Origin of the sequence: Allobosea sp. (assembly GCF_017308075.1) — a bacterium.
GTDB lineage: Bacteria > Pseudomonadota > Alphaproteobacteria > Rhizobiales > Beijerinckiaceae > Allobosea.
In genome coordinates this window covers 1-44,665 of record NZ_JAFKFX010000053.1, presented here as the reverse complement: position 1 = coordinate 44,665, position 44,665 = coordinate 1, and the positions used below count along the sequence as shown (strand labels likewise).

The following is a 44,665-nucleotide window of genomic DNA, read 5'->3' as shown; positions in this document are numbered from 1 at the left end:
GGCGCTCGGCAGCCAATGGCTGGGGATGCTCTCATGACCTGGCAGGGCTTCACCGCCGGCTTCATCGCCGCGCTCGTCATGATGCTGATGGTCCGCGCCGCGCTTTGGGTCGCGACCTCGCGCAAGATCTCCGACGCCATGGAAGCCGAGAACGGCGACTGGCCGCATATGGGCGGGAGGTGAGGCATGGCGCGCCTTGGCACGCAGCAACTGCGCCTGCTTTGCGGTCTAGGTTCGCCGGGCACTGCGCTGGTCGTCCCCGACAGGATATCGAACAGCCTGGTCACGCGCGGGCTCCTCCGCAACACGCACCCTTCCAAGCCCGGCATGCAGCGCATCACGCCTGCAGGGCTGCGACAGCTCGCTGACGATCTCGAGGCCGGGCGGCTCGACCAGTTCACGAAGTTCCCTTTGGAGGAGCGCTGAGCCATGACGCGCGCGCCAGTTCAGCCCGTCTTCGTCGACCGCAAGACAGCCGCCCATCGCGTGGCCCCCGTTGCCGATGGTGTGTTCGTCGTGCGGGATTCCGCCACGGGCGAGTTTCATTATTACTGGCAGGATGAGCGTCCGCACTTCGAGAAGCGGATGCCTCCTGTTCGCCTTCCCGACAACCCGGAGAAGCCTGAGTTCACGAAGGCTCTTGCGCTCGCTCGCAAAGAGGCCGGCTTGCCGGAGTTCCCTGGCCACAAGCCGCGGAACGGGATGGGCTATGTCTATTTCCTTGCTGTCGGCGAGTTCGTGAAGATTGGCTTCTCTCGATCCCCCTCAGAAAGACTTACAAACATCCGCCGCAGCGCCCCCGCCGACCTTGACGCGTACGTCGCCATTCCCGGCCGGCTCGCTTTCGAGAAGAAGCTTCACAAGCACTTCGCCGATGAGCGATCCAACGGTGAATGGTTCCGTCTGTCCGACAGGCTTCGGAGCTCTATGGCGAAAGCTGCTTCCGGCCGGCTGAAGGAAGGGGATTTCTGATGCCGCGCGCGCCCGTCAGCCAAGCATCGATCACGCGCACGGTGAAGGCCGTTGCAGGCGCTGGCGTGCGCGTCGGGCGCGTCGAGATCAAGCCGGACGGCACGATCGTCGTCCACACCATTGACGCCGATTCGCCGCCGGTCATGCTCCCCGTGCAGTCAGGGGAGGCCAACGAATGGGACGAGGTTCTCGAGCCGGAGGGGTCACGGTGACGATCAAGCACGTCCACCGTTTCAAGGACCGCCATGGCAAGGTGCGCCACTATCTCCGCCTGCCCGGTGTGAAAGCCATTGCGCTGCCCGGTCAGCCCGGCGAGCCCGCCTTCATGCGGGCGTACAACCAAGCGCTCGAGCAGTATGCAGCGCCGGCCGCTGACAGCAATTCGAAGGCCGCGCCCGGCTCCATGCGCGACCTGGCGGAGCGCTACTACGCAACCGGCCGCTTCAAGGACAAGAGCGAGCGCACGCGCTACGTCGAGCGACAAATCTTCGACCGGTTCATGGTGAAGCACGGCGACAAGCGGGCGGCCATGGTCGAGACGCGCCACCTGGACGCGATCTTCACGGAGATGGCAGATCGACCCGCTGCGGCGATGGACCTGCGCAAGCGACTGCGAAATCTCTTCAGGCTGGCGATCAAGCTGGGCTGGCGCAAGGACGACCCCATCGCCGCGACCGACACTTTCAAGCTCGGCACCTGGCACACATGGACTGATGACGAGATCGAGAAGTTCGAAGAGCGCTGGCCCATCGGCACGCGCCAGCGTCTCGCCTTCGACCTACTGATCTTTACCGGTCAGCGGTCGGGCGATGTTCGTCAGATACTGTGGACCGACGTTCGGCACGGGAAGGTGAAAGTCATCCAGGGGAAAACGGGCGCCGAGCTCACGATTGCCCAGCATCCCAGCCTGGCGCCTTCGCTTGACGCCTTTCGCAAAGACGTCGGCTGCATCGTGGTGACAGAGTTCGGCAAGCCCTTCAGCGAGCATGGCTTCGGCAACTGGATGGCCGATGCGATCGGGCTGGCGAATCTCCCTGATGCCTGCGTGACGCACGGCCTGCGGAAGGCTGCCGCTCGGCGCCTCGCCGAAGCCGGCTGCACAGCTCACGAAATTCAGGCGATCACCGGCCACACGACCCTGAAAGAGGTCGAACGCTACACCGCGGCCGTCTCACGCGAGCAGCTGGCCACCTCGGCAATCGGCAAGGTCGCGAACGTCGGTGGAACACCCGGCTCGCAAACCAATTTGCAAACCCAGGAGAAACCTCAATGAAATTGGGCGTTTTGGGAAGGAATGGTGCCCAGAGCTGGAATCGAACCAGCGACACTGCGATTTTCAGTCGCATGCTCTACCAACTGAGCTATCTGGGCATCCGGCGAAGCGCGCTGCGCCTCGGTTGGTGCGAGGGGATATAGAGGGACTGGGCCGGGCTGTCCAGCCGGCAAATCGCGACAGTGGAAAAATCCGCCGGAGGCCGGCGAAACGCCAGGCGCCGCCAGCCGCGGCGCGCCTCACTCCTCCGCGTCGCGCGGCCGCGGCTGCTCGGCGAGATCTTCGACCGGCTCGCCGGGAATCACATAGCTGCCCTTCAGCCAGCGGCCGAGATCGATGTCGGCGCAGCGGGCCGAGCAGAACGGCTTGAAGCGCTGCACCGCCGGCTTGCCGCAGATCGGGCAAGGCCGGCCGCCCGGCGAAGCCGGCTTGGAAGGCTCTTCAGGCACCATATTGCAAGGTCACTCCACCATCGACGACCAGTTCGAGCCCGGTGACATAGCGTGCCTCGTCGCTGGCGAGAAAGAGCGCGGCCCAGGCGACGTCCCAACCCTCGCCCATATGGCCCATCGGAACCTGCGAATCACGCTTGGCCCACATCGCCGCGACATCGCCCTTGGCATAGGACTGCGCCAGCCCGGCCGAATGCTCGACCATCGGCGTCTTCATCAGCCCGGGCAGTACTGCGTTCACGCGGATCTTCTCGCGGGCATATTGCGCCGCCGTGGTGCGGGTGAGCTGGTTCATCGCCGCCTTGCTGGCCCCATAGCTGGCATAGGGCACGCCGGTATGGCGGATCGAGGCGATCGAGGAGATGTTGATGATCGAGCCGCCCTGCCCGCTCTCGGCGAACTGGCGCTGCATCACCGGGACGACATGCTTCATCGCCAGGAAGCAGCCGGTCAGGTTGACGTTGAAGACCCGCTCCCAGGTTTCCAGCGGCAGATCGACGACGCCGCCGACCTCGGCGATGCCGACATTGTTGTCGAGCACGTCGATGCGGCCATAAGCCTTGAGCGTCGCCTCGACGAGCGCCGCCAGATCCTCAGGCCGGGTGACGTCGGTGCGGATCGCGAAGGCCTCGCCGCCCTCGCCACGGATGATCTCGGCCGTCTCCTGCGCCGCGTCGAGATTGCGGTCGGCACAGACCACGCGCGCACCCTCGCGGGCGAACACGGTCGCGGTCGCCTTGCCATTGCCCCAGCCGGGGCCGATCGAGCCGGCGCCGGCGACGATCGCGACCTTGCCCTTCAGGCGTTCGCCCATGTCGTTTCCTCCATCATCATTGTTCTGATTCAGGCGGCGTTGAGCCAGCCCAGGCGAATCGGAAAGCCCTCGCCGCCGAGCAGGTTGACCGTCTCATGCAGCGGCAGGCCGACGACGCCGGTATAGGAGCCGACCAGCTTGACCACGAAGGAGCCAGCAATGCCCTGGATCGCATAGGCGCCGGCCTTGCCACGCCATTCGCCCGAGGCGAGGTAGTTCTCCAGATCCTCATTGGAGAGCCGCTTGAAACGCAGCCGCGTCTCGACGATGCGCTCCCGGATCGCGCCCGACGGCGTCACCAGCGCGACACCGGTATAGACCCGGTGCGCCCGGCCGGAGAGCAGCCGCAGGCAGGCCGCGGCCTCGTCGACGACCTCGGCCTTGGGCAGGATGCGACGGCCGACAGCGACGACCGTATCGGCGGCGATCACATAGGCGCCTGCGAGATCGGGGCGGCTCTTCAGCGCGGCATGGCCGGCCTCGGCCTTGGCCCGGGCGAGACGGCGGGCGAGGTCGCGCGGGCGCTCGCCCTTGAGCGGCGATTCGTCGAGATCAGAGGGCAGCAGCGCATCGGGCTTGAGGCCGGCCTGTTCGAGCAGGGCGAGGCGGCGCGGCGAGGCCGAAGCCAGCACCAGCTGCGGCCGCGAACCGGCCGGTTTCGAGGAGGCGAAAAGGTTCAACGCGGTCTAGCTCGCTCCGGATCCGGCCATGCAAGGCCCTCTCGATGGCTTTAGAACAATTTGGCGAAAGGGGGAATGCGACCGCAAGCCGATGCGCTGGGCGCAATACAAGCGCCGGCGTCAAGCAGGTTTCATGCGAGTAACGCATATTTTACGGCCCCCGCCGCATTGCACAACGGATGCGGCACTGCCAAATTCGCCGGCTCGCGGCTCTGGCAGCCGCGCCAGCGCAGGCCCAGCGCTCGGTTCTCGCGGAGATATTCGAACATGGCGACATCGAAGAGGCGCTCGCACGCGGGCCAGGCGGAAACGCAGGCGCAGACGATCGTCTCGAAGATGATCACCATGCAGGCCGATGCAGGGCTGACGATCGCCATGCGACTGCCCATCCTGCTGCAGGGTGCCCTCGGAGACGCCAGGGGCCAGCGCGAGGCCAGCAAGGCCGTGGTCGAGAAGGTCTCGGCCGTGATGGAAAGCAGCTTCGCCATCGGCCATGCTGCGACCCTGTTCTGGCTGAACATGGCAGTGACGCCGCTGACCCCACGCGGGCTCGGCGAAGCCGCGGCCAAGGCGGCGCACAACACGCTCGAGCCGTTCTCGAAGCGCACCAGCGCCAATGCCAGCCGGCTGTCGGGCCGGCGCGGCTGAGGGCGAGCTGAAACTAGCGTTCCGGCGTCTCGGACTGGTCCGCCATCGCAACCGGCATCGCCGCCTCGGCAACCGGCTGCGGATTCGCGGCATGCTCGCGCTCGAGCTTGCGATAGCGCGCGACGCTCACCGGAATCAGGCCGAGATAGGCGACGACGATCAGCGTCAGCATCTCGAAGGGATAGGCGAAGAGCAGGCCGGCGACGACGACCACGGCGACGAAGATCGGCAGAACCTGATCGCGCGGGACGCGGGTGCCGAGCGTCTTGCCGGCATAGCAGGGGATGCGCGAGATCGTCAGGAAGGCGATGAACAGGATGTAGAGGCCGACGAAGGGCGCGCCGTAATCCTGCACCGGCACGCCGATGAAATGCAGATAGAGCGGCAGCATGGCGGTGATCGCGCCGGCCGGAGCCGGCATGCCGACGAAGAAGTTCTTCTGCCATTCCGGACGGTTGGGATCGTCGATCATGACGTTGAAACGCGCGAGCCTGAGCGCCATGGCGCAGGCCAGCGTCAGCACCGCGATCCAGCCGAAGGATTTCAGGTCGTGCAGGACGAAGATCCACAGCACATAGCCGGTGGCGACGCCGAAATTGACGAAATCGGAGAGCGAATCGAGCTCGGCGCCGAAGCGCGAAGTGCCCTTGAGCATGCGCGCCAGCCGTCCGTCGACGCCGTCGAGCGCCGCTGCGATCAGGATGCAGATCGTCGCCGTCTCGAGCTTGCCCTCGACCACCAGCCGCATCGCGGTCAGGCCCAGGCAGAGCGCCAGCAGGGTGATGACGTTCGGCGCCAGGAGCCGGAACGGGATCGGCTTGAAGCGCGCGCGCTTGGTCTCGACGCGCTCGGGTTCGAAAGGGGGGAAGAGATCGCTCATGCCAGCCGGAATACGCGGTTTTCAGGCGGCAGGCTAGGCGGGGTCCACACGCCATGCCCGGCCTGAGCCGAGCATCACCCTGCAAAATTTCCCGGGGCGAGCATCGCGCTCAACCCGGGAAGGACGGCGCGACCTCAGATCGCGCGGAACACGCGATCCGTGTCGTTGCCCGAGAAATCGGCCAGCACGGTCTCGCCGGAGATCATGGTCTGGCCCTCGCTGACCAGCGGGGTGACGCCCTGCGGCAGGTAGACGTCCACGCGCGAGCCGAAGCGGATCAGGCCGAAGCGCTCGCCCGGAGCGAGTTCGTCGCCCTCCTTGACGAAGGGCACGATGCGGCGGGCGACGAGACCGGCGATCTGGACGACGCCGACAATGCCGGCCTTGGTCTGGATAGCCAGCGCATTGCGCTCATTGTCCTCGCTCGCCTTATCGAGTTCGGCATTGAGGAAGAGGCCCGGCGTATAGACCATCTTGGCGATCCGGCCCGCGACCGGGCTGCGGTTCACATGGCAGTCGAAGACGTTCATGAACACCGAGATGCGGGTCATCGGCTCGGCCGGAAGCTCGAGCTCGGGGGGCGGCAGGGCCGTGCCGATCTGGCTGACGCGGCCATCGGCCGGCGAAACCACCAACCCCTCCCGCTGCGGCACGATGCGCACGGGATCGCGGAAGAAATAGCAGATCCACAGGGTGATCAGCGTGCCGAGCCAGCCGAAGGGCGCCCAGAGCTGGCCGAGCACCAGCGTCGCGACGGCGCCGATAGCGATGAAGATATAGCCTTCCTTGTGGATCGGCACGATCAGCTTGCGGACGGAATCGACGAGCGACATGGGTGGCATCCTGTTGGTCTTGCTGGCGCACCGCGCCGTCATGGCCTGTGCCTGCGCCGCCAGATCATGGCCGCTGGGCGAAGGAGGCTGTTTAGGGGCTCGCGAGCCGCGGGGAAAGAGGCATCGCTGACGCGGGCAGGATGGCGCCTCAGCCGACGGCCCTCGCCGCCGCCCTGCCGGCGATTCGCCCCGAGAAGATGCAGCCGCCGAGGAAGGTCCCTTCCAGGGCGCGATAGCCATGCAACCCGCCGCCGCCGAAGCCGGCCGCCTCACCGGCAGCGTAGAGACCGGGCACCGGCGCTCCGTCTCCTCCGAGTACGCGGGAAGACAGATCGGTCATCAATCCACCGAGGGATTTGCGCGTCAGGATGTTGAGCCGGACGGCGACGAGCGGACCGTGGGCGGGGTCGAGGATGCGGTGGGGCTTTGCCGTCCGGATCAGCCGGTCGCCGAGATAAGCGCGCGCGCCGCGCAGCGCCGTGACCTGGAGATCCTTGCCATAGGGGCTGTCGGCATCGCGGTCGCGGGCCTCGATCTGGGCGCGCAGATGGGCTTCGTCGATCAGCCCGGCGCCGCCGAGCGCGTTCATCCGGGCGACAAGGCGGGAGAAATCGGTCTCGACGATGAAGTCCTCACCCCTGTCGAGGAAGGCCTGGACCGGCGACGGCATCCCGGCCCTCGCCCGCTGGATCACCTGACGCCAGCTCCTGCCGGTGAGGTCGGGATTCTGCTCGGAGCCGGAGAGCGCGAATTCCTTGGCGACGATGCTGCGGCTCGCCACGAACCAGGAATGGTCGAAGCCGGTGCGGCCCAGATGCTCGAGCGTGCCTAGCGTGTCGAAGCCGGGAAAGAGCGGCACAGGCAGGCGGTTGCCGCGCGCATCGAACCAGAGCGAGGACGGGCCGGGCAGGATGCGGATCGCATGAGCCGGCCAGATCGGCGCCCAGTTGGCGATGCCTTCGACATAGTGCCACATCCGATCGCCATTGATCAGGCGGCCGCCGGCGCCTTCCGCCACGGCGAGCATGGCGCCGTCGACATGGGCCGGCACGCCCGAGAGCATCCGGGCCGGGGGCTCGCCGAGGCGGGCCGGCCAATTGCGCCGAACGAGCGCATGATTCGCGCCGATGCCGCCGGAGGCGACGATGACCGCCTGGGCCCTGATCGCGAAACTACCCGTCACCGTGCGGGCGCTCGCCTGCCCGCGCTCGACCGCGCTCTCCTCGAGAATCTCGCCCGCGACGCCGTCGACCGCGCCGGCACTGCGCGAGAGACCGGTGACACGATGGCGGAAGCGAAAGTCGACCAGCCCTTTCTTCTGCGCCTCGGCGACGCGGCGCAGGAAGGGTTCGAGGACGCCCGGTCCCGTGCCCCAGGTGACATGGAAGCGCGGCACCGAATTGCCATGGCCGGTCGCGAGATAGCCGCCGCGCTCGGCCCAGCCGACGACCGGGAACCAGCGCATGCCCTGCCGGTGCAGCCAGCTACGCTTCTCGCCGGCGGCAAAATCGAGATAGGCTTCGGCCCAGGCCTTCGGCCAATGGTCCTCCTCGCGGTCGAAGCCGGCCGAGCCGAACCAGTCCTGCCGGGCAAGGTCGAGAGAGTCCCGGATGCGCAGCCGGCGCTGCTCGGGCGAATCGATCAGGAACAGCCCGCCGAAGGACCAGTGCGCCTGGCCGCCGAGCGAGGCCTGCGGTTCCTGCTCGACGATGACGGCCCTGCGGCCGGCATCGGCGAGTTCGGCGGCAGCGACGAGGCCGGCGAGCCCGGCACCGACGATCACGACATCGGCGTCCTCGGCCATTTTTCCCCCCTCGCCCACCCACGGCTTTCGCGCTTGCGCCGAGCTTGCCGAGAATTCTCGATGCCGCAAGGGCTGCAGGCAGCCGGCGGTACGGAGACGAGAAGCATTCCGGCGCTTTGGCCGCGCACGCGCCGGGCCGACTCGGGAGTCGGCAGCTATGGCCGCACCCGGTCAAGCGACCGGGCGCGGCCGGGAAAAATCCGCCACTAATCGATCTTCACGCCGACCTTGGCGACGATGCCCTGCCAGAGTTTGAGATCCTGCTTCAGCAGCGCTGCCAGCTCCTCCGGCGTGCTGGTGGCCGGATTGACGCCCATCGCAGTCAAAGCCGCGCGCTCCTTCGGGGCATGGAGGATATTGGTGATCTCCCGGTGCAGCCGCGCGACGATCTCCGGCGGCGTACCGCGGACGGCGAACAGCCCGACCCAGAGCTCGGAGCCGTAGCCGGGAACCGTTTCGGCGACGGCCGGAATCTCCGGCGCGATGCCCAGGCGCTTCGTCGAGCTGACGCCGAGCGCCGTGAGCTTGCCTCCTTCCAGAAAGGACTGCACCGCCGGCATCGTGGCGAAGCCGAGCTCGATATGTCCCGCCACGAGATCGCTCATCAGCGACGAGACGCCGCGATAGGGCACGTGCACGAACTTCGTTCCGGTCTCGAAGCCGAGCATCTCGACCAGGAGGTGGTTGACGGTGCCGATTCCCGATGAGGCGTACTGGATCTGATTGGGCTTCTCCTTAGCGAGGGCGAGAAGCTCGGGCATCGTTTTCGCCGGAAATTTCGGGTTGGCGACGAGGACATAGGGCGCCGTCGCCAAGAGCGAGACTGGCACGAAATCCGCGACCGGATCGAAGCCCGTGCTCCGGTAGAGCGAGGGATTGATCGTGAGCGGGTTGTTGACGGAGACAAGCAGCGTGTATCCGTCCGGCTCGGCCCGCGCCGTCGATGCCGTGCCGATATTGCCGCCGGCGCCGGCCTTGTTCTCGACGACGAAGCGCTGCCCCATGTTTCGGCTGAGCCGATCGGCGATGAAGCGCGCCACGGCATCGTTCGTTCCGCCGGCAGCCTGGGCCACGACGAGTGTCACCGGGCGGTCCGGATAGTCTTTCGCTGCGGCGGGACCAGGCGCGGCCAGCACGCAGAGGGCCGCTCCCAGCAGGGCGAGCATTTTTCGCATCGATTCCTCCCACGGTTTTCTTGCGAAACCCGTCCCGGGCAAGGTTAGCCCGAACCGGCACGGGTGGTCTTTGCGGCAAGGGTTCACCGTTCGCCGGAAGCGGTGTCCGTCGCTCGTTCATCGATATCTGCGTCGTCGCGGCGCCGCCGCAGCGCTCAGGCCGGGGCGCGCACAGCCGCGTTGACCTGGAGGAGCGCGCTGCGCAGGTGGCCGGTTTCCACACCGACGGCGACCAGCGTCGCGCCCTCGGCCAACCAGCCGCGGGCACCCGCGATCGCCGGCGCAAAGACGGCGGCCGAGAGACCACGCATCCGTGCTTCAGCGATCACCGCACGCATCCGGTCGAGCACGCTCGGATGGTCAATCTGACCGGGGACCCCGAGAGCGTGCGAGAGGTCGACGGGGCCGAGAAAGACACCATCCAATCCCGGCACTGCGATGATCTCGGCGAGATTGGCGAGCCCGGCCTTGCCCTCGATCATCAAGATGATCGCCGCCTCGGCATTGGCGCGGCCGAACCAGTCAGGCGCCCCGCCATAATCGGCGGCCCGCACCCAGGAATTGGCGCCCCGCGTACCGTCCGGGGCGAAGCGGGCGGCCGAAACCGCCATCCGCGCTTCTGCGACCGTCCCGATCTGCGGGACCAAGATGCCGGCCGCACCGGCATCCAGCGCCGCTCCGATCAGCGAGGCCTCGTTCCGCGCAACGCGCACGATCGGATAGATTCCCCTCGCGCGCGCCGCCAGGATCAGCCCGCCCAGTTCGTCGATTCCGTAGGGTCCGTGCTCCATATCGAGGATCACTGCATCGAAACCTGCCAGCGCAATGATCTCGACGGCCTCGACGCTACGCATGATCGAGAAGATGGCGAGCAGCGGCGCCTCGTCTCGCAACCGCTCCCGCAGAGGACGAAGCATGATTTCCTCCCTCGGACGACTGGCCTTGCTCGGGGCTATTCGGCCGCGACCGACGTTTGCGATGCGAGGTTGTCGATGACGCGGCGCGTGACGTCCGAGGTCGTCGCCGAACCGCCAAGATCGCGCGTCAGCCCGCCCGGGCTCGCCATGGCCGCATCGACCGCCCGCTCGATCGCCGCCCCGCCCCTGATCAGACGCGGATCGCCGTGGCGCTCGCCGAGCCAAACCAGCATCGAAGAGGCCGAAAGGATCGTGCCATAGGGATTGGCGATGTTCTGCCCCGCTATGGTCGGAGCCGAGCCGTGAGCGGCCTGGAAAAAGCCGTTATGGTCACCGAGCTCGGAGGATGGCGACATGCCCATGCTGCCGACGGTCACTGCGGCAAGATCCGAAATGATGTCACCGAACATGTTCTCGGTGACGATGACGTCGTAGAATTCCGGCCGCTCGACGAGATGGCAGGTCATCGCGTCGGCATAGGCATAGTCGGTTTCGATATCGGGGTAGTGCTCGGCGACCTCGTTGAAGACCTTTCGGAAGAAGGCATAGCTGCGCAGCACATTCGCCTTGTCGCACAAGGTGACCCGCCGCTTGCCGTCGCCGGGAGCGCCGTTGCGTTTGCGCGCAAGCTCGAATGCGAAGCGGGAAATGCGCTCGATGCCCTTGCGGGTGACGACGAGATTGTCGACCGCGATCTCGTCACGCAGGATCGAGCCGCTGCCGCGGGCCGCATACATGCCCTCGGTGTTCTCTCGCACGATGACGTAGTCGATATCGCCCGGCTTGCGATCACGCAGACGCGAATCCACGCCCGCACGAAGCTTGATAGGCCGGACATTTGCGTAGAGGTCGAGCCTGAACCTGGTTTGCAGACCGAACTCGATGCCCGTCTCCGTGCCGTCGGGATAGGTGACGCCCGGAATGCCGGTAGCGCCGTGCAGGATGGCGTGCGCCTTGCGGCAGCCTTCGAAACTCGCTTCGGGATAGGCGCTGCCTGAGCGGCGGTATTCCTCGGCCCCGGCGACATAGCTCCTGAAGTCGAAGACGCCCGAGAGTCCCGGCGTCGCCTTCACGACACTGAGAGCCGATTGGCAGACCTCCTCGCCGATCCCGTCTCCATCGACCACAGCGATCTCGTAGCGCATCGGATTCGCGTCCCTCTCCGGCGTTTGCAGCAACGACGAAACATCGACGCCGCTGCCGATGCCGGAACCGTAGCGAGGCCATTTATGAATATCAACAAATATATCTGATAATATTCAATCCTGACCTGCTGACAGGACACCGCCCCTCGGCGCCCCGGTTCGGCACAGTCGGATGGACCGGCTTCCGTGATAGACCAGATCAGCGGTGGGATTCGCCGACAGGGCGAGCGGCTGGTACGGAGGACGAGAGGTGGCTCGCGCGTCGGACACGGCTTACGCCGCCATCAAGGATCTGATTCAGCGCGGCGAGATTCCGCCGGGCCAGACGATCGACGAGGCGGCCACGGCCAAGACCCTCGGCATTTCCCGGACCCCCGTGCGCGAGGCGCTGCTGCGCCTGCAGGCCGAGCGCTTCGTCGAGATCGGCAAGGGCAAGGGCATCCGCGTCGCCCCCCTCTCGAGCAGCGACATGCGTGAGATGTATCAGGTCATCTCCGGGCTGGAGGTCGCGGCCGTGGCCCTGCTGACGCGTCGGCGACCGTCTCGCGATGACCTGGCCGAACTGGTCGACGAGACGCGGCGGATGGAGGCGGCGATCGTGGCCGACGACGTCGACGCCTGGGGCGAAGCCGACGAACGATTCCACCGCGCCCTGATGCGGCTTTCGGGAAACCGCAAGCTGTATGAAGTCGGCTGTCAGATGCGCGACTTCGTCCTGCGGGCCCACCGCGTCGCCCTGCGCCTGCAGACACCGGACTACCGCACCGCATCGACGGCCAATCATGCAAAGCTGATCGAGGCCCTTCTCGCCCCCGAGCACGCGTTCGCGACAGACGCCCATTACAATCAGCGGCTTCGCGGCGAGGAGGCTCTCGTCGGCGTCGTCGAGAAGTACCGGATCAACAGCCTCTAGATCGAGCGCCCGGCCGCGAGCGCAGGATTTCAGACCGCGCGGGCCGCCGGCCGGTCATCGCGGAAACGCCTTGCGGCGAGCACGGTCAGCGCAAGGAAGAGCGCCAGTACGATGCCCTGGACGATGGCGAAGGGCGGCTCGGCCTGCGTCGGCGCCATGGCGTTCAACGCCGGCACTTTGAGGAAGAGCTGGGCGATCAGCACGAAGATCAGCAGGTAGAAGGAGAGCATGGCGGAGATGGCGTAGGTCCGCCTCCAGGCGCCTTCCAGGCCGCGGACATAGAGCGCGATGGCGGCGGCTGCGAGCAGCGCCAGCGAAATCGCCCCGACGATGTGCGAGGGCAGGACGCCGCTGAACGGAAACAGGAAGCCGGTGGCGCTGGTCGCGATCGCCATCCACAGGAAGATCCCGTTCCAGGACCGGCTGAGCTGGCCTTTCAGCAATGCCGCCGCCGCCGGAAAGCCGGCGACGATGGCGATCAGGCTGAGCCAGGTGTGGAAGCCGACCAGCGTCGTCGGGTCGAGCGCGAACATTGCAGGCCCCCTCATTACGCAAGGGCAGTTTGCGCCCGCGCCTCGCAGGTGCCAAGCCGCAATTTCGAGCAGCCGGCCGCACGCCGGCAGGCCGTCCCGGCCCGGCCGGGACGGCGCAGGCTTCAGTCCGTCAGGCTGACGCGGACGCTCTCGCCCTCCTCGGCGGTGGCGCGCTGCAGCGTCGCCTTGGCCTCGTCGACCTGACGCTGGCGGTTCCAGAGCGCGGCGTAGACACCATCGGCCGCGAGCAGTTCGCGGTGATGGCCGCGCTCGACGATCTGCCCCTTGTCGAGCACGATGATCTCGTCGGCATTGATCACGGTCGAGAGCCGATGCGCGATCACCAGCGTGGTGCGGCCCTGGCTAACCCGGTCGAGCGCGTCCTGGATCTCCTTCTCGGTGAAGGAATCGAGCGCCGAGGTCGCCTCGTCGAGCACCAGCACCGGCGGTCCCTTCAGGATGGTGCGGGCGATGGCGACGCGCTGCTTCTCGCCGCCGGAGAGCTTGAGGCCGCGCTCGCCGACCGAGGTGGCATAGCCCTCGGGCAGCGTCCTGATGAAGCGGTCGATCTGGGCGAGGCGGGCCGCCTCCTCGATCTCGGCTTGCGTCGCCTCGGGCCGGCCATAACGCAGATTGTACTCGATCGTGTCGTTGAACAGCACGGTGTCCTGCGGGACCATGCCGATCGCCGCCCGCAACGAGACCTGCTGGACGTCGGCAATCGGCTGCCCGTCAATCAGGATGCGGCCTTTCTGCGGCTCGTAGAAGCGGAAGAGCAGCCGCGAGATCGTCGACTTGCCGGCGCCGGACGGGCCGACAATGGCGATGGTGCGGCCGGCCGGGACCGAGAAGGAGACGCCGCGCAGGATCGGCCGCTCCGGCACATAGGCGAAATGCACGTCCTCGAAGGTGACGGTCCCGGCCCGAATGGCGAGCGGCGGCGCACCCGGCTTGTCCTGGATCTCCGGATCGCGACCGATCAAGGCGAACATCTGCCCGATATCGAGCGTCGCCTGCTTGATCTCGCGATAGACCGTGCCCATGAAGTTCAGCGGGATATAGAGCTGGATCAGCATGGCGTTGATCAGCACGAAATCGCCGACCGTGTTGGTCCCGGCCTGGAAGCCGCGCACGCACATCACCATCGAGACGGTCAGGCCCGCCGCGAAGATCGCGGCCTGGCCGAAATTGAGCCAGGCGAGCGAGGTATAGGCCTTGATCGAATTGCGCTCATAGCGCGCCATCGAGACATCGTAGCGCGCCGTCTCGCGCGCCTCGGCGCCGAAATACTTCACCGTCTCGTAGTTGAGCAGCGAGTCGATCGCCTTGGCGTTGGCGTCGGTGTCGGATTCGTTCATCTGGGCGCGGATGGCGATACGCCATTCGGTGGCCTTGATGGTGTAGGCCATGTAGCCGACGACCATGGCGACGAGCACGACGACATAACGCCAGTCGAATAGCCAGAGCAGCACGGCGATGATCAGCGTGACCTCGATGATCACGGGCACGAGCTGGTTGAGGCCGAGGCGCACCATCTCCTCGATGCCATTGCGGCCACGCTCTAGCACGCGGGTGAGCCCGCCGGTCTTGCGCTCGAGATGGAAGCGCAGTGAGAGATGATGGAGATGGCCGAAGGTCTGCAGCGCCAGCGTCCTGACCGCATGCATGAAGACCGGCGCGAAGATCGCATCGCGCAACTGCACGAAGGCCGCCGCACCGACCCTTGCCAGCCCGTAGATCACCGTCAGCGCCAGCGGCGCACCGACCAGCCAGGGCAGCCAGGCTTCGAGCGTCGTCGGCGTCCCCGCGAGCGCGTCCGTCGCCCATTTGAAGGTGAAGGGCACGCCCATCAGCACGAGGCGGCCGACGACCAGCAGCGCGAAGGCGAGAACAACGCGCCGGCGCAGATCGGCCCGATCGGGCGGCCAGAGATAGGGCCAGAGCGCTCCGAAGGTCGCAAGGAAACCGGAGCCCGGCTGGAGTACGGCCGAACGTGCAAAGTTCGCCGGTGGCGGCGCGGCAGGCGGAGACATTGTCATTCTTCCAAATTGAAGCGCCGATATAGGCTAGTTTTCTCGCGATTGCAGGGGCCTGCGGAGCATGGCCGCCGGCCGACAGCGCGCGGCGCTCAGGCCAGCGGCCCGGTATTGGCCCAGACGATGTCGGCCGGGCGGCTCGCATCCTGCACCAGCCGCGCATTCGGCAAGTCGTTCTCTTCCACCCAGGCCCGAGCCGCCTCCGGCGCCCGGCCATGCCCCGCCCAGCGCGCGAGCAGCCTGCGCTCCAGCTCTTCGAGCGGCACTGCGAGGAAGATCGTCAGGTCGAAGAGCAGTGCCAAGCGATTCCAGGGCGCACGGTCCAGCAGAAGGTAATTGCCCTCCACCAGGACGATGCGGGTCCGGGCGGGGACCAGCGCCGCCCCGGCGCGGGCGAGTTCGAGCGCTCGGTCGAAGAGCGGCACCGCGACAGTCGCCTCGCCCGACCGAAGCCGCCGCAGACAAGTTTCGAGCCCCTCATAATCGAAGGTCTCCGGGGCGCCCTTGCGTTGCGCCAATCCGAGTTCGGCGAGGACGGCATTGTCGAAATGGAAGCCGTCCATCGGCACGACGGCCGTCTCCGGCAGCAACTGCGCGAGCCTGCCGGCAATTTCCGACTTGCCGGCAGCGGGCGGGCCGGCCAGCGCAACCAGGATGCGACCGCTCCCCTCCGCCCGTCCGGCGATCAAAGCCGCGATGCGCGCAATCTCACTCATCGCCATGCCATCCCGCTATCCCTCTCACCTCGGCCGCCCCCGGCCACAGGCGATGCCTTGTTCTGGCGCCGATGGGGCCTTGTTCTCGTCGCAAGGGCAATGCCAGATTGCCAGGCCTGCCAAGGCTGAGATCGAGGACGAACGCCCATGAACCTTCGCCATGTCTTGAACCTGCGCCAAATCCTGCCTGTCGCCGGCGTGCTTGCACTTCTGCCCACCCTGCCCGCGCTCGCGCAATCAGCCCGCCCGCCGGCGCAGATCAAGATCACGAACGCCCGCAGCGTTCCGCTCGATTCGCTGGAGATCACGACGACGGGCGAGCAGGCCCGGCTCGTGGCCAAGCTCACCAAGCCGCTCGCGCCCGGCAAGAGCGTCTCGCTGAAGCTCAACAAGCCCTCGGGCTGCAGCTATTACCTGCTCGGCAAGTTCAGCGACGATGTCGAGAGCGACAATGACGGCGTCGATCTCTGCAAAGAAAGATCGCTGCGCCTGACGGATTGACCAGCGGGCCGAGATCATCGCCGACGGCCCGGGCTTGCCGCGGCCGGCTCGCGACGCCTCCCCGAGGCATGCTGCGGTGGCTGCCGGTGCGAGGTTTCGCGAACAGCTTCCCCGGTTGAAGGACGAGAGCGGATCATCTACCCCGGGGCCGGGCGCGGCAGGATGGCCGTCAGGGCGGTTTCCGGGGCCAGCAATACGCGATGACGACAGAGCGTTTCGACACTGTCATCCTGGGCGCAGGTGCGGCCGGCATGATGTGCGCGATCCACGCCGCGGCGCGCGGCGGACGAGTCCTGATCCTCGATCATGCCAAGGCCCCAGGCGAGAAGATCCGCATTTCCGGCGGCGGCCGCTGCAATTTCACCAATATCGGGACGAGCGCGCGGAACTTCCTGTCGGGCAATCCGCATTTCGCAAAATCTGCGCTGAGCCGTTACACGCAGCATGATTTCGTCGGGCTCGTCGAGAAGCACGGCATCGCCTATCACGAGAAGACGCTCGGGCAGCTCTTCTGCGACCATTCCGCCAAGGACATCATCGCGATGCTGACCGGCGAGATGGCGCGCGCCGGCTGCGAACTGCGCCTCGGAACGACGCTGGAAAGCCTGGAGCGCAGCACTGACGGCTTTGCGCTCAGGCTCGGCGGCGATGGCGCCGCGGCGATCCGCTGCCGGCATTTCGTCGTGGCGTCCGGCGGAAAATCCATCCCGAAAATGGGCGCATCCGGTCTCGGCTACCAGATCGCCGGCCAGTTCGGCCTGGCGCTGACGGAGACGCGCCCGGCACTGGTGCCGCTGACCTTCGGCGAAGAGGTTCTCGCCGGCTTCCGCGAGCTTGCCGGCCTCGCCGCCGAGGCGCGGGTCTCCTGCGGCAAGACCGCGTTCAACGAGGCGCTTCTGTTCACCCATCGCGGCCTGTCCGGCCCCGCCATCCTGCAGATCTCCTCCTACTGGCGCGAAAAGCAGCCGATCAGTATCGCCTTCCTGCCGACACAGGACGTCTTCGCCATGCTGCGCGCCTCCAGACAGGAAAACGGCCGCAGGAGCATCGCCAATGCGCTCGGCGAGATCCTGCCGAAGCGCCTCGCCTCCTATCTCGCGGAGAACCATGGCTGGGCCGGGCCGATCGGCGATGCGAGCGACAAGAAGCTCGCGGCGGTCGCCTCGACCATCCAGGGCTGGGAGGTGATGCCGATCGGATCGGAAGGCTACCGGACCGCGGAGGTGACGCTCGGCGGCGTCGACACCGCCGGGCTCAACTCGCGGACGATGGAGGCCAAGGCGGTCGATGGGCTCTACTTCATCGGCGAAGTGGTCGACGTCACCGGCTGGCTCGGCGGCTACAATTTCCAATGGGCCTGGTCGTCCGGCTGGGCGGCCGGGACCGCCATCGCCGAACGCGCCGCCTGAACCGCCGCGCTGCGGCGATCCAGGCAGCGGCGATTTCCTCGCCCGGCATCTGTAGCATCGGACCGAAAGGTGGAATCCACGTTTCGGAGAAATCGGATGCGACAACAATGAAATAGATCACCGTGATCGCGCCCGAACGGACGCACGGCGATCTAGGCCGTCGCGCCCTCGCGCATCAGCTTGTAGACGATCGAGTCGGTCAGCGCCTGGAACGAGGCGTCGATGATGTTGGCGCTGACGCCGACCGTGGTCCAGCGCTCGCCTTTCTCATCCGCCGATTCGATCAGCACGCGCGTCACAGCATCGGTGCCACCCTGGAAGATGCGGACCTTGTAGTCGACGAGGCGCAAGCCCTCGATCAGCGACTGGTAGCGGCCGAGATCCTTCCGCAAGGCGATATCGAGCGCATTGACCGGTCCGGAATCGCCCTCCGCCGCCGAGATCAGCACTTCCTCGCCGACCTTCACCTTGACGATCGCCTCCGAGAAGGTGACGAGCTCGCCAAGCGCGTTGTGCCGGCGCTCGACATTCACGGCGAAGCGCTCGACCCCGAAGAATTCCGGAACCTCGCCGAGGATGCGGCGCACCAGCAGGTAGAATGAGGCATCGGCGCCCTCGAAGGCATAGCCCTGCGCCTCCTTGTCCTTCAGCTCCTCCAGCACCCGCGAAAGACGCGGGTCGTCGCGAGCGATCGTGACGCCGACGCGCTCGAGCTCGGCCAGCAGGTTGGACTTGCCGCCCTGGTTGGAGACCAGCACCTTGCGGCTGTTGCCGACCGCTTCAGGCGCGACATGCTCATAGGTGCGCGGGTCCTTCAGCACGGCCGAGGCATGGATGCCGGCCTTGGTGGCGAAGGCCGAGGAGCCGACGAAGGGGGCGTGGCGGTTCGGGGCGCGGTTCAGCATCTCGTCGAGCGCGCGCGAGACATGGGTGAGCTCGCCGAGCCGGTCGTCGGCGACGCCGATGGAGAAGCGCTCGCGATAGCGGTCCTTGAGCTTCAGCGTGCCGATCAGGGTCACCAGATTGGCATTGCCGCAGCGCTCGCCGAGGCCGTTCAGCGTGCCCTGGACCTGGCGGGCGCCGGCCTCGACGGCCGCGAGCGAGTTGGCGACGGCGCAGCCGCAATCGTCATGCGCGTGGATGCCAAGGTTCTCGCCCGGCACGACCTTCGCCACCGCGGCGACGATGGCGCCGACCTCGTCCGGCAGCGTGCCGCCATTGGTGTCGCAGAGCACGATCCACCGGGCGCCGGCCTCGTAGGCGGTGCGGGCGCAGGCGAGTGCATAGTCCGGATTGGCCTTGTAGCCGTCGAAGAAGTGCTCGCAATCGAGCATCACCTCGCGCCCGGCCGCCTTCGCCGCCGCAACGCTCTCGGCGATGCCCGCGAGGTTCTCTTCCAGCGAGATCTCGAGCGCGACATGGACATGATAGTCCCAGCTCTTGGCGACGAAGACGATGGCGTCGGCCTTCGCCTCCAGCAGCGCGGCGATGCCGGGGTCGTTGGCGGCCGAGCGACCTGCCCGCTTGGTCATGCCGAAGGCGGCGAACTTCGCCTGCCGCGTCGGCTTCTGCTCGAAGAAGGCGGTGTCGAGCGGGTTCGCGCCGGGATAGCCGCCCTCGACATAGTCGATGCCTAGCTTGTCGAGCATCGCCGCGACCGCACGCTTGTCGTCGAGCGAGAAGTCGACGCCCGTGGTCTGCGCGCCGTCGCGCAGCGTCGTATCGAAGAGATGGACGCGGGCGCTCATCGCCGGGCTCTCAGGCGATAGCGCAGCACCTTCGGCATCACCATGGCGAGCATGACGAGCTTCATCGCGATCGAGAGCGAGCCGGCGGGGCGAATACGGGGCGGGTTCATGCGCTTCTTCCTTCTTGGTTTTCGTCGATCCGGGAGGTGCGGTCGCGGTTCACCGCTTCACCTCCCATGTGGTGACGGGTTCGCCGGTCGCCGGGTCCTTGCCGTCCTTGAGCGCGATACTCATGGCGGCAAGCTCGTCGCGGATGCGGTCGGATTCGGCGAAGTTCTTAGCGCGCCGGGCCTCAAGGCGGGCAGCAATCAAGGCCTCAACGTTCGCGCGCAGGGCGGGATCGATCTGCGTCGTCGCAACCTGCGGCAGCGCGATGCCGAGCAGATCGAGGCTCGCCTTCAGCCCGGCGAAGTCACCGGCTTTGCGCAGCGCGTGCAGCTCGGCGAGCACCTGCGAGGTGTTGAGATCGTCCGACAGGGCATCGAGCACGGCAGCCGGGACCTTCCCGGCCGTGCTGTCGCCAGCGGCCGCGGACCAGTCGAGCAGCGTCCTCTCCGCTTCCTCCAGCGCCTTCACCGTCCAGTCGATCGGCTGGCGGTAGTGGGTGCGCAGCATGGCGAGCCTGAGCACTTCGCCCGGCCATGTGCGGCCGCCGAACGTCTCCGTCGCGAGCAGTTCGTTGATCGTGACGAAGTTGCCGAGCGACTTCGACATCTTCTCGCCTTCGACCTGCAGGAAGCCGTTGTGCATCCAGTAGTTCGCCATCAGCGGCGCGCCGCCCTCCCCGCCGAAGGCGCAGCAGGACTGCGCCAGCTCGTTCTCGTGATGCGGGAAGACGAGGTCGATGCCACCGCCATGGATGTCGAAGACGTTCTTCGCGGGATCGTCGCAGGAAAGGCCGCCGCCGAAGGGCTCGAGCAGCGCTTTCATCGACATGGCCGAGCATTCGATGTGCCAGCCGGGACGGCCCGGCGTCGCGATGCCGGCCGGCGACGGCCAGCCGGGATCGATGCCCTCGCGGCTCGGCTTCCAGAGCACGAAGTCCATCGGGTCGCGCTTGTAGGGTGCGACATCGACGCGGGCGCCGGAGATCATCTCGTCGAGCGAGCGGCGGGCGAGCGAGCCATAGCGCGGCGCCTGCTTCATCCCGGCGACCGCCGGGACGTGGAAGAGCACATGCTCCTCGGCGACATAGGCGACGCCGCGGGCGATCAGCCGCTCGATGATCGCCTTCATCTCCTCGATATGGCCGGTGGCGCGCGGCTCGTCGTCGGGCCGCAGATTGCCGAGCGCATCGACATCGGCGTGGAACTGCGCCGTCGTCGTCTCAGTGACCTTGGCGATCGCCTGGTTCAGCGGCAGGTCGGGATAATCGCGCGCGGCGCGCGCATTGATCTTGTCGTCGACGTCGGTGAGGTTGCGGGCATAGCGCACATGGGCTTCGCCATAGAGATGCCGCAGCAGCCGGTAGAGCACGTCGAAGACGATGACCGGCCGGGCATTGCCGATATGGGCGTAGTCATAGACCGTCGGGCCGCAGACATACATGCGGACATTTGCCGGATCGACCGGGGCGAAAGCCTCCTTGGTCCGCGTCAGCGTATTGTAGAGCCTGAGATTGGGCTGCATCGATCCGGTATCCTGACGAAAAGGCGACAAAGAAGGCGTATCCAGGCCGCTGGCCGGGGCGCTGTCTGTCTTTTCGTTGGGACGAGGACGTGAGCAGCCGGCCAGCGAAAGCTAGCGGCAAATAATGCAGATAATGGCGAGGGCTCGCGTCATCATGCTCGTGAATGCCTGCGGCGTGCGCTTACGTCAAGTGGCAGCGCTGCAACGCTCCTGCGCCGAAGTGCCGCTCGCAGCCCCCTGTCCAGCGATTCCGGCTCTGGCTGCCGCAATCCCGCCACAAGCGCCCTCCCCTTGTGCACTGCAACAAAGCTGACCGCACTTCACCGTATTTTAAGCATTCGGAACCAAGCTGTGATGTCGAAGGTTCAGAGCTCGTCGAAGCTCAGGGAAAATATCATGCGCCGCGCAGTGGCTCTGGTCGGTTTGTTCGGCATCATCGGAGCTGGGCTCTCGCTCGCCGTGGTTCCCACCTCCGGCACCGTCGCCGCCCCCAAGCCCGAGCGTACCTATCTGATCCCCGCCAGCGACGGCTATGGCGTCGCCGACTGCATCGCCAGCAAGGCCGAATGCGGCCAGATCGTCGCCAATGCCTGGTGCGAGGCGCAGGGCCACCGTATCGCCAAGGCCTACGGCGTCGCCTCGGCCGAGGATTTCACCGGTGCGGTCAGGGCCTCGACCCAAAGCGAGACCGAGCGGCCGCTCGTCATCACCTGCGGGCACTGACCCCTCCGGGCGAGTTTTCCCCAGAGCGAGGCAAGCGCTAACCTGAGCGGCCGCGGATCGACCCGGCCCGTAGCAGGGAGCGTCGGCCATGCCTCATTCAGCACTGACCCATCCGGGACTCGTCGCCGGTTTCATCCTGGCGAGCCTCCTGCCCGCCCTGGCCTTCGAAGGCCGCTACCGTACGCCGGCCAACAGCATGACGATCCGCTCAACGGGCTCTGGCCTGTTCAAGGTCGATGCCGAGATATCAAGCAGTCGCTGCGTCGGCGTGATCTCCGCACGCGGCCGCCTTCAGGGCGACCGGCTCGTCGCCGAAGCGAAAGAGGATGGCGAGGTCTGCCGGCTGGAGATCCGCCGCAAGGGCCGCGGCATCGAGGTGTCCGAAAGCGGCCAGTGCTCGCTCTTCCACGGCGCCAACTGCAACTATGTCGGCACATACTCGCCGCGCTAAAAGTCGCTCCGCGCCCAAACCAGCCTCAGCGCACCCATTCCGCGCATTTGGCGATCTCGCCATTGCCGCCCCAGGGCATGATCGGCACGCTCGAAGTCGAGTTCTGCGGCGAGCCGTCGATCAGCTTGTCGGTGTAGACCATATAGATCAGCACGTTGCGCTTGACATCGCAGCCGCGCACGATCTGCATCTTCTTCCAGATCAACGAGCGGCGCTCTCGGAAGACGACATCGCCCTGCGAGAATTTTTCCTTGAACTTGATCGGGCCGATCTGACGGCAGGAGAGCGAAACGTCGGAGACCTCCTCGGCGACGCCGAACATGCCGGAGACACCGCCCTTCTCGGGCACGGTGTAGTGGCAGGCGACGCCCTCGACCACGGGATCGTCGACGCCGTAGACGGCCAGCTTGTCGTCCGGGGTCATCATCTTCCAGACCGTCGACTTGCGGAAAATCAGGTCCTCCTGGGCCTGGGCCGGGGCAAGCGCGGCGCCTCCGAGGGCGAACGCGGCCAGCACGGACAGGACATGACGACGAAACCGCATTCACAATTCTCCCGACTCTGCATCGCCCGAAGGCCGACAGGATATGGGATGGCCCGGGGTTTCGCGCCAGTGCAACGTGCCAGGCAGGCTCGCGCAGGCGCGGCTTTCAGACCGCCAGCGGCTTGAAGGCGAGATAGGCGGCGACGATCGCTCCGACCACGCCGAGCGCGAACAGCACGAGCTTGATGCGCGTGAAGCCGCTCGCGAAGGCGACCGTACCCTCCTCGACCCTCGGATAGCGGTCGAGCAGACGGGCGACGGCGAGGTTCTCGGCAATGTCGCAGAGCCCGCCGAAGAGCCAGCCACCACCACAGAGAGCCGCCACCCACCAGGGATAGCCGCGCATCGACAGGCCTGCGATGAGGACGCCTCCGACGATCGCATAGGTCAGGGCGACCGCCGCATCGGCCGGCAGAAGCTTGTAACGATAGGCGGCGCGGAGCCGCTCGCCATAGGCGGCGAAGAGCTTTTCGACATCGTCCTTGCTGAAGCCGTCCCAGTCGCTCTCCAAAGCGCGGGCGACACCGATCCTGCGGGCCCAGAGCCCGACCAGCCAGAACAGCAGCATCACCAGCGCCGGCCCCCAGAAGAAGAAGGCGAGCGGGATCAGCGTCGGGTAGAAAGGCGCGAGATCGTCCATCTGGCGGCCGGCTCCGGAATCCGTGGTCCGCGCCGACGTTATCGTGCTTGCCGTGCCAGCGCCACGGCCTCGCGCAGCAGGGCGAGGTCGCCGAGCTGGTTGGCGAGGATCAGCACCAGCCGCGCATTCAGCGCGGCGCTCTCCCGTTCGTCGAGATCGCGATGCGCCTCGGCCAGCAGGCGATAGGCGGCATCGGGATCGGCGAAGCGGGCTTCGCGCGCAAGAGCGACGGGCTCGGTCATGAAGCGCGACCCTCCAGCCTTTCGATGGCGATGGCGATTTCGGCCGGGCTTGCGGCATGGAACCGGGCCGCAACATGACCGTCCGGCCGCAGAACGACGGCATCGCCGGGTGCGAGCGCATAGCGCCGCCTGAGGATATCGCTCGTATCCGCAGCCGGCTCGACCGCTACCACTCCCGGCGAGGCAAGGCGCGAGGCCCCCTCGCCAATGATCACGGGCCTGCCCGACCGCAGCGCCTCGCTCAGCCAGGCAGCGCCCCCTGCCCAACCGGACAGCGGCGCATCGAGGAACGGGGCTCCCGGCGGCAGGCCTCCCTCCCAATCGGAATCCGGCGTCGAGAGCGGCGAATCCGCATAGGCACTCGGCAAGGAGAGCCGGCCGGAATTGACGAAACGCTGGGCGAAGGAAGCGAGCGGCGCCAGCGACAGGGCGGCAGCGCGCAGCAGACGCTCGCCGGGCGAGCGCGGCGCGATGAAATCGGTCGCGCGCGTCGAGTTCAGGATGTTCTCGTCGGCGGCCGCGCCTCGCTCGCCGTCATAGCTTTCGAGCAGCGAAACCGGGCTCCTGCCCTGCAGGACGAGCGCCAGCTTCCAGCCGAGATTGTCGGCGTCCTGGATGCCGGAATTGGCGCCGCGCGCACCGAAAGGCGAGACCTGATGAGCGGCGTCTCCGGCGAAGATCACGCGCCCGTGCAGGAACTTATCGAGCCTGCGGCACTGGAAGCGATAGACCGAGACCCATTCCAAGGCGAATTCGGCATGGCCGAGCATGCGCTCGATCCGGGGGCGTACGATCTCCGGGCGCTTCTCATGCTCGGGATCGGCATCGGGGCTGAGCTGCAGGTCGATGCGCCAGACATCGTCCGGCTGCTTGTGCAGCAAGGCCGACTGGCCGGAATGGAAAGGCGGATCGAACCAGAACCAGCGCTCGGTCGGGAACGGCGCCTGCATCGTCACATCGGCGATCAGGAAGCGGTCCTCGAAGGCCTCGCCACGAAACTCCAGGCCGAGCATGTCGCGGCTCGGCGAGCGGGCGCCGTCACAGGCGATCAGCCAGTCGGCGTGAAGCGTGTACTCGCCCTCAGGCGTCGCGATGCCGAGCGCGACACCACCCTCGCGGTTGGCGAGCCCGATCAGCCGGTTGCTCCAACGCAGATCGACCAAAGGCTCGGCGAGCACGGCGTCGACCAGCGCCGCTTCAACATGGAACTGCTGGAGGTTGATGAAGGCAGGCTGCTTGTGGCCGCCCTCGGGCAGGAGATCGAACTCGTAGAGCCCGGCCTCGCCACGGAAGACCATGCCCTTCTGCCAGGTGACGCCCTTCTCGACCATCGCCTGCGCGAGGCCGAGCCTGTCGAAGATCTCGAGCGTGCGCTTGGCGAAGCAGATCGCGCGCGAACCCTCGCCGATCCGGTCGGCATCATCGATCAGTACGACCGGCACGGCGCGGCGCGCGAGGTCGAGCGCCAGGGTCAGCCCGACCGGGCCCGCCCCCACCACGACCACCGGGCGCTTCACCGGCATGGCCGCGTCCTGGTCAGGACTGCGGCGATAGGCAAATTGGCGGAAGGGCTGCATCGGCCCCTCGCGCCCTAGCCCCGCAGATCCAGCCACATCTGGCGGTCGCGCTCGTCGGTCCAGATCCGCGGGTGATCGAGGCCGCCGGCCTCGTCATAGGCGCGGGTGACGTTGAAGGGCAGGCAGTGCTCGAAGATCACCCAGTCGCCATAGGCCGGCTTCAAGGCCTCGTGCACGCGTTCGAAGGTCTCGCGCAGCGAGCGGCCGGCCGCGACATGGTCCCTGACCGCCTCGAAGAGATCGGAGAGGAAGGCGCGGGTGCCCTTGATGCCGTCCGCCACCATCGCCCGGTTGGTCAGGGCGGCACCGCGGCCCGGCACCATGGCGGCCGGCGCGAAGCTCGCCAGCGCATCGAGCGTCGCCGGCCAGTCGGTGAAATGCGCATCGCCGCAATAGGGCGTCGCGCCGTATTCGACGAGGTCGCCGGCGAAGATCACATTGGTGTCCGGCATCCAGGCGACGATGTCGCCGGCGGTATGGCCACGCCCGAGCTTCATCAGGCGGACCTCGCGCGAGCCCAGCCAGATCGAGGCGTTGTGCGAGAAGGTCGTGGTCGGCCAGGTCAGGCCAGGGCGGATCGAGTCGGCGCCCTGGAAGAGCCGCGGGAAGCGGCCGATCTCGCTCGCCTTGTCCTCCTCGCCGCGCTCGACGATCATCGCTCGCGCCGCATCCGAGCAGACGATCTCGCGGGCGCCATAAGCCGGCGCGCCGAGCACGCGGACCGCGTGGTAATGCGAGAGCACGACATGGCTGACCGGCTTGTCGGTGACCTCGCGCACTTTCGCGATGACGCGCTCGGCCATGGCCGGCGTCGCCTGCGCGTCGAAGACGAGCACGCTGTCGTCGCCGACGACGATGCCGCTATTGGGGTCGCCCTCGGCTGTATAGGCGTAGACCCCCTTGCCGATCTCGTCGAAGGAGACGGTCTTCTCGCCGAGATCGGCGGTGGAGGCGAAAGCGGGGGAGGACATCGTCAGGACCTTTCAGACTTTTTCTGGTGCGCGTTGCGCTCGTTCGAAATGACCTCGTCATCCCGGACAAGCCGCGAAGCGGCGCTGATCCGGGATCCATCATAAGGCTCCGTCTCCCTCCGATCGGTCCCGGGACAAGCCCGGGATGACAAAGCGGTTCCGGAGCTGGTCGTCATGCGCGCTCTTGAAATGACGGAGCCGCCTCAGCGCACATAGGGCATAATCTCCTGCTCGATGGCGCCGAAGATCGAATGGCCGGAAGCGTTCTTCATCTCGATCCGGACGCTGTCGCCGAAGCGCAGGAAGGGCGTCCTGGCCGCACCCTCGCGGATGGTCTCGACCATGCGCTGCTCGGCGATGCAGGCATAGCCCAGCCCGCCCTCGGCGATTGGCCGGCCCGGCCCGCCATCGGCGTCGCGGTTGGAGACCGTGCCGGAACCGACGACGCTGCCGGCGACCAGCGGGCGGGTCTTGGCGGCATGGGCGATCAGCACGCCGAAATCGAAGGTCATGTCGATACCGGCCTGCGGCTTGCCGAAGGGCTTGCCGTTGATCTGGGCGAGCAATGGCAGATGGAGCTTTCCGTCCTTCCAGGCGGAACCGAGTTCCTCCGGTGTCACCGCGACGGGCGAGCAGGCCGAGGATGGCTTGGACTGCAGGAACCCAAAACCCTTCGCGAGTTCGGCCGGGATCAGGTTGCGCAGGCTGACATCGTTGACGAGCATGACGAGGCGGATCAGTCCACGCGCCTCCTCGGGGCTCACGCCCATCGGCACGTCGCCGGTGATGACCGCGATCTCGGCCTCGAGGTCGATGCCGTAATCCTCGCTGGCGATCCGAATCGGCTGGCGCGGGCCGAGGAACGAATCGGAGCCGCCCTGATACATCAGCGGATCGGTCCAGAAGCTCGCGGGCATCTCGGCCCCCCGCGCCTTCCGGACGAGCTCGACATGGTTCACATAGGCCGAGCCATCGACCCATTGATAGGCGCGCGGCAGCGGCGAGGCGCAATCGTGCTCGTGGAAGCGGAAGGACGGCACCGAGCCATGCTCCAGTCCCTCGGCGAGGTCGGAAAGGCGCGGCGCGCAGCGCGCCCAGTCGTCCAGCGCGCCCTGTAACGTCGCCACCACCGGGAAGGCATCAGTGGCGCGCGTCAGGTCGTTCGAGACGACGACGAGACGGCCGTCGCGGCCATGCGTGAGCGATGCAAGCTTCATCTCTTTTCATTCCTCCCCGGACACGCCATGAAGAGCGCAACGAGCTTTCGGGAGGAGACCATATGGAACGCCGCACGTTTTTGAAAACTGGGGCGCTCGCCGCCGCTGCGACCTCGATCGCGATGCCGGCGATCGCCCAGTCGATGCCCGAAGTGAAATGGCGGCTGACCTCGAGCTTCCCCAAGCAGCTCGACACGATCTTCGGCACCGCCCAGCAGTTCGCCAAGTTCATGTCGGACGCCACCGACGGCCGGTTCCAGGTCCAGACCTTCTCGGCCGGCGAGATCGTCCCCGGCCTGCAGGCACTCGACGCGGTCAGCTCCGGCACGGTCGAATGCGCCCATACCCCGACCTATTTCTACATCGGCAAGGAGCCGGCCTTCGGCCTCGGCACCGGCATTCCCTTCGGCCTGAACGCCCGCCAGCAGCATAGCTGGTGGTATTTCGGCGGCGGCGAGCAGATCATCAACGAGGCCCTGGCCAAGTTCAACGCCTACGCGATCCCCTGCGGCAATTCCGGCTGCCAGATGGGCGGCTTCTTCCGCAAGGAGCTGAAGACGGTCGACGACCTCAAGGGCCTCAAATTCCGCATCGGCGGGATGGGCGGCTCGGTGCTCGCCAAGCTCGGCGTGGTGCCGACCCAGATCGCCCCCGGCGACGTCTATCCGGCGCTGGAGCGCGGCACGATCGATGCCGCCGAATTCGTCGGCCCCTATGACGACGAGAAGCTCGGCTTCGTGAAGGTCGCGCCCTATTACTACTATCCCGGCTGGTGGGAGGGCGGCGCCATGCTGCACCTCGTCATGAACCAGGAGCAGTGGAACAAGCTGCCCAAGCACTACCAGGCCATGGTCTACCATGCCTGCGAGGCGGCCAATAACTGGATGCTGGCGAAATACGACGCCGTGAATCCCGGCGGCCTGCGCCGGCTGGTCGGCCAGGGCGCGCAGCTCCGGGCCTTCCCGCAGCCGATCATGGAAGCCTCGCTCAAGGCGGCCGAAGAGTACTACGCCGAGACCTCGGCCAAGAGCGAGCTGTTCAAGAAGGGCTATGAGTCGATGGTCGCCTTCCGCGGCGAGAACCTGCTCTGGTGGCAGGTCGCGGAGCTCTCCTACGACGCCTTCATGAACCGGCTGAAGTCGCGCTGAGGCGCAACGCTTCTCCAACTCGTCATGCTCGCCCTTGTGGCGAGCATCCACGTCTTGGACACCGCTTTCGGCGAGGGAAAACGTAGATGGTCGGGACAGGCCCGACCATGACGAAAAAAACGCCGCTGAGAATTCCGGGCCCTTCGCTGCGCGAAGGGCCGGAGTGACAGCGGAGCTCACCAGGCCTCGCGCTTGTTCGGATCAAAGCGCTTGTTCAGCCCGCTCCAGCAATCGGCATAGTTCTCCTGCAGCTCCGGCAGGCCGGCGGCATAGCCGGTGACGCGCTGGGCGAAGCGCGTCTCGAACATGAAGGCCATGGTGCCGGTGAGCTTGACCGGCTTGAGCTCGACCGTGCTCGCATGCTCGAAGGCCTGGGTGTCCGGCCCGTGCGGCAGCATCATGTTGTGCAGGCTGAAGCCGCCGGGCGTGAAGCCCTCGGGCTTGGCGTCGTAGACGCCGTAGATCAGCCCCATGAACTCCGACATGATGTTGCGGTGGTACCAGGGCGGCCGGAAGGTGTTTTCCGCCACCATCCAGCGCTCGGGGAAGATCACGAAGTCGATATTGGCGGTGCCGGGCGTCTCCGAGGGCGCGGTCAGCACGGTGAAGATCGACGGGTCGGGATGGTCGAAGGAGATCGCGCCGACCGGCGAATAATGCCGCAGATCGTATTTGTAGGGCGCGTAATTGCCGTGCCAGGCGACGACGTCGAGCGGCGACTGGCCGAGCTCCGTCGAGAAGATCTCGCCGCCCCATTTGGCGTAGAGGGTCGAGGGCTCTTCGATATCCTCATAGGCCGCGACCGGGGTCAGGAAGTCGCGGGGATTGGCGAGGCAGTTGGCGCCGATCGGCCCGCGATCCGGCAGGGTGAAGCCGCCGCCGTAATTCTCGCAGACATAGGCGCGGGCCGGCCCGTCGATCAGCTCGCAGCGGAAGACGACGCCGCGCGGGATGACGCAGATCTCGCCGGGCTCGATCTCGATGATGCCGAACTCGGTGAAGAAGCGCAGGCGGCCCTCCTGTGCGACGACCAGGAGCTCGCCATCGGCGCAGAACAGGTACTCGCGCTCCATCGAGGCGGTGACGAAGACCATGTGCGCGGCCATGCCGGCCTGGGCGTCGCCGTCGCCGGCGGTGGTCAGGGTGCGCAGGCCGGTGAGGAAGGTCAGCTTCTCCTGCGGAAGCGGGATCGGGCTCCAGCGCAACGGGCCCAGAGAAGGCTTGGTCTCGTCGCGGCAGGGCGCGGTGCGGACCAGCCCCTTGTCGACGAGCGTCCAGCGGCCGCCATGCTTGACGCTCGGTCGGATGCGGTAGAGCCAGGAACGCTCATTGGTCGAGCGTGGGGCGGTGAAGGGCGAGCCGGAGAGCTGCTCGGCATAGAGCCCGTAAGCCGCCTTCTGCGGCGAGTTGCGACCGATCGGCAGCGCCCCCGGCAGGCTCTCGGTCTCGAAGGAATTGCCGAAGCCCGACATGTAGCGCAGTCCGTTCTGGACCTGCTGGCCGATCGCCGAGAGCGACGTCGTCTGGACGTTCATGGCTGCTTCCTCCCTGGCCGTCGGCGCCTTTTGCAGCGGCACCGGTCCGACAATGATCGCGCTTCAGGCAGGGGATGTGGAAATGGCGCACGGCTTCTGCGAAAACCGGCTTCCATCCGCTCCATGCCCGCTGCCCGTCCGCTGCTGGTTAGTTGCAAGTGAAACTAATGTCAATGAAACCGACCATGGCAGACGGCGAGCACGCCCTGCATCTCGAGCAGTTCGTACCCTACCGCATCAATGTGGCGGCGGTGTTCGCGAGCCGGGCGCTGGCGCGAATCTATGGCGAGAAATTCGGTATCGGCATCCCGGAATGGCGGGTGATCGCCCAGCTCGGCGAATTCGGGCGGATGACCTCGCGCGACATCGGCGAACTCTCGCAAATGCACAAGACCAAGGTCTCGCGCGCCGTCTCCGGACTCGACCAGCGCGGCCTCGTGGCGCGCAGCGAGAACCGGGCCGACCGGCGCGAATCCTTCGTCTCGCTGACAGCCGCCGGAGCGCGGGTTTACGCCCAGATCGTGCCGCTGGCGCTCGCCTTCGAGCAGCGCTGGACCGAGGGCATCGCCGCCGACGAGCTGCGGACCTTCGAGCGCGTACTTGCGGTGCTGACCGAGCGCGGGCGGCTTCTGGCCGGCACCTATCACGAGGAAGGCGCCTGATCGCCCAAAAAGGCAGAGGCGCATTCCGCAGTACGGGCGGCCGCGAGCCCGCGCCTAAAAATACTTGGCGAGGTTGCGCCTGATCCGCGCCAGCGGCGACTCGTCGGCGGGCGGTGCGACGAAGGCCGTGCCGGTGATCGTCTCGAAGGCCTTCACATAGACCGCGCTGGTCTGCGCGATCAGCTCGTCGGGGATCGGCGGCAAGTCCTCCTTGTAGGGATCGCAGCGCGCCACCACCCAGTTGCGCACGAAATCCTTGTCGAAGCTCTCGGGCTTCTCGCCGGCGGCGAAGCGCGCCGCATAGCTGCCGGCGAACCAGTAACGGCTGGAATCCGGCGTATGGATTTCATCGGCCAGCAGGATGTTGCCGTCCTTGTCGGTGCCGAACTCGTATTTGGTGTCGGCCAGGATCAGGCCGCGCTCGGCGGCCAGCTTCTGCCCGCGGGCGAAAAGCGCCAGCGCATACTCCGATACCGTGTCCCATTGCTTCCTGGTCAGAAGACCGCTGTCGACGATCCCCTGCGCCGAGAGCGGCTCGTCATGGCCGCCATCGAACGCCTTGCTGGTCGGGGTGATGATCGCCTCGGGCAGCTTCTCGTTGTCGCGCATGCCATCGGGGAAACGCATGCCGTAGATCTCGCGCCTGCCCTCCTTGTAGAGCGTCAGCACCGAGGTGCCGGTGGTGCCGGCGAGATAGCCGCGCACGATCACCTCGACCGGAAGGATATCGAGCCGCTTGCCGACCACGACATTGGGATCGGGGTATTCGAGCACGTGGTTGGGGCAGATGTCGGCGGTGTTCTCGAACCAGTAGCGGGCGACCTGCGTCAGCACCTGCCCTTTCAGCGGGATCGCGGCGATGGCGCGGTCGAAAGCGCTGAGCCGGTCGGTCGAGATCAGGATGCGCCGGCCGTCAGGCAGGTCGTAGTTCTCGCGGACCTTGCCGCGATAATAGTTCGGCAGTTCAGGGATGAACGCCTCGTCGAGCGCTTGATGGAGGGGCATGGTTCGCTTCGCCTGATCGAGGAATGCGCGGGACGACGGTCCGCGCTGCCTTCGCTTCTAGTCGTTTGGCAGGCCCCGCACCACCACGCCCTTTGCCTCGCGGATGGGGCCTCGGACTGCCCTCTCCTGAAGGACGAGCGGTGGCACGGGCGATTGTCGACATCCCGTAAATATGCCATCTCGGCCTTCGTCTGGCATGCAGATGCGAATCTGCGTGGCTAAGGCTCCATAGTTCCGTCGCCTTTGTGACATGTGCTCGAACACTGCGCGCCACCAGCGGCGCCCGATGGCCAACAAGGGTTCAGACGCGTCCTCCGATGATCTTCGCTACGCTCCGACGTCTCCTCGCCCCGGCTCTGGCGCTCGCCGCGCTGACCGGTGCGGCCGTCGCGCAATCGCCCGCCTGCAACAACTGGCGTGCCGAACTGGCGAGCCTGCAGGGACAGCGGGGCGGCGATCCCCGCGCCGCACAGGCGGCGCAGCGCGTCGCGTCGCAGATCGCCCGACTCTCCGGGCAATACCGTTCGATGGGGTGTGACCGCGGCGGCTTCCTGTTCTTCGGCGAGCAGACACCGCCGCAATGCGGTGGCATCCGGGCCCAGCTCGGCCAGCTCGAGGCCCAGTACGGCGCCTTGCAGCGGCAGGCGCAGAACGGTGGCATCGAGCAGCGCCGCGCCCAGCTCGCCGCCCTCATCGACAATAACTGCCGCGAGCAGCGCCGCGGCTTCTTCGAGACGATCTTCGGCATCGAGCCGCGCCGCGGCGAGATCGACTCCACCATGCCCGAGCTCGATCCCGATCCGCTGGACCCCGGCGAAAGCCAGCCGCGCCAGGGTGGCCCCTACAGCGTCTGCGTCCGCACCTGCGACGGCTATTTCTTTCCCCTCGCCAACAGCCCCGGCGGCCGCGAAGGCCAGGACGAGATGTGCCAGGCGCTCTGCCCCGGCACCGAGACGCTCGCCTTCGGCATGAGCAATGGCGGCGACATCCAGAACGCGGTCTCGCGCAGCACCGGCACGCCCTATGCCTCGCTGCCGAACGCCCTGAAATATACCCGCAGCTTCGACGCGACCTGCACCTGCCGGGCCCCCGGCCAGAGCTGGGCCCAGGCCCTGCAGGACGCCGAGAGCCTGATCGAGCAGCGCAAGGGCGACATCATCGTCACCGAGCAGCGCTCGCTGGAGATGTCGCGACCGAAGCCGGAGGCACCGGCGCGCGGCAAGAAGGGCGCCGCCAATGCGCCGGAGGCCAAGCCGGCGCCCGCGGCGCCTGCCCCGACCGTGCTCCAGGCCGCCCCCGGCGACGAACCCACGGCGGACGCCAATGTGCCGACGGCGAGCACCGAATCCGCCGGCGTCGGCCCGCAAAGGATCGATAGCGAGAAGACGGTGCAGCAGGGCGACGGGCTGAAGCGCGAGAGCAAGAGCGTTACCGGCGAGCGCCGCACGGTGCGGATCGTCGCGCCGAACCTCGCGCCCAATCTCGGCGTCGGCGCGACCGCCCGGCCCTGATCAGGCCGTAAGCTTCGCTGTCAGCTCTTCATAGCTGTCGAAGATCAGATCAGGCCCCCGCGCCCGCAGCGACGCTGCCGTGTTGTAGCCGAAGGTCACCGCGCCAGCCGCAATGCCGGCCCGCCGCGCCGCATCGATGTCGCGGATCTCGTCGCCGATCGAGATCGTGCGCTGGCTGAGAGCCCCGGCCTTCGCGATGACCGCCTTGAACTTGGCGCTCTTGCCCCAGAGCGACGCACCACAGTCGAAATGGCTCACATGGCTCGCCGCCGGGCCGAGCGTGCCGCGAATAGCTTCCTCGCCGTTGGAGCTCACGATCGCGATCGTCACGCCGCTGGCCGCCAGGCTCGCGAGCATCGGTTCGACGCCCGGAAAGAGCGGCACCGCATCCCCCGCCTCGGCGCTCAGCCGGCGCATATGCACCGCGATAACCGGCAGCTTCCACAAGGGCACGCCGAGGCGAGCCATGATCTCGCGTGATTCGAGTGCGCGAAGCGCGTCGGCCTCGCCCGCGGCGACCTCCCGGAAGCCGAACTGGCGCGCCGTCTGGTTGAGCACCGAGCAGAACCACGGAAAGCTGTCGGCCAACGTCCCGTCATAATCGAAGATCGCAAGGGAAAAGGCGGGCATCGCGGCGACCGGTCTGGGGCTGGCTGATCGGGACGGATCATTGGGGCCGGGTGCTTTGCCGCAAGGTGATGCAGGCGTCAACGCGGGCGGGCCGCTATCATCCGCAACATGCTGCGTGGGCAGAGCAGTCCTGCACGATCCTCATCGCGCAGGCGGAACGTCTGGCGAGCTTGCGCGTTTATGACCCGCGCCTGAGCGATCCGCTCGCTCGGACCGGACTGAGCGCGGAGCAAGGCTATGTCGGAACCGGCAATCACCGCTGATGGCGGCATGGATCTCGCGGACACCGGCAGGCGCCTCAAGGCGATCTTCATCGGCTCTGTCGGAAATCTCGTCGAATGGTACGATTTCTACGCCTACACCGCCTTCGCGCTGTACTTCGCGCCACATTTCTTCCCGTCCAGCGATCCCGTGGTGCAGCAGCTCAACGCCGCCACGCTCTTCGCCGCCGGCTTCATCGTGCGCCCGCTCGGTGGCTGGCTCTTCGGGCATCTCGCCGACCGCTATGGCCGCCGGCTCTCGCTGACGCTCTCGGTGGTGATGATGTGCTTCGGCTCGCTGATCATCGCGGTGACGCCGACCTATGCGAGCATCGGCTTTGCCGCACCGGTGATGCTGGCGCTGGCCCGGGTGATCGAGGGCCTCAGCCTCGGCGGCGAATACGGCGCCAGCGCCACCTATCTCACGGAGATCGCCCATCCCGAGCATCGCGGCTTTTATTCGAGTTTCCAGTACGTCACACTGATCGGCGGCCAGCTGACCGCCATCCTGGTGTTGCTGCTCCTGCAGAACGTCTTCCTGACGCATGAACAACTGGTGGCATGGGGCTGGCGCATCCCCTTCGTGATCGGCGCCCTGCTCGCGATCACCGCGATGTTCATGCGCCGGCACATGCACGAGACCGAAGCCTTCGTCGCGGCCAAGAAGGCCGGGCCGAACAAGGAGAGCTCGCTGCGCGGCCTCACGCGCTATCCCCGCGAGGTCGCGATCGTGGTCGGGCTCACCGCCGGCGGCACCGCCGCCTTCTACACCTTCACCACCTATATGCAGACCTTCGTGAAGCAGACGGTCGGCCTCTCCGATATCACCACCACCTATGTCATCGCGGGATCGCTGATCTTCGCGCTGATCCTGCAGCCGCTCTATGGCTGGATCTCCGACCGGATCGGCCGCAAGCCGCTGCTGGTGTTCTTCGGCCTCGCCGGTGCCCTTTTGACCGTGCCGATCCTGACGACCCTCTCGCACACCAAGTCGCCCTTCGTCGCCTTCCTGCTGATCGCCGGCGCCTGGGTCTTCGTCGCCGGCTATACCTCGATCAACGCGGTGGTGAAGGCCGAATTGTTCCCGACCTCGATCCGGGCGACCGGCGTCGCCCTGCCCTATGCGGTGACGGTCTCGATCTTCGGCGGCACGGCGCCCGCCATCGCCCTGTTCTTCAAGCAGCAGGGCCATGAGCAATGGTTCTACTACTATCTCGCCGGCATGATCTTCATCTCGCTCCTGGTCTATTCGACCATGCGCGACACCAAGCATGAATCGGCGATGCACCGGCATGATTGAGAGAGGGCACGTATTGTCCCGCACATGTATGGCTGGACCGCCGCGACGTGGCAGCGCTTATCGCCGATGTGGACATTAGATCGCCGCACGTCCGTTCGGACGCGGCCACGTGATCTATCTCAGTATTATAGCATCGGACCGAACGACCGGCGAAGACCGGAGCAGCCTCAACTCGGGTCGATAGCGGTCGTTATCGGTCGCTTGAAAGTCCGCTTACCGTCTCAAATCATGCCGGGCTGTTCGGTGATGCTTGCCCGATGCCTCCAACCTGAGAAAAGCCCGCCGCTGGTTGGCGGCGGGCCTCTACGGTGATGGTCAGAACCTCGCAGATCCGGGGCTGCTTCGTCAGCCCTGGATGGCAGCGAGATCGCGCCTTGCTATCTGCTGCTTTCGACCACACGGCAGCTATCGCCCCCGTGCCCGCGGCAAAAGTTGAGAGCGGCCTTGCGCGCTTCGGCGATGTCCGCCTTGCCATACGCATAGCCGCAACCCTTGGTCTTGCCCTTGGCGAAAGCCTTCGAGCCTTTGGATCCAGCGTAGACTTCGTAGCCCTTGATGCACCCTGCGCCCATGCCGGCCGGCTGAGCCAGCGCGGGCGCTGCAATTATCAGAAGCGCAACCACACTCGACGGTCGAAGTAGTTTCATAGTAGCCCCCCCGGCTCCTCATTGGTCATTGTCGGCCAGAGTTCATTATCTGACGTAAGCGTGGATACAAGAGGTGCAAAGAAAGTGGCGGCTCTCGCTAGGATAGCCCAGACAACCAGATCGGCATCGGGGAGCCTCAAATCGAAACTCTGGCAACGATGGTTCACCTCGCGAATCCAGCCGTCGCAAGAGATGGCTTGCCGGATGCGCCAGCGGAAAACCTCTGTGTCGGCCTTGGCCCAACCGGCTCCCGGAACAGCCGATCCAAGTGCACGACCGGTAGCGCGAGCTGCTGCCCTAATGCGCGAAACAAAGTCGCTTTTCCGCGACCAGCGTTCCCCGGGGTCAGGATCCGTCGCATCGGCACCCGTCTAGCAGTTGCCGATGCCATCGCGCACTGCCTCGACACGTCAGCACCGGGCCGACTTCAGTCCTTCAGCGAGCTCCAGAAGTAATTCCGCGCTCAGGCCGCCTCGCCGGCCAGCCGCTTCAGCGCCTTGTCGCGCCCGATCAGCGGCAGCAGGGCCGCAAGCTCGGGGCCGTGATCGAGCCCGGTCAGCGCCTGGCGCAGCGGCATGAACAGCGCCTTGCCCTTGGCCCCGGTCGCGGCGGCGACCGCCTGCGTCCAGCTCTTCCAGGTCGTCTGATCGAAGGGCCCTGCCGGCAGCAACGCCGCGGCAGCTGCGGCGAAGGCGGGGTCGGCGATCTCGGGCGTAATCGGACCCTCGACCACCTGCCACCACCCAGCGGCATCGCTCAGCCGCGCGAGATTGCCGCGCACCGCCAGCCAGAAAGGTTCCGTCGCGGGAATGTCGAGCGCCGCCAGCCGACCGGCGACGGCGGCGAACCCGAAATGATGCAGCGTCCTCGCCGAGAGCGCCTCGAGCTCGTGCTCGTCGAATTTCGCCGGGGCGCGCGAGACATGGGCGAACTCGACCAGCCCGGCGAGCTCGTCGAGGCTCGCCACGGGTCGTACCGCATCGGAGGTGCCGGTCAGCACCGCCAGCGCCGCAACCGCGAGCGGCTCGACGCCGGCCTCGCGCAAGCCCCTGAGCGAGAGATGGCCGAGGCGCTTGGAGAGCCCCTCGCCGCTCGCCGTGGTCAAGAGATTGTGATGGCCGAAGATCGGCAGCGCGCCGCCGAGCGCCTGGATGATCTGGATCTGCACCGCCGTGTTGGTGACGTGGTCCTCGCCGCGGATGACATGGGTGATGCCCATGTCGACATCGTCGACCACCGAGGGCAGCGTGTAGGGGTAGGTGCCGTCTTCGCGGACCAGAACCGGATCGGAAAGCGAGGCGCAGTCGACATGCGAGGGGCCGCGGACCAGATCGTTCCAGCCGACCTCTTCCCAATCGAGCAGGAAGCGCCAATGCGGTTTGCGGCCCTCGGCCTCCAGCGCCGCCCGCTCGGCCGCCGTCAGCTTCAGCGCGGCGCGGTCATAGACCGGCGGCAAACCACGCGCGAGCTGGCGCTTGCGCTTGCGGTCGAGTTCGTCGGCGCTCTCATAGCAGGGATAGAGCCGGCCGGCGGCGCGCAGGCGCTCGGCCGCCTCGTCATAGAGGGCGAGCCGCTCCGACTGCTTGATGCTGGCATCGGGGATCACGCCGAGCCAGGCGAGATCCTCAGGGATCGCCGCGGCGAATTCGGGCTTCGAGCGTACCCTGTCGGTGTCGTCATAGCGCAGCAGGAAGCGCCCGCCATGACGCATGGCGAAGAGCCAGTTGAACATGATGGAGCGGGCGTTGCCGATGTGGAGATAGCCGGTCGGCGACGGCGCGGTGCGAACGAAAGGTACGGTCATGGCCGGCGCTTGTCGCGCGGGACGGGCGCGAGAGCAAGGGCATCGCCGTTTCGTGCTGCCGGGGCTGTCGACAGGCGCCCTGATTGACGCAAGGTTAGCGACAGAGGGTGGCGGGCTGTCTGAGCGAGGAGGCGAGGATGAGCATCACGGCTTCGGTCGGGCTCGGCGGCAAGAACACCGTTCCCGACACGCGCCTTGTCCAGGCAATGATCAATCCGCATGCGGCGGCGCTCGGCATCGCGCTGCTCGAGGTCGACGGTGATTGCGGACCACTGACCCGCGGCGGAATCAGGCGCTACCAGCAGGTCTTCCTCAAGATCGCGAACCCGGATTCGCGGGTCGACCCTGGCGGCAAGACCTTCCTGCACATGGCCAGCAATCCGGCGCCGGCCGGCGTCGTGGTCAGCGCGATGCGCCTGCCGGTGAAGCTCAAGCCAGGCGATTTCCTGCAGGTGCCGGTGGTGATGGATCCGGCCGACGGCACGGTGCAAGACGCCTACACCGCCTTCGAATACGAGATCTTCGACAAGGGCGCCCGCCTGGTCGGGACGGACTACGCCTTCGGCGTCCCCAACGAGATCGAGGTCTGGCCGAGCGCCCAGGTCAGGATCGGCGTGACCTTGGATGCGGGCCTGCTCGCGCATGAGCAGTTCCATTACGATGTCGGCTTCGTCGTCTGCCGGGCGCTGGCGCATCAACTCAGCATCGCCCGCGCCCCGACGATCGCCGGGCTGGTCACCCAGCTCAACAGCCTCGTCGAGTTGCACATCAAGCGCCGCGTCAAGCTGATCCAGCGCCGCTACGACATCGACACCCAGCACGGACAGAACGCCAAATACCAGCGCATCTGGCTCGACCGCATGACCGCCTGCATCGCCAATCCCGCGGCCAACCAGATCGGCGGCTTCTGGCTGTAGGGAGCGCTTCCAGGCTAGGCGGCATCGCGCGGGACGGCACGTCGCCATTCCGCCTGCGCGGGGCGTGTCCTGTTGCGCCGCAATGCGGGAGCGCGCTAGTTTGCGCCCATTCGATCGGACCCGGTGAAACTCCGGGTGGCTCTTCCGGCCGCCAATCCGCCGGACCACGCAAATGACTGGCTGACCGGCCCGCCTTACGGCGGGGCGCTGACGTCTCTTGCGGATTTTCCTCATGTCCAAGCATTCCACCTATCGCAGGCAATGGTTTTCCAATGTCCGTGGCGACGTGCTGTCCGGCATCGTCGTCGCGCTCGCACTCATCCCCGAAGCGATCGGCTTTTCCGTCATCGCCGGCGTCGACCCCAAGGTCGGCCTCTATGCCTCTTTCGCCATCGCCTGCGTCTCTGCCTTCCTCGGCGGCCGGCCGGGCATGATCTCTGCCGCGACGGCCGCCACAGCCGTGCTGATGGTGACGCTCGTCAAGGAGCACGGGCTGCAATACCTCTTTGCCGCAACCATTCTGATGGGCGTGCTGCAACTCGCAGCCGGCGCATTGAAGCTCGGACGCCTGATGAACTTCGTCTCGCGCTCGGTGATCACGGGCTTCGTCAACGCGCTCGCGATCCTGATCTTCATGGCTCAGTTGCCCGAGCTGATCGGCGTGCCCTCGCTGACCTACGCGATGATCGCAGCCGGCCTCGCGATCATCTACCTGTTCCCCTATCTGACGAAGGCGATCCCCTCGCCGCTGGTCGCGATCGGGGTGCTGACGCTGGTCGCGTGGTGGGCCGGACTCGATCTGCGCCGCGTCGGCGATCTCGGCGAACTGCCCTCGACGCTGCCGGTGCTCACGCTGCCGCAGGTGCCGCTAACCTTCGAGACGCTGCGGATCATCTTCCCCTATTCGCTCGCTCTTGCGGCCGTCGGCCTGCTCGAATCCCTCCTCACCGCCCAGATCGTCGACGACATGACGGAGACGCAGAGCAACAAGAACCGCGAATGCTACGGCCAGGGCGCGAGCAACATCGCCTCCGCGTTGATCGGCGGCATGGGAGGCTGTGCGATGATCGGCCAGTCGGTGATTAATGTGCGTTCGGGCGGGCGCGGCCGGCTCTCGACCTTCGTCGCCGGCGCTTTCCTGCTGTTCCTGATCCTCGTGCTCGACGATCTCGTCCGGATCATCCCGATGGCGGCGCTGGTCGCGGTGATGATCATGGTCTCGATCGGCACCTTCTCATGGCGCTCGATCCTCGACCTCGGGCGCAATCCGCTGCCATCCTCCATCGTCATGCTCGCGACCGTCATCACCACGGTGGCAACGCACGATCTCGCCAAGGGCGTGATCGTCGGCGTGCTGCTCTCGGGTGTGTTCTTCGCCGGCAAGGTCGCCCGGCTGGTCCAGGTCGAGAAGCGCGGCGACGAGGCCGAGCCAACCTATTTGGTCCGCGGCCAGATCTTCTTCGCTTCGAGCGAGAGCTTCCTGCGCGGCTTCGCTTTCGACGACGCGCCCGGCCGCGTGACGATCGACGTCAGCCAGGCTCATTTCTGGGACATCACGGCGATCGGCGCGCTCGACAAGGCTGTGCTGCGGTTCCGCGGCGCCGGCGCCGAGGTCACCATGATCGGCCTCAACGAAGCCAGCGCCACGCTGGTCGAGCGCTTCGGCGAGCACCACAAGGCCGAGGGGGCAAAGCCGGCCCCCGCCCACTGAGGCGGCACGGCCTCATGCGATCCGGTCAGGCCCCGGGGTAACCGCGCAGCACTCCCACTGCGCCGGAGCGATCAGAAATCGAAGCTCTCGCCGCCTGCCTTGCCGACGCCCTTGACCAGCGTCGCATCGGGCTTGTGTGCGCCGTTGCCGGGGTCCCGGAAGCCGTTGACGATCGGATAGCGCCGGTCGCGGCCGAAATTCTTGCGGGTGACCTTGACGCCCGGCGCCGCCTGGCGGCGCTTGTACTCGGCGAGATAGAGCAGGCGCTCGACCTTCTTCACCGTTTCGAGATCGTGACCGCGGGCGACGATGTCGGAAAGCCGCATCTCGTGCTCGATCAGGCAGGCGAGGATGTCGTCGAGGACGTCATAGGGCGGCAGCGAGTCCTGGTCGTTCTGGTTCTCGCGCAGCTCGGCGCTCGGTGGCTTGACGATGATGTTCTCGGGGATGACCTCGCCATCCGGCCCGAGCGCGCCGACCGGCTTCCAGCGGTTGCGCAGCGCGGACAGGCGGAAGACCTCGGTCTTGTAGAGATCCTTGATCGGGTTGTAGCCGCCGTTCATGTCGCCATAGAGCGTGGCGTAGCCGCAGGACATTTCCGACTTGTTGCCGGTCGTCACCACCATCGGCCCGAACTTGTTGGAGATCGACATCAGCAGCGTGCCGCGCACCCGGCTCTGCAGGTTCTCCTCGGTGAGGCCGCGATTGGTGCCGGCGAAGAGCCCGGCCAGCGCCCGCTCGAAGCCCTCGACCGGCTCGGCGATCGGGACGATCTCGTAGGCGACGCCGAGCGCCTCGGCGCAGGCCTTGGCGTCGTCCAGGCTCTCCTGCGAGGTGAAGCGATAGGGCATCATCACGCAGCGCACGCGCTCCGCACCGAGCGCGTCGACCGCCATCGCCGCGCAGATCGCGGAATCGATGCCGCCGGAGAGGCCGAGCACGACGCCGGGGAAGCGGTTCTTCTCGACATAGTCGCGCAGCCCGAGGACGCAGGCCGAATAATCGGCCTCGTCGCCGCTCTCCACGGCCGTGACCTCGCCTTGCTGGCAGTGCCAGCCCTCGGGCCCGCGCTCCCATTGCGTCACGACCAGCGCCTCGCGGAAGGCCGGAAGCTGGTGGGCGAAGCTGCGGTCGGCGTTGAGGACGAAGGAGGAGCCTTCGAAGACCAGTTCGTCCTGGCCGCCGAGCTGGTTGAGATAGACCATCGGCAGACCGCTCTCGACGACGCGGGCGACGGCGACGTTGAGCCGTTCCTCAATGACGCCACGGCGGAAAGGCGAGCCGTTCGGCACCAGCAGGATCTCGCCGCCGGTCTCGGCGATGCACTCGACAACCTCGTCGCCCCAGATGTCCTCGCAGACCGGGATACCCAGGCGGATCCTGTCCCGGAACACCACCGGCCCCGGCAAGGGACCGGGCTCGAACACCCGCTTCTCGTCGAAGACGCCGTAATTGGGCAGGTCGACCTTGAAGCGCACCGACTGGATCAGCCCGCCATCGAGCAGGGCATAGGCGTTGTAGAGCTTGCCGTCCTCAAGCCAGGGCAGGCCGAGGAGCACGGCCGGGCCGCCGTCGGCGGTCTCGCGCGCCAATTCCTCGCAGGCCTTGCGGCAGGCATCCTGGAAGGCTGGCTTCAGCACCAGATCCTCCGGCGGATAGGCCGAGAGGAAGAGTTCCGAGAACATCACCAGCTCGGCGCCGAGCCTCGCCGCCTCGCGCCTGGCGGCGCGGACCTTCTCGGCATTGCCGGCGACATCGCCGACGGTCGGGTTGAGCTGGGCCAGGGCCAGGCGGAGCGTGTTCGCGGTCATGATCCGGATTTAGCTTGCGGGCGTGAGAGCGGCAACGGCAGCGCGTGCGTGCCGGTCTGCGTTTGCGCGTTGTCCCCTGTCCCTCCTCGCAGGTTCTCCCGGACGGCGATCAGCTCAAGGTCGAGCGAAAATCGGCGGAGTAGCGCAATTCGCGCATCGGGCGGACGAGCCGGGTGGTCTCGTCATAGATCGGATGCGCCTTGAAAGCCTGAAGCGCCGCCTCGTCGGCGAACTCGCCATAGACGACGATGTCGATGTCGTTGCCGTAGGGGTCGATCTTGCCGTTGGCGACGACCTCGAAGGCGAGCGAATGCGGGATCTCGCCGAGGCGGCGCAGGGCATGGAGGATCGTCTCGCGCTGCGCGGGGTCCTTCGCCGTGAAGAACACGATGTGACGTAGCATTGTCTCGTTCCCGAACTCGCTGGACCGGCCGCGCCGGCTTTCCGGCGGACTGTTAGCGGCCGGCCTGCCGAGTCGTCGATGCGGCCTGAGGACTCAGCGCGCCATCGGCCGGAAATGCCGCATCATTAACCCGGTATCAGCGTAGAAGCCGCCAAGCGGTTGGCGCTGCTGAGATCTTGTTTTCAGCATCAACCAGAACGGGTGTGTACGAAGCAAGAACCAGCAAGAACACTGAAAACCGTCTCCCCCGCCCCTCGACAGAGGAGGCGCGCCGTGGGTGAGCGCCCGATCCTCTTTTCGGCGGGGGGTGGTGCTCGCCCGCTCAAGGTGCTCGTCGCCTGCGAGTTCTCCGGCATCGTGCGCCGTGCCTTTGCCGAGCGCGGTCATGACGCGTGGTCCTGCGATCTGCTCCCGGCGGAAGACAGGAGCAACCGGCATATCGTCGGTGATGCTCGGGAGATCCTGAACGACGGTTGGGATCTGCTGATGGTGGCGCACCCACCATGCACGCGGCTGTGCAATTCCGGTGTCCGCTGGCTGTCCGTTCCGCCACCGGGCAAGACCGCGGAGCAGATGCAGGAAGAGCTTCGCGAAGGTGCGGCGCTGTTCTCTGCGTTCTGGAATGCGCCGATCGAGCGCATCGCCGTCGAGAATCCGGTCATGCACCGGCATGCTAAGGCGCTGATCGAGAACTACCAGGAGCCAGCACAGAGCGTGCAGCCGTGGCAGTTCGGCCATGGCGAGGTGAAGCGAACCTGCCTCTGGCTGAAGAACCTGCCGCCGCTTGCCCCGACGAACATTGTCGAGGGCCGTACCCCTCGCGTCCATCACATGAGCCCCGGACCCGACCGGTGGCGTGAGCGCTCGCGCTTCTTCTCCGGCATTGCCGAGGCGATGGCCGATCAGTGGGGCGGCTCTGCCGATCAGGAAAGGGCCGCAGCATGACACGCTCCGACACCTTCACCCCGTCTCAGCTATCCGTGCTTCGCCTCGTCGACTGCGCTCCGGTCCCGGTAGGATCATGCGAGCCAGAGATGAGCGAACTCGCTAGCCTCGGATATGTCGAGCAGTTCAAGGAGCGCGTTGGGCTGGTCGAAAGACCGACATGGCGCATTACAAGCGCCGGGCGGGCGGCGGCCAGAGCGCAGGGGGCGTGAGATGGGGTTCTATCTTGTTGTGTGCACCGCAGTTTCGACGGGCATAGGTTGCGCGACTATCCCCGCCCCCTACCCCAGCTACGTGGAGTGCGGGAAAGTCGGCTACGAGATGGCGAAGTCCAAAAAGAGCGTAGCGATATTCACGCATTGCGTCCCGGCGCCTAGCTCGAAACCGGGCGCCCCTGACAGCGGGCCTGTCGACATCGAAATGGATTGAGAGTGCGCCCCATGCGCTACGGCCCCTCAGACGCTAGGATGCTGCTGGTCCTGGCTCTGCTGGTTGGGGCTGCGGTGTATGGATGGTGGGTGGGGACTTGGCGATGAAGAGGCTGGGGCGTCGTAGGTGCGCAGGCCCTCGACCCCGGAACTTTCCTGCGCTGCTATGAGATTGCGACCATTTCCGCACCATCTGCAACAGTCAGAGTTGCAGGAGGCTGACCACTAACCCGGATTTCGGTGGTCAGTTAACGGATCACCCAGATCGGCTAAGACGCTGGGCGCGCCTACGACCGATCCTCCGCCATCTCGGAAAGCACTATAGACGAACGAGAACGGATTGTGAATCCTGCGGGGCGAGATCCCGGACGGGTTCGATGCCCAGATGCAGGCGCCGAGGGTGGTCTCGCGCTACCACTCAGCTTCTGGGCAGCTTTTTGCAACGGGCCTCGAAAGCTGCGAATGCCTGCTCGCCACCCGAAATGTCGAAGACCGCGTCGCGTGG

At 66.6% G+C, this 44,665-nt stretch carries 46 protein-coding genes, 1 tRNA gene and 1 other annotated feature; of the genes, 18 read left to right on the top strand and 29 right to left on the bottom strand.

Features of this window, described 5'->3' with window-relative positions:
- The 5 genes from J0J10_RS25360 to J0J10_RS25340 form a co-directional block, all read left to right on the top strand.
- Positions 1–183 (top strand): hypothetical protein (locus tag J0J10_RS25360; RefSeq protein ID WP_291650203.1); only part of this gene is annotated, 183 nt, incomplete at its 5' end.
- 3 nt (positions 184–186) lie between these two features.
- Positions 187–426, top strand: a complete 240-nt coding sequence (locus tag J0J10_RS25355) for a hypothetical protein (RefSeq protein ID WP_291650201.1) — start codon at positions 187–189, stop codon at positions 424–426.
- Positions 427–429: 3 nt separating this feature from the next.
- Positions 430–972 (top strand): GIY-YIG nuclease family protein, encoded by a 543-nt coding sequence (locus J0J10_RS25350; RefSeq protein WP_291650199.1) that lies wholly within the window; start codon positions 430–432, stop codon positions 970–972.
- Positions 972–1,184 carry a hypothetical protein gene (locus J0J10_RS25345; protein ID WP_291650197.1) on the top strand — a complete coding sequence of 71 codons (213 nt, stop codon included), beginning with the start codon at positions 972–974 and terminating at the stop codon, positions 1,182–1,184. The genes J0J10_RS25350 and J0J10_RS25345 overlap by 1 nt, the downstream gene beginning before the upstream one ends.
- On the top strand, positions 1,181–2,245 hold the full coding sequence (locus tag J0J10_RS25340; RefSeq protein WP_291650195.1) for a tyrosine-type recombinase/integrase: 1,065 nt from the start codon (positions 1,181–1,183) through the stop codon (positions 2,243–2,245). Before J0J10_RS25345 ends, J0J10_RS25340 begins: the two co-directional genes overlap by 4 nt.
- Before the next feature lie 22 nt (positions 2,246–2,267).
- Here the strand turns inward: J0J10_RS25340 and J0J10_RS25335 are convergent.
- From J0J10_RS25335 to J0J10_RS25315, 5 genes are all read right to left on the bottom strand, one after another.
- Positions 2,268–2,343, bottom strand: a tRNA-Phe gene (locus J0J10_RS25335).
- A gap of 141 nt (positions 2,344–2,484) precedes the next feature.
- Positions 2,485–2,697 (bottom strand): DNA gyrase inhibitor YacG, encoded by a 213-nt coding sequence (yacG, locus tag J0J10_RS25330; RefSeq protein WP_291650193.1) that lies wholly within the window; start codon positions 2,695–2,697, stop codon positions 2,485–2,487.
- Complete coding sequence (locus J0J10_RS25325) at positions 2,687–3,511, bottom strand: SDR family NAD(P)-dependent oxidoreductase (protein WP_291650191.1); 825 nt, start codon at positions 3,509–3,511, stop codon at positions 2,687–2,689. The genes yacG and J0J10_RS25325 overlap by 11 nt, the downstream gene beginning before the upstream one ends.
- 29 nt (positions 3,512–3,540) lie before the next feature.
- Positions 3,541–4,191, bottom strand: coding sequence for a Maf-like protein (locus tag J0J10_RS25320; protein ID WP_291650189.1), 651 nt, complete (start codon positions 4,189–4,191; stop codon positions 3,541–3,543).
- 131 nt (positions 4,192–4,322) lie between these two features.
- The gene (locus tag J0J10_RS25315) at positions 4,323–4,568 is read right to left on the bottom strand and encodes a hypothetical protein (protein ID WP_291650187.1); all 246 of its coding nucleotides are present in this window, start codon (positions 4,566–4,568) and stop codon (positions 4,323–4,325) included.
- On the opposite strand from J0J10_RS25315, the gene J0J10_RS25310 reads away from it, so the two are divergent.
- Entirely contained in the window at positions 4,567–4,839 is a 273-nt protein-coding gene (locus J0J10_RS25310; protein WP_291650185.1) for a hypothetical protein, read from the top strand. The genes J0J10_RS25315 and J0J10_RS25310 overlap by 2 nt on opposite strands.
- 13 nt (positions 4,840–4,852) lie before the next feature.
- On the opposite strand, the gene J0J10_RS25305 is transcribed toward J0J10_RS25310, so the two are convergent.
- From J0J10_RS25305 to J0J10_RS25280, 6 genes are all read right to left on the bottom strand, one after another.
- Entirely contained in the window at positions 4,853–5,719 is an 867-nt protein-coding gene (locus J0J10_RS25305) for a CDP-alcohol phosphatidyltransferase family protein (RefSeq protein WP_291650184.1), read from the bottom strand.
- A gap of 134 nt (positions 5,720–5,853) precedes the next feature.
- Positions 5,854–6,594 carry a phosphatidylserine decarboxylase gene (locus J0J10_RS25300; RefSeq protein ID WP_291636577.1) on the bottom strand — a complete coding sequence of 247 codons (741 nt, stop codon included), beginning with the start codon at positions 6,592–6,594 and terminating at the stop codon, positions 5,854–5,856.
- Positions 6,595–6,700: 106 nt separating this feature from the next.
- Positions 6,701–8,356 (bottom strand): FAD-binding dehydrogenase, encoded by a 1,656-nt coding sequence (locus J0J10_RS25295; RefSeq protein WP_291650182.1) that lies wholly within the window; start codon positions 8,354–8,356, stop codon positions 6,701–6,703.
- Positions 8,357–8,562: 206 nt separating this feature from the next.
- A complete protein-coding gene (locus J0J10_RS25290) occupies positions 8,563–9,531 on the bottom strand; it encodes a Bug family tripartite tricarboxylate transporter substrate binding protein (RefSeq protein WP_291650180.1) in 969 nt (322 codons plus the stop codon).
- Between the two features lie 155 nt (positions 9,532–9,686).
- Positions 9,687–10,448 carry an HpcH/HpaI aldolase family protein gene (locus J0J10_RS25285; RefSeq protein WP_291650178.1) on the bottom strand — a complete coding sequence of 254 codons (762 nt, stop codon included), beginning with the start codon at positions 10,446–10,448 and terminating at the stop codon, positions 9,687–9,689.
- A 35-nt stretch (positions 10,449–10,483) separates the two neighbouring features.
- The gene (locus tag J0J10_RS25280) at positions 10,484–11,593 is read right to left on the bottom strand and encodes an isocitrate/isopropylmalate dehydrogenase family protein (RefSeq protein WP_291650175.1); all 1,110 of its coding nucleotides are present in this window, start codon (positions 11,591–11,593) and stop codon (positions 10,484–10,486) included.
- Between the two features lie 250 nt (positions 11,594–11,843).
- Here J0J10_RS25280 and J0J10_RS25275 point away from each other — a divergent pair, with 250 nt between their 5' ends.
- Positions 11,844–12,506 (top strand): GntR family transcriptional regulator, encoded by a 663-nt coding sequence (locus J0J10_RS25275; RefSeq protein ID WP_291650174.1) that lies wholly within the window; start codon positions 11,844–11,846, stop codon positions 12,504–12,506.
- Between the two features lie 29 nt (positions 12,507–12,535).
- On the opposite strand, the gene J0J10_RS25270 is transcribed toward J0J10_RS25275, so the two are convergent.
- The 3 genes from J0J10_RS25270 to J0J10_RS25260 form a co-directional block, all read right to left on the bottom strand.
- On the bottom strand, positions 12,536–13,039 hold the full coding sequence (locus tag J0J10_RS25270; protein ID WP_291650173.1) for a hypothetical protein: 504 nt from the start codon (positions 13,037–13,039) through the stop codon (positions 12,536–12,538).
- Between the two features lie 122 nt (positions 13,040–13,161).
- Positions 13,162–15,072: an ABCB family ABC transporter ATP-binding protein/permease gene (locus tag J0J10_RS25265; protein ID WP_291650171.1), complete on the bottom strand. Its 1,911-nt coding sequence runs from the start codon at positions 15,070–15,072 to the stop codon at positions 13,162–13,164.
- Between the two features lie 95 nt (positions 15,073–15,167).
- Positions 15,168–15,791: a nucleoside triphosphate hydrolase gene (locus J0J10_RS25260; RefSeq protein ID WP_291650169.1), complete on the bottom strand. Its 624-nt coding sequence runs from the start codon at positions 15,789–15,791 to the stop codon at positions 15,168–15,170.
- 147 nt (positions 15,792–15,938) lie between these two features.
- Here J0J10_RS25260 and J0J10_RS25255 point away from each other — a divergent pair, with 147 nt between their 5' ends.
- Both J0J10_RS25255 and J0J10_RS25250 read left to right on the top strand, forming a co-directional pair.
- Complete coding sequence (locus J0J10_RS25255) at positions 15,939–16,292, top strand: hypothetical protein (RefSeq protein WP_291650167.1); 354 nt, start codon at positions 15,939–15,941, stop codon at positions 16,290–16,292.
- Between the two features lie 200 nt (positions 16,293–16,492).
- Entirely contained in the window at positions 16,493–17,701 is a 1,209-nt protein-coding gene (locus tag J0J10_RS25250; protein WP_291650165.1) for a BaiN/RdsA family NAD(P)/FAD-dependent oxidoreductase, read from the top strand.
- A gap of 152 nt (positions 17,702–17,853) precedes the next feature.
- Here J0J10_RS25250 and cimA read toward each other — a convergent pair whose 3' ends face one another.
- Together cimA and cysS are read right to left on the bottom strand one after the other, a co-directional pair.
- Positions 17,854–19,449, bottom strand: a complete 1,596-nt coding sequence (gene cimA / locus J0J10_RS25245; protein WP_291650163.1) for a citramalate synthase — start codon at positions 19,447–19,449, stop codon at positions 17,854–17,856.
- A 159-nt stretch (positions 19,450–19,608) separates the two neighbouring features.
- Positions 19,609–21,078 (bottom strand): cysteine--tRNA ligase, encoded by a 1,470-nt coding sequence (gene cysS / locus J0J10_RS25240; protein WP_291650160.1) that lies wholly within the window; start codon positions 21,076–21,078, stop codon positions 19,609–19,611.
- Positions 21,079–21,474: 396 nt separating this feature from the next.
- On the opposite strand from cysS, the gene J0J10_RS25235 reads away from it, so the two are divergent.
- On the top strand, positions 21,475–21,801 hold the full coding sequence (locus J0J10_RS25235) for a hypothetical protein (RefSeq protein ID WP_291636552.1): 327 nt from the start codon (positions 21,475–21,477) through the stop codon (positions 21,799–21,801).
- An 88-nt stretch (positions 21,802–21,889) separates the two neighbouring features.
- A complete protein-coding gene (locus J0J10_RS25230) occupies positions 21,890–22,252 on the top strand; it encodes a hypothetical protein (RefSeq protein WP_291636550.1) in 363 nt (120 codons plus the stop codon).
- A gap of 25 nt (positions 22,253–22,277) precedes the next feature.
- On the opposite strand, the gene J0J10_RS25225 is transcribed toward J0J10_RS25230, so the two are convergent.
- The 6 genes from J0J10_RS25225 to J0J10_RS25200 form a co-directional block, all read right to left on the bottom strand.
- Positions 22,278–22,796 (bottom strand): CreA family protein, encoded by a 519-nt coding sequence (locus tag J0J10_RS25225; protein WP_291636548.1) that lies wholly within the window; start codon positions 22,794–22,796, stop codon positions 22,278–22,280.
- Between the two features lie 106 nt (positions 22,797–22,902).
- Positions 22,903–23,436 (bottom strand): DUF885 domain-containing protein, encoded by a 534-nt coding sequence (locus tag J0J10_RS25220; RefSeq protein WP_291636546.1) that lies wholly within the window; start codon positions 23,434–23,436, stop codon positions 22,903–22,905.
- A 38-nt stretch (positions 23,437–23,474) separates the two neighbouring features.
- Positions 23,475–23,678, bottom strand: coding sequence for a DUF2783 domain-containing protein (locus J0J10_RS25215; protein WP_291636544.1), 204 nt, complete (start codon positions 23,676–23,678; stop codon positions 23,475–23,477).
- Positions 23,675–25,255 carry an FAD-dependent oxidoreductase gene (locus J0J10_RS25210; RefSeq protein ID WP_291650158.1) on the bottom strand — a complete coding sequence of 527 codons (1,581 nt, stop codon included), beginning with the start codon at positions 25,253–25,255 and terminating at the stop codon, positions 23,675–23,677. Before J0J10_RS25210 ends, J0J10_RS25215 begins: the two co-directional genes overlap by 4 nt.
- Before the next feature lie 14 nt (positions 25,256–25,269).
- Complete coding sequence (locus tag J0J10_RS25205; RefSeq protein WP_291636540.1) at positions 25,270–26,226, bottom strand: MBL fold metallo-hydrolase; 957 nt, start codon at positions 26,224–26,226, stop codon at positions 25,270–25,272.
- Positions 26,227–26,429: 203 nt separating this feature from the next.
- The gene (locus J0J10_RS25200; RefSeq protein WP_291636538.1) at positions 26,430–27,443 is read right to left on the bottom strand and encodes a fumarylacetoacetate hydrolase family protein; all 1,014 of its coding nucleotides are present in this window, start codon (positions 27,441–27,443) and stop codon (positions 26,430–26,432) included.
- Between the two features lie 62 nt (positions 27,444–27,505).
- Here J0J10_RS25200 and J0J10_RS25195 point away from each other — a divergent pair, with 62 nt between their 5' ends.
- The gene (locus tag J0J10_RS25195) at positions 27,506–28,591 is read left to right on the top strand and encodes a TRAP transporter substrate-binding protein (RefSeq protein WP_291650156.1); all 1,086 of its coding nucleotides are present in this window, start codon (positions 27,506–27,508) and stop codon (positions 28,589–28,591) included.
- A gap of 176 nt (positions 28,592–28,767) precedes the next feature.
- Here the strand turns inward: J0J10_RS25195 and hmgA are convergent, their stop codons facing one another.
- Entirely contained in the window at positions 28,768–30,126 is a 1,359-nt protein-coding gene (hmgA, locus tag J0J10_RS25190) for a homogentisate 1,2-dioxygenase (protein ID WP_291650154.1), read from the bottom strand.
- Positions 30,127–30,311: 185 nt separating this feature from the next.
- On the opposite strand from hmgA, the gene J0J10_RS25185 reads away from it, so the two are divergent.
- Positions 30,312–30,788, top strand: coding sequence for a MarR family winged helix-turn-helix transcriptional regulator (locus J0J10_RS25185; RefSeq protein WP_291650153.1), 477 nt, complete (start codon positions 30,312–30,314; stop codon positions 30,786–30,788).
- Between the two features lie 54 nt (positions 30,789–30,842).
- On the opposite strand, the gene J0J10_RS25180 is transcribed toward J0J10_RS25185, so the two are convergent.
- Entirely contained in the window at positions 30,843–31,793 is a 951-nt protein-coding gene (locus J0J10_RS25180; protein ID WP_291650150.1) for a phosphoribosylaminoimidazolesuccinocarboxamide synthase, read from the bottom strand.
- Between the two features lie 317 nt (positions 31,794–32,110).
- On the opposite strand from J0J10_RS25180, the gene J0J10_RS25175 reads away from it, so the two are divergent.
- Complete coding sequence (locus tag J0J10_RS25175) at positions 32,111–33,304, top strand: DUF2865 domain-containing protein (protein ID WP_291636527.1); 1,194 nt, start codon at positions 32,111–32,113, stop codon at positions 33,302–33,304.
- Here J0J10_RS25175 and J0J10_RS25170 read toward each other — a convergent pair whose 3' ends face one another.
- Positions 33,305–33,934: an HAD hydrolase-like protein gene (locus J0J10_RS25170; protein WP_291636525.1), complete on the bottom strand. Its 630-nt coding sequence runs from the start codon at positions 33,932–33,934 to the stop codon at positions 33,305–33,307.
- Positions 33,935–34,171: 237 nt separating this feature from the next.
- Here J0J10_RS25170 and J0J10_RS25165 point away from each other — a divergent pair, with 237 nt between their 5' ends.
- Positions 34,172–35,494 carry an MFS transporter gene (locus J0J10_RS25165; protein ID WP_291650148.1) on the top strand — a complete coding sequence of 441 codons (1,323 nt, stop codon included), beginning with the start codon at positions 34,172–34,174 and terminating at the stop codon, positions 35,492–35,494.
- A 377-nt stretch (positions 35,495–35,871) separates the two neighbouring features.
- Here J0J10_RS25165 and J0J10_RS25160 read toward each other — a convergent pair whose 3' ends face one another.
- Positions 35,872–36,141, bottom strand: a complete 270-nt coding sequence (locus tag J0J10_RS25160) for a hypothetical protein (RefSeq protein WP_291650147.1) — start codon at positions 36,139–36,141, stop codon at positions 35,872–35,874.
- Positions 36,142–36,604: 463 nt separating this feature from the next.
- Entirely contained in the window at positions 36,605–37,945 is a 1,341-nt protein-coding gene (gltX, locus tag J0J10_RS25155) for a glutamate--tRNA ligase (RefSeq protein ID WP_291650145.1), read from the bottom strand.
- A 137-nt stretch (positions 37,946–38,082) separates the two neighbouring features.
- Here gltX and J0J10_RS25150 point away from each other — a divergent pair, with 137 nt between their 5' ends.
- On the top strand, positions 38,083–38,862 hold the full coding sequence (locus J0J10_RS25150; protein WP_291650143.1) for a hypothetical protein: 780 nt from the start codon (positions 38,083–38,085) through the stop codon (positions 38,860–38,862).
- A 113-nt stretch (positions 38,863–38,975) separates the two neighbouring features.
- Positions 38,976–39,031: a sequence feature (sul1 is cis-regulatory element that is thought to sense ions involved in sulfur or methionine metabolism; They are found in Alphaproteobacteria), on the top strand.
- A 63-nt stretch (positions 39,032–39,094) separates the two neighbouring features.
- Positions 39,095–40,573: a SulP family inorganic anion transporter gene (locus J0J10_RS25145; RefSeq protein WP_291650141.1), complete on the top strand. Its 1,479-nt coding sequence runs from the start codon at positions 39,095–39,097 to the stop codon at positions 40,571–40,573.
- A 71-nt stretch (positions 40,574–40,644) separates the two neighbouring features.
- On the opposite strand, the gene J0J10_RS25140 is transcribed toward J0J10_RS25145, so the two are convergent.
- On the bottom strand, positions 40,645–42,384 hold the full coding sequence (locus J0J10_RS25140) for an NAD+ synthase (RefSeq protein ID WP_291650139.1): 1,740 nt from the start codon (positions 42,382–42,384) through the stop codon (positions 40,645–40,647).
- Between the two features lie 109 nt (positions 42,385–42,493).
- Positions 42,494–42,787 carry a Dabb family protein gene (locus J0J10_RS25135; RefSeq protein WP_291642752.1) on the bottom strand — a complete coding sequence of 98 codons (294 nt, stop codon included), beginning with the start codon at positions 42,785–42,787 and terminating at the stop codon, positions 42,494–42,496.
- A gap of 273 nt (positions 42,788–43,060) precedes the next feature.
- On the opposite strand from J0J10_RS25135, the gene J0J10_RS25130 reads away from it, so the two are divergent.
- Positions 43,061–43,732: a hypothetical protein gene (locus J0J10_RS25130; RefSeq protein WP_291650138.1), complete on the top strand. Its 672-nt coding sequence runs from the start codon at positions 43,061–43,063 to the stop codon at positions 43,730–43,732.
- Positions 43,733–44,665 lie beyond the last annotated feature (933 nt).

Bases quoted from the DNA above. Each gene is read 5' to 3' on its own strand.
- J0J10_RS25255 (WP_291650167.1), top strand. From the start codon at position 15,939: ATGAACCTTCGCCATGTCTTGAACCTGCGCCAAATCCTGCCTGTCGCC.
- J0J10_RS25150 (WP_291650143.1), top strand. From the start codon at position 38,083: ATGAGCATCACGGCTTCGGTCGGGCTCGGCGGCAAGAACACCGTTCCC.
- J0J10_RS25280 (WP_291650175.1), bottom strand. From the start codon at position 11,593: ATGCGCTACGAGATCGCTGTGGTCGATGGAGACGGGATCGGCGAGGAG.
- J0J10_RS25220 (WP_291636546.1), bottom strand. From the start codon at position 23,436: ATGGACGATCTCGCGCCTTTCTACCCGACGCTGATCCCGCTCGCCTTC.
- J0J10_RS25145 (WP_291650141.1), top strand. From the start codon at position 39,095: ATGTCCAAGCATTCCACCTATCGCAGGCAATGGTTTTCCAATGTCCGT.
- J0J10_RS25345 (WP_291650197.1), top strand. From the start codon at position 972: ATGCCGCGCGCGCCCGTCAGCCAAGCATCGATCACGCGCACGGTGAAG.
- J0J10_RS25305 (WP_291650184.1), bottom strand. From the start codon at position 5,719: ATGAGCGATCTCTTCCCCCCTTTCGAACCCGAGCGCGTCGAGACCAAG.
- J0J10_RS25270 (WP_291650173.1), bottom strand. From the start codon at position 13,039: ATGTTCGCGCTCGACCCGACGACGCTGGTCGGCTTCCACACCTGGCTC.
- J0J10_RS25300 (WP_291636577.1), bottom strand. From the start codon at position 6,594: ATGACGGCGCGGTGCGCCAGCAAGACCAACAGGATGCCACCCATGTCG.
- J0J10_RS25210 (WP_291650158.1), bottom strand. From the start codon at position 25,255: ATGCAGCCCTTCCGCCAATTTGCCTATCGCCGCAGTCCTGACCAGGAC.
- J0J10_RS25355 (WP_291650201.1), top strand. From the start codon at position 187: ATGGCGCGCCTTGGCACGCAGCAACTGCGCCTGCTTTGCGGTCTAGGT.
- J0J10_RS25285 (WP_291650178.1), bottom strand. From the start codon at position 10,448: ATGCTTCGTCCTCTGCGGGAGCGGTTGCGAGACGAGGCGCCGCTGCTC.
- J0J10_RS25250 (WP_291650165.1), top strand. From the start codon at position 16,493: ATGACGACAGAGCGTTTCGACACTGTCATCCTGGGCGCAGGTGCGGCC.
- J0J10_RS25170 (WP_291636525.1), bottom strand. From the start codon at position 33,934: ATGCCCGCCTTTTCCCTTGCGATCTTCGATTATGACGGGACGTTGGCC.
- J0J10_RS25235 (WP_291636552.1), top strand. From the start codon at position 21,475: ATGCGCCGCGCAGTGGCTCTGGTCGGTTTGTTCGGCATCATCGGAGCT.
- J0J10_RS25295 (WP_291650182.1), bottom strand. From the start codon at position 8,356: ATGGCCGAGGACGCCGATGTCGTGATCGTCGGTGCCGGGCTCGCCGGC.
- J0J10_RS25310 (WP_291650185.1), top strand. From the start codon at position 4,567: ATGCGACTGCCCATCCTGCTGCAGGGTGCCCTCGGAGACGCCAGGGGC.
- hmgA (WP_291650154.1), bottom strand. From the start codon at position 30,126: ATGAACGTCCAGACGACGTCGCTCTCGGCGATCGGCCAGCAGGTCCAG.
- J0J10_RS25265 (WP_291650171.1), bottom strand. From the start codon at position 15,072: ATGTCTCCGCCTGCCGCGCCGCCACCGGCGAACTTTGCACGTTCGGCC.
- J0J10_RS25165 (WP_291650148.1), top strand. From the start codon at position 34,172: ATGTCGGAACCGGCAATCACCGCTGATGGCGGCATGGATCTCGCGGAC.
- J0J10_RS25195 (WP_291650156.1), top strand. From the start codon at position 27,506: ATGGAACGCCGCACGTTTTTGAAAACTGGGGCGCTCGCCGCCGCTGCG.
- J0J10_RS25160 (WP_291650147.1), bottom strand. From the start codon at position 36,141: ATGAAACTACTTCGACCGTCGAGTGTGGTTGCGCTTCTGATAATTGCA.
- yacG (WP_291650193.1), bottom strand. From the start codon at position 2,697: ATGGTGCCTGAAGAGCCTTCCAAGCCGGCTTCGCCGGGCGGCCGGCCT.
- gltX (WP_291650145.1), bottom strand. From the start codon at position 37,945: ATGACCGTACCTTTCGTTCGCACCGCGCCGTCGCCGACCGGCTATCTC.
- J0J10_RS25260 (WP_291650169.1), bottom strand. From the start codon at position 15,791: ATGAGTGAGATTGCGCGCATCGCGGCTTTGATCGCCGGACGGGCGGAG.
- J0J10_RS25140 (WP_291650139.1), bottom strand. From the start codon at position 42,384: ATGACCGCGAACACGCTCCGCCTGGCCCTGGCCCAGCTCAACCCGACC.
- J0J10_RS25135 (WP_291642752.1), bottom strand. From the start codon at position 42,787: ATGCTACGTCACATCGTGTTCTTCACGGCGAAGGACCCCGCGCAGCGC.
- J0J10_RS25230 (WP_291636550.1), top strand. From the start codon at position 21,890: ATGCCTCATTCAGCACTGACCCATCCGGGACTCGTCGCCGGTTTCATC.
- J0J10_RS25185 (WP_291650153.1), top strand. From the start codon at position 30,312: ATGGCAGACGGCGAGCACGCCCTGCATCTCGAGCAGTTCGTACCCTAC.
- J0J10_RS25180 (WP_291650150.1), bottom strand. From the start codon at position 31,793: ATGCCCCTCCATCAAGCGCTCGACGAGGCGTTCATCCCTGAACTGCCG.
- J0J10_RS25205 (WP_291636540.1), bottom strand. From the start codon at position 26,226: ATGTCCTCCCCCGCTTTCGCCTCCACCGCCGATCTCGGCGAGAAGACC.
- J0J10_RS25350 (WP_291650199.1), top strand. From the start codon at position 430: ATGACGCGCGCGCCAGTTCAGCCCGTCTTCGTCGACCGCAAGACAGCC.
- J0J10_RS25315 (WP_291650187.1), bottom strand. From the start codon at position 4,568: ATGGCGATCGTCAGCCCTGCATCGGCCTGCATGGTGATCATCTTCGAG.
- J0J10_RS25290 (WP_291650180.1), bottom strand. From the start codon at position 9,531: ATGCGAAAAATGCTCGCCCTGCTGGGAGCGGCCCTCTGCGTGCTGGCC.
- cysS (WP_291650160.1), bottom strand. From the start codon at position 21,078: ATGCAGCCCAATCTCAGGCTCTACAATACGCTGACGCGGACCAAGGAG.
- J0J10_RS25200 (WP_291636538.1), bottom strand. From the start codon at position 27,443: ATGAAGCTTGCATCGCTCACGCATGGCCGCGACGGCCGTCTCGTCGTC.
- cimA (WP_291650163.1), bottom strand. From the start codon at position 19,449: ATGAGCGCCCGCGTCCATCTCTTCGATACGACGCTGCGCGACGGCGCG.
- J0J10_RS25215 (WP_291636544.1), bottom strand. From the start codon at position 23,678: ATGACCGAGCCCGTCGCTCTTGCGCGCGAAGCCCGCTTCGCCGATCCC.
- J0J10_RS25225 (WP_291636548.1), bottom strand. From the start codon at position 22,796: ATGCGGTTTCGTCGTCATGTCCTGTCCGTGCTGGCCGCGTTCGCCCTC.
- J0J10_RS25325 (WP_291650191.1), bottom strand. From the start codon at position 3,511: ATGGGCGAACGCCTGAAGGGCAAGGTCGCGATCGTCGCCGGCGCCGGC.
- J0J10_RS25175 (WP_291636527.1), top strand. From the start codon at position 32,111: ATGATCTTCGCTACGCTCCGACGTCTCCTCGCCCCGGCTCTGGCGCTC.